50 protein-coding genes, 1 other RNA gene, 3 pseudogenes and 1 riboswitch (1 of these 55 running past the window's edge) are annotated in these 57671 nt (G+C 55.1%); of the genes and pseudogenes, 24 read left to right on the top strand and 30 right to left on the bottom strand.

All coding sequences use genetic code 11. From position 1 onward, the window contains the following. A protein-coding gene (gene tehB / locus MFP24_RS03005) for an SAM-dependent methyltransferase TehB (protein ID WP_249229101.1) crosses the window boundary here: on the top strand, window positions 1–800 show its 3' portion. 61 nt of this gene lie to the left of the window's left edge; 800 of the gene's 861 nt are visible here — the last part of the coding sequence; its start codon lies beyond the left edge, outside the window; it ends in the stop codon at window positions 798–800. Window positions 801–994: 194 nt separating this feature from the next. Here tehB and ribB read toward each other — a convergent pair whose 3' ends face one another. Further along, a complete protein-coding gene (gene ribB, locus MFP24_RS03000; protein WP_249229102.1) occupies window positions 995–1648 on the bottom strand; it encodes a 3,4-dihydroxy-2-butanone-4-phosphate synthase in 654 nt (217 codons plus the stop codon). Window positions 1649–1776: 128 nt separating this feature from the next. Then, a riboswitch (FMN riboswitch) is annotated at window positions 1777–1963 on the bottom strand. Between the two features lie 161 nt (window positions 1964–2124). Between ribB and ubiK the strand changes: the two genes are divergently transcribed. Continuing rightward, window positions 2125–2412: a ubiquinone biosynthesis accessory factor UbiK gene (gene ubiK / locus MFP24_RS02995; protein ID WP_249229103.1), complete on the top strand. Its 288-nt coding sequence runs from the start codon at window positions 2125–2127 to the stop codon at window positions 2410–2412. Window positions 2413–2458: 46 nt separating this feature from the next. Here ubiK and yjeH read toward each other — a convergent pair whose 3' ends face one another. After that, complete coding sequence (gene yjeH / locus MFP24_RS02990; protein ID WP_249229104.1) at window positions 2459–3712, bottom strand: L-methionine/branched-chain amino acid transporter; 1254 nt, start codon at window positions 3710–3712, stop codon at window positions 2459–2461. A gap of 80 nt (window positions 3713–3792) precedes the next feature. Then, a complete protein-coding gene (gene zipA / locus MFP24_RS02985) occupies window positions 3793–4737 on the bottom strand; it encodes a cell division protein ZipA (protein ID WP_249229105.1) in 945 nt (314 codons plus the stop codon). Window positions 4738–4957: 220 nt separating this feature from the next. Between zipA and cysZ the strand changes: the two genes are divergently transcribed. The 5 genes from cysZ (at window position 4958) to crr (ending at window position 9888) form a co-directional block, all read left to right on the top strand. Further along, window positions 4958–5731 (top strand): sulfate transporter CysZ, encoded by a 774-nt coding sequence (cysZ, locus tag MFP24_RS02980; protein WP_249229106.1) that lies wholly within the window; start codon window positions 4958–4960, stop codon window positions 5729–5731. A gap of 162 nt (window positions 5732–5893) precedes the next feature. Continuing rightward, window positions 5894–6862, top strand: coding sequence for a cysteine synthase A (cysK, locus tag MFP24_RS02975; protein ID WP_249229107.1), 969 nt, complete (start codon window positions 5894–5896; stop codon window positions 6860–6862). Between the two features lie 445 nt (window positions 6863–7307). After that, on the top strand, window positions 7308–7565 hold the full coding sequence (gene ptsH / locus MFP24_RS02970; protein WP_009114311.1) for a phosphocarrier protein Hpr: 258 nt from the start codon (window positions 7308–7310) through the stop codon (window positions 7563–7565). Window positions 7566–7611: 46 nt separating this feature from the next. Next, the gene (gene ptsI, locus MFP24_RS02965) at window positions 7612–9339 is read left to right on the top strand and encodes a phosphoenolpyruvate-protein phosphotransferase PtsI (protein ID WP_249229108.1); all 1728 of its coding nucleotides are present in this window, start codon (window positions 7612–7614) and stop codon (window positions 9337–9339) included. A 39-nt stretch (window positions 9340–9378) separates the two neighbouring features. Further along, on the top strand, window positions 9379–9888 hold the full coding sequence (crr, locus tag MFP24_RS02960; protein WP_249229109.1) for a PTS glucose transporter subunit IIA: 510 nt from the start codon (window positions 9379–9381) through the stop codon (window positions 9886–9888). Window positions 9889–10245: 357 nt separating this feature from the next. Here crr and MFP24_RS02955 read toward each other — a convergent pair whose 3' ends face one another. Further along, a complete protein-coding gene (locus tag MFP24_RS02955; RefSeq protein WP_249229110.1) occupies window positions 10246–11568 on the bottom strand; it encodes an ATP-binding protein in 1323 nt (440 codons plus the stop codon). Beyond that, on the bottom strand, window positions 11568–12248 hold the full coding sequence (locus MFP24_RS02950; RefSeq protein ID WP_249229111.1) for a response regulator transcription factor: 681 nt from the start codon (window positions 12246–12248) through the stop codon (window positions 11568–11570). The genes MFP24_RS02955 and MFP24_RS02950 overlap by 1 nt, the downstream gene beginning before the upstream one ends. Window positions 12249–12432: 184 nt before the next feature. Between MFP24_RS02950 and MFP24_RS02945 the strand changes: the two genes are divergently transcribed. Then, entirely contained in the window at window positions 12433–13632 is a 1200-nt protein-coding gene (locus MFP24_RS02945; protein WP_249229112.1) for an efflux RND transporter periplasmic adaptor subunit, read from the top strand. 2 nt (window positions 13633–13634) lie between these two features. Further along, window positions 13635–15587 (top strand): MacB family efflux pump subunit, encoded by a 1953-nt coding sequence (locus MFP24_RS02940; RefSeq protein ID WP_249229113.1) that lies wholly within the window; start codon window positions 13635–13637, stop codon window positions 15585–15587. A 14-nt stretch (window positions 15588–15601) separates the two neighbouring features. On the opposite strand, the gene cysM is transcribed toward MFP24_RS02940, so the two are convergent. From cysM to MFP24_RS02890, 10 genes are all read right to left on the bottom strand, one after another. Further along, a complete protein-coding gene (cysM, locus tag MFP24_RS02935) occupies window positions 15602–16483 on the bottom strand; it encodes a cysteine synthase CysM (protein WP_249229114.1) in 882 nt (293 codons plus the stop codon). Between the two features lie 40 nt (window positions 16484–16523). Beyond that, window positions 16524–17414, bottom strand: coding sequence for a sulfate/thiosulfate ABC transporter permease CysW (gene cysW / locus MFP24_RS02930; RefSeq protein WP_249229115.1), 891 nt, complete (start codon window positions 17412–17414; stop codon window positions 16524–16526). Continuing rightward, window positions 17414–18247 carry a sulfate/thiosulfate ABC transporter permease CysT gene (gene cysT, locus MFP24_RS02925; protein ID WP_249229116.1) on the bottom strand — a complete coding sequence of 278 codons (834 nt, stop codon included), beginning with the start codon at window positions 18245–18247 and terminating at the stop codon, window positions 17414–17416. The genes cysW and cysT overlap by 1 nt, the downstream gene beginning before the upstream one ends. After that, a complete protein-coding gene (locus MFP24_RS02920; RefSeq protein ID WP_249229117.1) occupies window positions 18247–19275 on the bottom strand; it encodes a sulfate ABC transporter substrate-binding protein in 1029 nt (342 codons plus the stop codon). The genes cysT and MFP24_RS02920 overlap by 1 nt, the downstream gene beginning before the upstream one ends. 339 nt (window positions 19276–19614) lie before the next feature. After that, on the bottom strand, window positions 19615–20514 hold the full coding sequence (locus MFP24_RS02915; RefSeq protein ID WP_249229118.1) for a Dyp-type peroxidase: 900 nt from the start codon (window positions 20512–20514) through the stop codon (window positions 19615–19617). A 213-nt stretch (window positions 20515–20727) separates the two neighbouring features. Then, the gene (locus tag MFP24_RS02910) at window positions 20728–21315 is read right to left on the bottom strand and encodes an RpoE-regulated lipoprotein (RefSeq protein ID WP_249229119.1); all 588 of its coding nucleotides are present in this window, start codon (window positions 21313–21315) and stop codon (window positions 20728–20730) included. A 198-nt stretch (window positions 21316–21513) separates the two neighbouring features. After that, window positions 21514–23181, bottom strand: coding sequence for an ABC transporter ATP-binding protein/permease (locus tag MFP24_RS02905; protein ID WP_249229120.1), 1668 nt, complete (start codon window positions 23179–23181; stop codon window positions 21514–21516). Then, the gene (locus tag MFP24_RS02900) at window positions 23178–25949 is read right to left on the bottom strand and encodes a M16 family metallopeptidase (protein WP_249229121.1); all 2772 of its coding nucleotides are present in this window, start codon (window positions 25947–25949) and stop codon (window positions 23178–23180) included. Before MFP24_RS02900 ends, MFP24_RS02905 begins: the two co-directional genes overlap by 4 nt. A gap of 101 nt (window positions 25950–26050) precedes the next feature. Continuing rightward, window positions 26051–28636 carry a TonB-dependent receptor plug domain-containing protein gene (locus tag MFP24_RS02895; protein ID WP_249229122.1) on the bottom strand — a complete coding sequence of 862 codons (2586 nt, stop codon included), beginning with the start codon at window positions 28634–28636 and terminating at the stop codon, window positions 26051–26053. Between the two features lie 70 nt (window positions 28637–28706). Beyond that, window positions 28707–29618 carry a TonB family protein gene (locus MFP24_RS02890; protein WP_249229123.1) on the bottom strand — a complete coding sequence of 304 codons (912 nt, stop codon included), beginning with the start codon at window positions 29616–29618 and terminating at the stop codon, window positions 28707–28709. A gap of 339 nt (window positions 29619–29957) precedes the next feature. Between MFP24_RS02890 and MFP24_RS24235 the strand changes: the two genes are divergently transcribed. After that, window positions 29958–30101, top strand: a complete 144-nt coding sequence (locus tag MFP24_RS24235; RefSeq protein WP_369075404.1) for a helix-turn-helix domain-containing protein — start codon at window positions 29958–29960, stop codon at window positions 30099–30101. Window positions 30102–30219: 118 nt separating this feature from the next. Further along, window positions 30220–30453, top strand: a pseudogene (locus tag MFP24_RS02885) (transposase); the annotation flags it as partial. Between the two features lie 70 nt (window positions 30454–30523). On the opposite strand, the gene MFP24_RS02880 reads toward MFP24_RS02885, so the two are convergent. Further along, complete coding sequence (locus MFP24_RS02880; RefSeq protein WP_009114324.1) at window positions 30524–30949, bottom strand: GNAT family acetyltransferase; 426 nt, start codon at window positions 30947–30949, stop codon at window positions 30524–30526. A 189-nt stretch (window positions 30950–31138) separates the two neighbouring features. On the opposite strand from MFP24_RS02880, the gene hemF reads away from it, so the two are divergent. Next, the gene (hemF, locus tag MFP24_RS02875) at window positions 31139–32068 is read left to right on the top strand and encodes an oxygen-dependent coproporphyrinogen oxidase (RefSeq protein ID WP_249229124.1); all 930 of its coding nucleotides are present in this window, start codon (window positions 31139–31141) and stop codon (window positions 32066–32068) included. Then, a complete protein-coding gene (locus MFP24_RS02870; RefSeq protein ID WP_249229125.1) occupies window positions 32068–32514 on the top strand; it encodes a YaiI/YqxD family protein in 447 nt (148 codons plus the stop codon). Before hemF ends, MFP24_RS02870 begins: the two co-directional genes overlap by 1 nt. A gap of 61 nt (window positions 32515–32575) precedes the next feature. On the opposite strand, the gene maeB is transcribed toward MFP24_RS02870, so the two are convergent. From maeB to MFP24_RS02855, 3 genes are all read right to left on the bottom strand, one after another. Further along, window positions 32576–34855, bottom strand: coding sequence for an NADP-dependent oxaloacetate-decarboxylating malate dehydrogenase (maeB, locus tag MFP24_RS02865; protein ID WP_249229126.1), 2280 nt, complete (start codon window positions 34853–34855; stop codon window positions 32576–32578). Between the two features lie 256 nt (window positions 34856–35111). Next, the gene (locus MFP24_RS02860; RefSeq protein ID WP_249229127.1) at window positions 35112–36434 is read right to left on the bottom strand and encodes a glycoside hydrolase family 30 protein; all 1323 of its coding nucleotides are present in this window, start codon (window positions 36432–36434) and stop codon (window positions 35112–35114) included. Between the two features lie 58 nt (window positions 36435–36492). Further along, window positions 36493–37872 (bottom strand): glycoside-pentoside-hexuronide (GPH):cation symporter, encoded by a 1380-nt coding sequence (locus MFP24_RS02855; protein WP_249229128.1) that lies wholly within the window; start codon window positions 37870–37872, stop codon window positions 36493–36495. A gap of 293 nt (window positions 37873–38165) precedes the next feature. On the opposite strand from MFP24_RS02855, the gene MFP24_RS02850 reads away from it, so the two are divergent. Then, a complete protein-coding gene (locus MFP24_RS02850) occupies window positions 38166–38882 on the top strand; it encodes a helix-turn-helix transcriptional regulator (RefSeq protein ID WP_249229129.1) in 717 nt (238 codons plus the stop codon). Window positions 38883–38923: 41 nt separating this feature from the next. On the opposite strand, the gene MFP24_RS02845 is transcribed toward MFP24_RS02850, so the two are convergent. The 6 genes from MFP24_RS02845 to MFP24_RS02820 form a co-directional block, all read right to left on the bottom strand. Continuing rightward, the gene (locus MFP24_RS02845; protein WP_249229130.1) at window positions 38924–39886 is read right to left on the bottom strand and encodes a sugar-binding transcriptional regulator; all 963 of its coding nucleotides are present in this window, start codon (window positions 39884–39886) and stop codon (window positions 38924–38926) included. Window positions 39887–40203: 317 nt separating this feature from the next. Next, complete coding sequence (locus tag MFP24_RS02840) at window positions 40204–41061, bottom strand: phosphogluconate dehydrogenase C-terminal domain-containing protein (protein ID WP_249229131.1); 858 nt, start codon at window positions 41059–41061, stop codon at window positions 40204–40206. Between the two features lie 38 nt (window positions 41062–41099). Beyond that, window positions 41100–41936: a sugar phosphate isomerase/epimerase family protein gene (locus MFP24_RS02835; RefSeq protein WP_249229132.1), complete on the bottom strand. Its 837-nt coding sequence runs from the start codon at window positions 41934–41936 to the stop codon at window positions 41100–41102. Window positions 41937–41961: 25 nt separating this feature from the next. Beyond that, window positions 41962–42735 (bottom strand): L-erythrulose-1-phosphate isomerase, encoded by a 774-nt coding sequence (lerI, locus tag MFP24_RS02830; protein ID WP_249229133.1) that lies wholly within the window; start codon window positions 42733–42735, stop codon window positions 41962–41964. Beyond that, complete coding sequence (gene lerK / locus MFP24_RS02825; RefSeq protein ID WP_249229134.1) at window positions 42732–44501, bottom strand: L-erythrulose kinase; 1770 nt, start codon at window positions 44499–44501, stop codon at window positions 42732–42734. Before lerK ends, lerI begins: the two co-directional genes overlap by 4 nt. A 1-nt stretch (window position 44502) precedes the next feature. Next, the gene (locus tag MFP24_RS02820; RefSeq protein ID WP_249229135.1) at window positions 44503–45885 is read right to left on the bottom strand and encodes an MFS transporter; all 1383 of its coding nucleotides are present in this window, start codon (window positions 45883–45885) and stop codon (window positions 44503–44505) included. Between the two features lie 441 nt (window positions 45886–46326). On the opposite strand from MFP24_RS02820, the gene rpiB reads away from it, so the two are divergent. Together rpiB and tal are read left to right on the top strand one after the other, a co-directional pair. Beyond that, on the top strand, window positions 46327–46785 hold the full coding sequence (gene rpiB / locus MFP24_RS02815) for a ribose 5-phosphate isomerase B (protein WP_249229136.1): 459 nt from the start codon (window positions 46327–46329) through the stop codon (window positions 46783–46785). A gap of 30 nt (window positions 46786–46815) precedes the next feature. Beyond that, complete coding sequence (gene tal / locus MFP24_RS02810) at window positions 46816–47766, top strand: transaldolase (protein ID WP_249229137.1); 951 nt, start codon at window positions 46816–46818, stop codon at window positions 47764–47766. A gap of 136 nt (window positions 47767–47902) precedes the next feature. Here tal and nudK read toward each other — a convergent pair whose 3' ends face one another. From nudK to grpE, 3 genes are all read right to left on the bottom strand, one after another. Next, the gene (gene nudK, locus MFP24_RS02805; RefSeq protein ID WP_249229138.1) at window positions 47903–48493 is read right to left on the bottom strand and encodes a GDP-mannose pyrophosphatase NudK; all 591 of its coding nucleotides are present in this window, start codon (window positions 48491–48493) and stop codon (window positions 47903–47905) included. Window positions 48494–48561: 68 nt separating this feature from the next. Continuing rightward, window positions 48562–49800, bottom strand: a complete 1239-nt coding sequence (locus tag MFP24_RS02800; RefSeq protein WP_249229139.1) for an Nramp family divalent metal transporter — start codon at window positions 49798–49800, stop codon at window positions 48562–48564. Window positions 49801–50024: 224 nt separating this feature from the next. Then, complete coding sequence (grpE, locus tag MFP24_RS02795) at window positions 50025–50603, bottom strand: nucleotide exchange factor GrpE (protein ID WP_249229140.1); 579 nt, start codon at window positions 50601–50603, stop codon at window positions 50025–50027. A gap of 132 nt (window positions 50604–50735) precedes the next feature. Between grpE and nadK the strand changes: the two genes are divergently transcribed. From nadK to bamE, 3 genes are all read left to right on the top strand, one after another. Next, on the top strand, window positions 50736–51614 hold the full coding sequence (gene nadK / locus MFP24_RS02790) for an NAD(+) kinase (protein WP_249229141.1): 879 nt from the start codon (window positions 50736–50738) through the stop codon (window positions 51612–51614). An 84-nt stretch (window positions 51615–51698) separates the two neighbouring features. Further along, window positions 51699–53360, top strand: a complete 1662-nt coding sequence (gene recN / locus MFP24_RS02785) for a DNA repair protein RecN (RefSeq protein ID WP_249229142.1) — start codon at window positions 51699–51701, stop codon at window positions 53358–53360. Window positions 53361–53593: 233 nt separating this feature from the next. After that, complete coding sequence (bamE, locus tag MFP24_RS02780; RefSeq protein ID WP_136165440.1) at window positions 53594–53929, top strand: outer membrane protein assembly factor BamE; 336 nt, start codon at window positions 53594–53596, stop codon at window positions 53927–53929. 114 nt (window positions 53930–54043) lie between these two features. On the opposite strand, the gene MFP24_RS02775 is transcribed toward bamE, so the two are convergent. Both MFP24_RS02775 and MFP24_RS02770 read right to left on the bottom strand, forming a co-directional pair. Further along, window positions 54044–54328, bottom strand: a complete 285-nt coding sequence (locus MFP24_RS02775) for an RnfH family protein (protein ID WP_249229143.1) — start codon at window positions 54326–54328, stop codon at window positions 54044–54046. Beyond that, window positions 54321–54755 (bottom strand): type II toxin-antitoxin system RatA family toxin, encoded by a 435-nt coding sequence (locus tag MFP24_RS02770; protein ID WP_249229144.1) that lies wholly within the window; start codon window positions 54753–54755, stop codon window positions 54321–54323. The genes MFP24_RS02775 and MFP24_RS02770 overlap by 8 nt, the downstream gene beginning before the upstream one ends. A gap of 155 nt (window positions 54756–54910) precedes the next feature. On the opposite strand from MFP24_RS02770, the gene smpB reads away from it, so the two are divergent. The 5 genes and pseudogenes from smpB to MFP24_RS02745 form a co-directional block, all read left to right on the top strand. Next, a complete protein-coding gene (smpB, locus tag MFP24_RS02765) occupies window positions 54911–55393 on the top strand; it encodes an SsrA-binding protein SmpB (RefSeq protein ID WP_136165443.1) in 483 nt (160 codons plus the stop codon). A gap of 50 nt (window positions 55394–55443) precedes the next feature. Further along, window positions 55444–55807, top strand: a transfer-messenger RNA (tmRNA) gene (gene ssrA / locus MFP24_RS02760). 94 nt (window positions 55808–55901) lie between these two features. After that, a pseudogene (locus tag MFP24_RS02755) lies at window positions 55902–56198 on the top strand (tyrosine-type recombinase/integrase); the annotation flags it as partial. Window positions 56199–56365: 167 nt separating this feature from the next. Continuing rightward, on the top strand, window positions 56366–56611 hold the full coding sequence (locus MFP24_RS02750) for a helix-turn-helix domain-containing protein (RefSeq protein ID WP_137712680.1): 246 nt from the start codon (window positions 56366–56368) through the stop codon (window positions 56609–56611). A 791-nt stretch (window positions 56612–57402) separates the two neighbouring features. After that, a pseudogene (locus MFP24_RS02745) lies at window positions 57403–57546 on the top strand (phage integrase N-terminal domain-containing protein); the annotation flags it as partial. Window positions 57547–57671: the final 125 nt, after the last annotated feature.

Raw genomic sequence — 57671 nt, 5'->3', positions numbered from 1 at the left:
CCTTTCAGGAAAAACACAACACCCAGGAGGGCACCTGGGCCAGGCTCGCCATCCTGCAGGGAGAGATGACCTTTGCGCTGTTGCACGACAACGGTGAAACCAAAGAAACCTTTCATTTCTCGGCGCAAAACCCACCTCCGCTGGTGGAACCGCAGGCATGGCACCGCATCGTTTCCTTTTCCGACGATCTGCAATGTCAGCTGAGTTTTTTATGTAGCGCGGAAGATTTCTACCATAAAAAATACGCGCTCACCCGCACCCATTCCGAGGTCATTCACGCCGTGCAGGTTATCAAGCCCTGCAAAACGCTGGATTTAGGCTGCGGCGGCGGACGTAACGCCCTGTATTTGAATCTGCGCGGCTTTGACGTCACCGCCTATGACAAAAACGAGCAAAGTATTTATTCGTTAAATGAGATCGTCAAAAGCGAATATCTGAAGAATATTCAGGCCGGTATCTACAATATCAATCTGGCGGCAATAGCGGATCGCTACGATTTTATTCTCTCCACCGTGGTGCTGATGTTTCTGGAGCGCGAGCGTATTCCGCACATCATTCGCAATATGCAGGAAAGCACCACGGACGGCGGATATAATCTGATTATTGCGGCCATGTCGACCGATGACTACCCCTGCCCGCTGCCGTTTTCTTTCACCTTTAAAGAAGGTGAACTGAAAAATTATTATGCGGACTGGGAGATTATCAAATATAACGAAGATATCGGCGAGCTACACAAAACCGACGTGAACGGCAATCGAATAAAACTGCGTTTTGCCACGCTGCTGGCAAGAAAAACATAGCGGCGCCATCAGGGACAAAGGGCCGATAATATCGGCCTCTCCTGTAAGTCGGCGATACCCGGGCCTACCGTACCGAGGGGCGCTCCGGCGGCTTACGCCGCTACGGCCCCTCGCCACGCTCTCCCTAATAACGAGCTTTGTCAATGGTCTGAAAGGCCGATAATATCGGCCCTTGCGGTACGCCCGTCTAAAGATCAGCTCGCCTTGCGTTCCGCCGCCTGGCGATAAGCCACCAGATCCTCAATAGTCAGCACCGGCATATTATGTTTTCTGCCAAAGGCGATCACTTCCGGCGCGTGCGCCATGGAGCCGTCATCGTTGGTCAGTTCGCACAGTACGCCGGCGGGCTTCAGGCCGGCCAGCCGGGCCAAATCCACGGACGCTTCGGTATGTCCGCCGCGGGTTAATACGCCGCCCGGCTGGGCGCGCAGCGGGAAAACGTGCCCCGGGTGATTCAAATCGCTCGGTTTGGCGTCATCGGCGATTGCCGTACGGATGGTGGTGAGGCGATCGGCGGCGGAAACCCCCGTGGTGACGCCGTTCGCCGCTTCGATGGTAATGGTGAACGCCGTCTGATAATGACTGGAGTTGTGCGTCACCATCATCGGCAATTCCAGCTGTTGACGACGCTCTTCCGTCAGGCACAGGCAAACAATGCCGCTGCCGTGGCGGATGGTCAGCGCCATTTGTTCCACGGTCATATTTTCCGCCGCAAAAATGATGTCGCCTTCGTTTTCGCGATCTTCATCATCCAACACCAATACGCCACGTCCTTCACGCAGTGCGTCAAGGGCGCGTTCTACACGTTCAACCGGATTGCCAAATTCAGAAAGTAATGTCTGATTCATGGTAAAAAAACCTCAATGTTAATATGGGTTACCAGAATCAGGGCGATCTTGAGGAGTAATCATTACCACTGGTTACAGGGCAATGACTAACAAAAATAACGCGAGCGGGCATCACACCCGACAGGTACCGTTACTCTCTCCCATCCGGACTCTAACCGTCGGCTCCGGGATTACACCGGATCTGCTGACCTCACGGAAAAACCAACTATTTTGCTGGCAAACCAACCATGAGCGCTCGCGGGCTTCCAGCACGTATACGGAATATACGCCTGGTTTACCGCCGGTGGGGAATTACACCCCGCCCTGAGAATAAGCGGATTTACTATAACGCTAATAAAGTGACAGGGCAATTGATCGGCAACAGGAAATGTGACATCGCAGCGCTGAATAATTGCAATGTAACGGCGGTTTTGGTTTATACCTTCCCCAACTCGCATTACACTTACTCCTATCTATAACAGAATCAGGAAAGCGCCATGATTGACCCGAAAAAGATTGAGCAGATCGCCCGTCAGGTGCATGAGTCCATGCCGAAAGGTATCCGGGAATTGGGCGATGACGTAGAGAAGAAAATCCGTCAGGTATTGCAGGCGCAATTCAGTCGGCTTGATTTGGTAAATCGTGAAGAGTTCGACGTCCAGACCCAGGTGCTGCTGCGCACGCGTGAGAAAATCGCCCGGCTGGAGCAACGCCTGACCGAGCTGGAAGCGCAATTCACCGCCGCGGAAAAACCCGCCGCCGCGCCAGATGACGAAAACGCCTAAGCCATCCGATAATCAACGCCTCTCGCCTTGATCCGGAGGCGTTGCATCAATCAGCGATAAGTTTGGCTTGTCGCTGCGGCAAAAAAATCCACAGCAGCGCCAGCATGGTAAGCGCATACAGGGATTTCCAACCGATCATCAACAGCAGCGCGCAGCACAGCAGGCTGCCGATCATCGCCATCACCCTGGCCCGCCCTTGCAGCAAACGCCACCCTGCCAGCATGCACAGCAGATAGATCAACACAAAAATCCCGTTCGCATACACAATCAGCAGGTCCAACGGCAACGCCAGCCAGTAAATAAGCAGGCAACTGATTAAACAGCATATAACCACGGCCGACAGCGCATTGGCCGGCGCCCGCCCGACGGAGAGTTTCGCCAGTGGACTACCCTTCGGCGCCTGCGACCACACCAGCCGGGCAAAACCCTGCGTATAGATATTCACGCCGGCAAAGCAGGCCAGATACCCGACAATGCAGGCGATCCACAGCGCGTGCTCGCCGAACAGCCGCACCACAATCCGCGGCAATGAGGCCGTGGCCGCCCAGCCGTCGCCATAGACATGAAAGTGCAAAACGGCGACGGTGCATCCCCAGTAAACCGCTCCCGCCAGCAGCATGCCGATCAGCAATGCCCGGGGGAAATCGCGTTCAGGCACCCGGAACTCCGTCGCCAGATGGGCGAAGGCTTCCAGACCGACAAAACACCAGAACATCACCGCCAGCGCGCTAAAGGTATTGCTCCAGGAGAGTTCGCCGGCCGACGGCCAGGGGATATGGCTTGGCGTAATATCCCCCCGCCACCAGATGGCCACCACCAGGCCGACCACCAGCATGGCGATGATGACCTGGATATTGGCGCTGGAACCCGCGCTACGCAGCCCGAGCAGCCAAATGCCCGCCAGCGTCAGCAATTGCACCAGCAGCAACCCGGATGCGCTCCAGCCAAACGCCGCCTGCCAGAAACCGGCGGCGATCTGCAGCGCCGCGGGCAGTCCCAGCGGGATCACCGAAAGAAACAGCCAGCCGGAAACCCGAGCCAGACGAGGGCCGAAGGCCAGGTTGACGAAATGGGCGACGCCGCCGGCGTTGGGGAAGCGTTGCCCCAGCGCCGCAAACCCGACGGCGATAGGGAACACAAAAAGCATTAACAGCGGCCAGGCCCACAAACTATCCTGCTGAGCGATCTGCGCCACCAGCGCCGGCACCGCAAAAACGCCGGTACCCAGCAACGAAGTGGCAAGCAGGCCGATGCCCTGTATCAGTCCCAGATCCTGTTTTAATCCTTTTGCTTCGCTCATCTTTCAACCTGCAGTGCGTGAAAATCAATAAAAAAACCTCCACGAACGGAGGTTTTTATCACTATCAGCCAGTCGCGCCATCAGGTATTGGCTTTCAATACGTCCCGGATACGCGCTTTGTAAGATTCGACTTTCTGGGGCGTCATCATTCTGCGCTCATCGTCCAGAACCACACCGCCGACATCGTCGGCGATACGCTGCGCCGACTGTAGCATCAGCTTAAAATTCTGCCCGGCATCGCCGTAAGAAGGCACCATCATAAACATGGAAACGCCGGGAGTGGAAAACTCGGACATCTCGTCCGGGTTAAATGAACCGGGTTTCACCATATTGGCCAAGCTGAACAATACCGGCCCTGCTCCGGCCGGGTTGACGTGACGGTGGAAAATATTCATCTCGCCGAACTGGAACCCTGACTGCAGAACGCTTTGCAGCAGCAGTTCGCCGCCGATAACCCCGCCCTGATGCGCGGCGACGTGCAGCACCAGAACGGCCTCTTTCGGCTGTTCGCTTTGAACCGGCTCAGGGGAAAACGGCTGAGCGTGGTCGGCGGTTGATGCCGTTTCTTTATAATTATCCGCGGGCGGGAAATCGTCGGAGAATGCGGAGGTCTCCCGCGGCGGCAAATCCAGTTTCGGTTCAACAACCTTGGGACGATCGTCGCCGCTAGGCTCGGTACGCGGGGAGTCAACCGGCGTGGTTTCGTCCAGCAGCGGATCGTAAGCGGAGCCGGGGTGAACCGGCGTCTTGCCAAACGGCGATTTGGCTTCGGGACGCGCCTCTTCCTTATAGCTGCCGAGGGAAGGCTCATTCTGCGAACGCGAGCTTTTTACCCGAACTTCGCCGACTCCTTCGTCGAGATCGTCAAGCGGCGTTTCATCTCGCTCGTTTTTCAAACGTTTAACCGGGCGATCGCGAAAAAGGGACGAACGCTCTTTACGGCTAGTCCACAAGCCGTGCAGTAACAGCGCTATTATAGCGATCGCACCAACGACGATTAATATCAGACGCAAGTCCTGCATCATTGCTATCCCAATTGTTTCAATACATTGCCACCGCGGCAACTACTTTATATCACTAACTCTATTTGCCTGCGTACACAAGTGCAAGTCTGCACGGTACATTATGACAAGAAAGATAGATACAACGCATTTTTTTGCTGTTTTTTCATCCAAATGCAGGCTGGTCAGTCTAAAATCATCCCGATATGATGCAATCACGAATAAATGACTGAGAACACGACCCATGCTTCATTCCAGACCGGTAGCCAAACCACACGGCGGCGTACATTATTTTCTTGCGGGATGGCGGCAGATTTCGCTGCCGGGCATCCGGCGTTTTGTCATTCTGCCGCTGCTGGTGAATATTTTACTGATGGGAGGGGCTTTCTGGTGGCTCTTTACCCGCCTCGGCGATTGGATCCCGCAGATTATGAACTACGTTCCGACGTGGCTGCAGTGGCTTAGCTACCTTATCTGGCCGATCGCGGTACTCTCCGTGGTGTTGGTGTTCGGCTATCTGTTCAGCACGATTACCAATTTTATCGCCGCCCCCTTTAACGGCCTGCTGGCGGAACAGTTGGAAGCGCGCCTGACCGGCCAGCCGCTGCCCGACGCCGGCATCCTGAGTATTGCCAAGGACGTTCCCCGCATCATGAAGCGCGAGGTGCAGAAACTGGCTTATTACCTGCCGCGCGCCCTGTTTCTGTTTTTGCTCTACTTTATACCGGGCATCGGTCAAACCGTCGCGCCCGTGCTATGGTTTCTGTTCAGCGCCTGGATGCTGGCCATTCAGTACTGCGACTATCCTTTCGATAATCATAAGGTCGACTTTTCCGCCATGCGCCAGGCGTTGCGGCAGCATAAAGTCGCCAATATGCAGTTTGGCGCGCTGATCGGTCTGTTTACGCTGATCCCTTTCCTGAATCTGGTGATTATGCCGGTCGCGGTTTGCGGCGCCACCACGCTGTGGGTTGATCGTTATCGCCATCTTTCCGCCACGCAGCGAAAACAGTTGTGAGATCTGACGCACATGAACCGATGCTTTCTATTGTAATGAAAAGATATTTCCTAAGAACATAACGATATAGCAATTCTTTACTTCACTGAAAAGTATGAACGGGTATTCTCTCTAATGTTCGCAAATGTTAGCAAAAATTTCATACAGTTATAAGGACAGGCTATGAGCAAGATCTACGAAGACAATTCTTTTACAATCGGCCATACGCCGTTGGTTCGTCTGAACCGTATCGGCAACGGACGCATTCTGGTCAAGGTTGAGTCGCGCAATCCCAGTTTTAGCGTTAAGTGCCGTATCGGTTCCAACCTGATTTGGGATGCGGAAAAACGCGGCGTGCTGAAAGAAGGCGTCGAACTGGTGGAGCCGACCAGCGGCAATACCGGCATCGCGTTAGCCTATGTGGCCGCCGCCCGCGGTTACAAGCTGACGCTGACCATGCCGGAAACCATGAGTATCGAACGCCGCAAGCTGCTGAAAGCGCTGGGCGCCAAACTGGTGCTGACCGAAGGCGCGAAAGGCATGAAGGGCGCTATCGCCAAGGCGGAAGAAATTGTCGCCAGCGATCCGCAGCGCTTTCTGCTGTTACAGCAGTTCAGTAACCCGGCCAACCCGGAAATTCACGAAAAAACCACCGGGCCGGAAATCTGGGAAGATACCGACGGCAAAGTCGACGTCTTTATTGCCGGCGTAGGTACCGGCGGTACGCTGACCGGCGTTAGCCGTTACATTAAAAACACCAAAGGCAAGGCTATCATCAGCGTGGCGGTAGAACCGTCTGATTCGCCGGTTATCAGCCAGGCGCTGGCGGGTGAAGAGATAAAACCGGGCCCACACAAGATTCAGGGCATCGGCGCCGGCTTTATTCCGGATAACCTCGATCTCAAGCTGGTCGATCGGGTAGAAAAAATCAGCAACGAAGACGCTATCAGCACCGCGCGCCGTTTAATGGAAGAGGAAGGCATCCTCGCCGGGATCTCTTCGGGCGCCGCAGTTGCAGCCGCGTTGAATCTGCTTAAAGAAAAAGAATTCGAGGATAAAACCATCGTCGTTGTCCTGCCATCTTCCGGTGAACGCTACCTGAGTACGGCGCTTTTTGCGGACCTGTTTACCGAGCAGGAACTGCAGCAGTAAATTCTCTTTTCTCTGCACCACGGCAAGTAAATCAAATGTTAAAAAAGCACCTGCTTAGGTGCTTTTTTTAGTGCTTTTTTGTGGCCTGGTTCAAATTTTACAGCATAGATGGATTGCTTTTCTGCGCCAGGTCCGGTATTTAACCGGACAATTATTTTGATGCGTGAAATTAATACCCGCCAAAACGTCGCTCAACGCTGAATCGATTTAACCGATGCCAAAATGGCTGTATCATCGTTTTGCTTGTTGAGTTCAAGCAATGATTTGAGAATCAGGCGATATTTGGTGGTATTTTATTCAGGAAATACTTTTCGCCGTTTCCTTGCCGCATCCCGGCCTGCCCCTGTAACATAATCAGGTGCTAACCACACAGGCTAAAGTTCAGTGGATACGCTAAGCTTTAGTTCCACAACATCAATTTAATCCATAAGTTGGGGAAAACAGAATGTTCCAGCAAGAAGTGACTATTACAGCACCGAATGGCCTGCACACTCGTCCTGCTGCTCAGTTTGTCAAGGAAGCCAAAGGTTTTGCTTCTGAAATCACCGTAACGTCCAACGGTAAAAGCGCCAGCGCCAAGAGCCTGTTTAAGCTACAGACTCTCGGTTTGACTCAGGGCACCGTGGTTACTATCGCTGCAGAAGGTGAAGACGAACAAAAAGCTGTGGAACATCTGGTTAAACTGATGGCAGAGCTTGAGTAACAGGCTGGCTTTTTTAGTGAACATCAGAATCGAGTAAGGTAGGGTTATGATTTCAGGCATATTAGTATCACCGGGTATCGCTTTTGGTAAGGCACTGTTACTGAAAGATGATGAAATAGTCATCAACCGGAAAAAAATCTCTGCGGATCAAGTAGAGCACGAAGTTGAACGTTTTCTGACTGGTCGGGCCAAGGCCGCAAAACAGCTGGAAGCCATCAAGAACAAAGCGGGTAAAACGCTGGGCGCAGAGAAAGAAGCCATCTTCGAAGGCCACATCATGTTGCTGGAAGATGAAGAGTTCGAGCAGGAAATCATAGCCCTGATTAAAGAAGAACACGCTTCCGCCGATGCCGCCGCCTTTTCAGTGATTGAAAATCAGGCGAAGGCGTTGGAAGAACTTGACGATGAATATCTGAAAGAACGCGCCGCGGACATGCGCGATATCGGCAAACGCCTGCTGAAAAACATTCTTGATATGAACATCGTCGATCTGGGCGATATCGAAGAAGAAGTCATTCTGGTCGCCACCGACCTGACCCCCTCCGAAACCGCGCAGCTCAATCTGGACAAGGTGCTGGGCTTTATTACCGATATCGGCGGCCGTACGTCCCATACCTCCATCATGGCCCGCTCGCTGGAATTACCGGCGATTGTCGGCACCACGGACGTCACCAAACAGGTTAAAAACGGCGATTATCTGATTCTGGACGCGGTGAATAACAAAATTTACCAGAACCCCTCCGCTGAAGTTATCGATGAATTAAAAGCCGTTCAGCAGCAATACCTCTCTGAAAAGCACGAACTCGCCAAACTGAAGGATCTGCCCGCCATCACGCTGGACGGCCATCAGGTGGAAGTTTGCGCCAATATCGGAACCGTGCGCGATGTCGGCGGCGCCGAACGTAACGGCGCCGAAGGCGTTGGTCTGTACCGTACTGAATTCCTGTTTATGGATCGTGATTCCCTGCCGACCGAGGAAGAGCAGTTCCAGGCCTATAAAGCCGTTGCCGAAGCCGTTGGCGCCCAGGCGGTGATCGTCCGTACGATGGATATCGGCGGCGATAAAGATCTGCCTTATATGAATCTGCCAAAGGAAGAGAATCCTTTCCTGGGCTGGCGGGCGATCCGTATCTGTCTGGATCGCAAAGAGATCCTTCATGCCCAGCTGCGCGCCATCCTGCGGGCTTCCAGTTTCGGCAAACTTCGCATCATGTTCCCCATGATCATCTCCGTTGAAGAAGTACGTGAACTGAAAACGGAACTGGATCTACTGAAAGCGCAGCTGCGGGAAGAAGGCAAAGCCTTTGATGAGTCCATTGAAGTGGGCGTAATGGTTGAAACGCCGGCGGCGGCGGCCATTGCTCATCATCTGGCGAAAGAAGTTGACTTCTTTAGTATTGGGACAAACGACTTAACCCAGTATACTCTGGCAGTTGATCGCGGTAATGAGCTGATCTCTCATCTCTACAACCCGATGTCTCCAGCAGTATTGACCCTGATTAAACAGGTGATTGACGCATCCCATGCCGAAGGTAAATGGACGGGAATGTGCGGTGAGCTCGCTGGTGACGAACGTGCTACACTACTGTTATTGGGAATGGGTCTGGACGAATTCAGCATGAGTGCAATCTCTATCCCGAGCATCAAGAAAATTATCCGTAACGCTAATTACGGGGATGCGAAGGCGCTGGCGGAACAGGCGTTATCCCAACCGACAGCACAAGAGTTGAGTAACCTGGTGAGCCGATTCATTAAAGAAAAAACGCTCTGCTGATCCACATGCTGGCCCAATATTAATGCTTAGGAGAAGATCATGGGTTTGTTCGATAAATTGAAATCTCTGGTTTCTGATGACAAAAAAGACACCGGCAGCATCGAAATCATTGCCCCGTTGTCCGGCGAAATCGTCAATATTGAAGATGTGCCGGACGTCGTATTTGCTGAAAAAATCGTCGGCGACGGTATTGCCATTAAACCTACCGGCAACAAAATCGTCGCTCCGGTAGATGGCACCATCGGTAAAATCTTTGAAACCAACCATGCTTTTTCTATCGAATCCGATAGCGGTATCGAGTTATTCGTTCACTTTGGTATCGATACCGTCGAGCTGAAAGGTGAAGGTTTCAAACGCATCGCTGAAGAAGGCCAGCGCGTCAAGAAAGGCGATCTGATTATCGAGTTCGATCTGCCTCTGCTGGAAGAGAAAGCCAAGTCCACGCTGACCCCTGTGGTTATCTCCAATATGGATGAAATCAAAGAATTGGTTAAGCTGAGCGGCACCGTGGTTGTGGGTGAAACGCCGGTTATCCGTATTAAGAAATAAACCATATCCGTCTGCGATGGTTTGAAAACGGCGCCTCACAAGGGCGCCGTTTTTTATGGCGGGCTATCCATGCCCGCCACCTTTCAGGCCGCCGCAAGCGGCGTTGAAAAACGCTCCCGGCGTTTTTTTATGGCGGGCTATCCATGCCCGCCACCTTTCAGGCCGCCGCAAGCGGCGTTGAAAAACGCTCCCGGCGTTTTTTTATGGCGGGCTATCCATGCCCGCCACCTTTCAGGCCGTCGCAAGCGGCGTTGAAAAACGCTCCCGGCGTTTTTTTATGGCGGGCTATCCATGCCCGCCACCTTTCAGGCCGTCGCAAGCGACGTTGAAAAACGCTCCCGGCGTTTTTTTATGGTGTTATTTCCAGCGCGGAATACGCAGGCAGATAACCAGCCCGCCCTGCGCCCCGTTTTCCGCTTCAATATGCCCGCCGTGCGCCTGCACCACCCTACGGGCGATGGCCAGCCCCAGCCCGTATCCTTTGCCGGAAAGCGGCGATTCAATGCGGATAAAGGGATCAAAAATGCTGGATAGCTTACTTTTCTCTACGCCCGGCCCCTGATCGGCCACGCGGATAGTCCACTCATGCTCATCGCCGCTCAGTGAAACCCGAACCTGCTGCGCCCGAATGGAAAAACGCAGCGCATTACGCACAATATTGTCGATCGCCCGGCGCATCAGTTCGGCATTGCCTTTCACGGTGTGATCGACGCCGTCATCCGCCTGCAGCAGGATTTCAACGCCGGGAACCTGCGCCTCATAGCGCGCATCGTTGACCACCGCCGTTACCAGCCCCAGCAAATCAAAATACTCTTCATCAACATCGGCATTTTGGGTGCGCGACAATGCCAGCAGTTCGCCAATCATCTTGTCCATACGGGCCGCCTCGCGCTCTATGCGCAACAGCGAGCTTTCCGTATTGCCGGCGTTCTGGCGCACCAACCCGATGGCCAGCTGCAGGCGGGCCAGAGGAGAACGCAACTCGTGGGAAACATCGTGCAGCAGCTGTTCTCTGGTGCTGACCAATACCTCCAGCCGCTCAACCATCGAGTCGAAGTCGCGCGCCACCTCGCTGATTTCATCATGCCGCTTGCGCATCGCCGGCAGCAGTCGCACCGCCAGATCGCCCTGCGCCACGCGCTCGAAGCCGCCACGCAGTTGATTAAGCGGCCGCGCCAGATTCCAGGCCAACAGCCAGCTGAAAAGCAGCCCGCCCAGACCGGCGATCCAGAACAACGGGGAGGGAATATTGAGGATCAGCGGCGGCCGGCGGGGACGGAACTCGTCACGCAGCTGATGGACGTTAAAACCGATCTGATAGCGCTCCCCCCGCGGCCCGCTCACCGGCTTTAGCAGATGAGCGCCCGGCGGCTCGCCGTTAGGCGGCGCACTCTCCCCATCGGGCAATGACGGCGATAGCGTGGTTACCGCGAGATAGCGCCGTTCTTTTTCCGGCCATTGCGCCATCACGCGGTTCAGCTCGGCCAATCCCCCCTGCCGCAGCGCCGCGACGGCGGTGGTCGTCTGCATGGTTGCAATGCGCGTGACCACCTCCTCTTCCAGCGGCTTATGCCGCTCGCCGTACAGAGAAAACGCCAGCCATAGCAGCTGGGACATAACGATAAACGTCAGCCAGAACCCCAGTAATATCTTCCAGAACAGCCGCCCGCGTATCATCATCAACGAATCCGATATCCCACGCTGCGCACAGTTTCAATGGTCAGTTCGTTGCCGTCCAGCGCGCCAAGCTTCTGGCGGATATTGCTGATATGTACGTCCACGCTGCGGTCGTAGGCCTCGCGGCGGCGTCCGAGACACTTTTCCGATAGCTCATCTTTTGATACCACCCGTTCCGGGGAACGGAGCAGCAACTCCAGTAAATTAAACTCCGATGCGGTGAGATCAAAAGGCTGCCCCCGCCACTCGCTGCTGCGGGTCGCCGGATTAAGCACCAGATCGCCGCATGAGGCGATGCTCTCATCCAGCTTTTTACTCGGCTGGTCGTCATAACGGCGCAGCACCGCCCTAAGCCGGGCCACCAGTTCACGCGGGTAACAGGGTTTCGGCATGTAATCATCGGCGCCCATTTCCAGCCCGATAACGCGGTCGATATTGTCGCCCTTGGCGGTCAGCATAATCACCGGCAGTTGCTGGTTTTTTCTTATCTGCCGCAAGACGTCAATACCGCTCATGTCCGGCAGCATGATATCCAGGATAAGCGCGGTGTATTCCCCCGACATCGCGCCATCGATCCCCTCTTTGCCGGTCAATACCCTGGACGTCGCAAACCCTTCGGCGTTAAGATATTCGCAAAGCATATTGCCCAGTTCCACGTCGTCATCGACCAGTAAAATTTTCATACTCTGTCTCCACTTACGGATATAGGGTGCATTCTCAGGCCTGACACCGATTTTAGCAGCCGGATTTACGCAATCCTTACCCTTTCTTTGACGAAAGATTACCTATTCCCTGCCACACTCGGGGTAAATTACACTTTCTTGTTTTATCCTTATCCGATGTACGATTTAAGGACGTATTCTCCTGATGCCATTACGATTCATGACAACCCGTAACATTATCGTGACGGTTGGCGTTGTGCTTGCCGCCGTGCTTGTTTATCTGTTTTCATCACCATCCGATCCAAGCGTAAACTATATCACCGCGGTCGCCGAAGCGCGCGATATAGAGGAAACGGTTCTGGCGGACGGCACCATTGAGGCGCAAAAGCAGGTTAGCGTCGGCGCGCAGGTGTCGGGGCAGATAAAAGCGCTGCACGTGGCGCTGGGAGATAACGTCACCCAAGGGCAGCTGCTGGCGGAAATTGACGATCTGACCCAGCAGAACGCGTTGAAAAACAGCGAAGCCGCCTTGAAAAACGTGCAGGCGCAACGGGCGGCCAAGCTCGCCACGCTGCGCAATGACGAACTCGGTTGGCAGCGGCAGCAGATGCTGATGAAACGCGGCGTCGGCGCCCAGGCGGATTACGACAGCGCCAAAGCGACGCTGGATGCGACAAAAGCCGATATTGACGCCCTGGACGCGCAAATCGTTCAGGCGCAGATTGCCGTGAACACCGCCCAGGTCAATCTGGGCTATACCAAAATTCTTTCCCCCATGGACGGCACCATCGTCTCGCTGCCGGTGGAGGCGGGGCAAACGGTCAATGCGGTGCAAAGCACCCCCACCATCGCCAAAGTCGCCAATCTGAATACCATGACCATCAAGGCGCAGATATCCGAAGCGGACATCGTTAAAATCAAGACCGGCATGCCGGTATGGTTCAGCATCCTCGGCGAGCCGGAACGGCGCTATCAGGCGACGCTGCGCGATATTGAACCCGCCCCGGACTCGATTGACGACGACACCACATCCTCGTCATCTTCCAGCAGCACCAGCAGTACCTCGTCCAGCAGCGCCATCTATTACAACGGCCTGTTCGACGTCAATAACGCCGACGGGGTATTGCGCATCTCCATGACCGCGCAGGTCTACATCCTGCTGTCATCCGTTAAAAACGCGATAGTGGTTCCCGCCACCGCCTTAACCCTCCATGACGGCACCCACCATGTCCAGGTGGTCAACGGCCAGGGGAAAATCGAATCCAGAGTGGTTACCGTCGGTCTTAACGATAACGTATATACCCAGCTGCGCGCCGGCGTCAGCGTAGGCGAGCACGTTATCGTCAGCCAGCAGTCGGGCAATACCACAACCACGCGCCAGCCCGGCCCGCCGATGGGGCTGTAATCATGTCGCAACCCTTACTCGCGCTGCATAACGTCACCCGCCGTTTTATTAACGGCGAACAAACCGTTACGGTGCTGAAAGATATCAATTTGACCATCGACAGCGGGGAAATGGTCGCCATTGTGGGCGCGTCAGGTTCGGGCAAATCGACGCTGATGAACATCCTGGGGTGTCTGGACAAACCGTCGGACGGGGACTATCAGGTCGCCGGCCAGTCGGTGCGTACGCTAAGCAGCGACCGGCTGGCGCAGCTGCGCCGCGAAAATTTCGGTTTTATCTTCCAGCGCTACCATCTGCTGGGCGATCTCTCCGCGCTGGGCAACGTGGAGGTTCCCGCCATCTATGCGGGGAAAGCGCGTCAGGCGCGGCGGCAACGGGCGGCGGAGCTGCTGGGCCGGCTGGGGCTGGGGGAACGGCTGAACTATCGCCCCAGCCAGCTTTCCGGCGGGCAGCAGCAGCGGGTCAGCATCGCCCGGGCGCTGATGAACGGCGGCAGCGTCATTCTGGCCGACGAGCCCACCGGCGCGCTGGATACCCACAGCGGCAACGACGTGCTCGGCATCCTGAACGATCTGCACGCCCAGGGGCACACGGTGGTGATTGTGACCCATGATATGCAGATCGCGGAATTTGCCCAGCGCATTATCGAGATCCGCGACGGCGAGATCATCGCCGATCGCCAGGTGAAAGCGTCACCGGCGCCGCCCCCGCCTTTGCCCGTCTCGCCGCCGGCGGCAATCTCAGCGCTCAATCAGGCCAGGGACCGCTTTATCGATGCGTTTAAAATGGCCCTGCTGGCGATGAATGCGCAGCGCATGAGAACCTTTCTGACCATGCTGGGGATCATTATCGGCATCGCGTCGGTGGTGTCGGTGGTGGCCCTGGGAAAAGGCTCGCAGCAGCAGGTGCTGGCGAATATCAGCGCCATGGGCACCAGTACGCTGGAGATTTTCCCCGGCAAAGACTTCGGGGACATGCGCTCCAGCGCGATTCAGACGCTGCGCGCCACCGATATTTCGCCGCTGGCCCAGCAGCCTTATGTGCATAGCGTCACCCCTTCGGTGTCCACCAGCATCACGCTGCGCTACCGCAATATCGCCGTTTCGGCGAACGTCACCGGGGTCGGCGAACAGTTCTTTACCGTGCGCGGCTACCAGATTGACCAGGGCATTACCTTCCCGGCCAGCAGCGTGACCAACCTGGTGCAGGACGCCGTCATTGATAAAAACACCCGCGATAAACTCTTCGCCAACGGCGAGGATCCCATCGGTCAGGTGATTTTACTCGACTCGATGCCGAGCCGGATTATCGGCGTCGTCACTAAAAGCCAGTCAGGATTCGGCAGCGATGAAAACCTGAACGTCTGGGTACCCTACACCACGGCGATGAAGCGCATGATCGGCCAGTCATATCTGAAAAGCATCACCGTGCGGGTAAACGACGACGTCGATCTGAGCGTCGCCGAACAGGGCATTACCCAAGTCCTGACGCAGCGCCACGGCACCAAAGACTTTTTCGTCATGAACACCGACAGCATTCGCCAGACCATTGAGAAAACCACCTCCACCATGACGTTGCTGGTCTCCATGATCGCCCTGATCTCGCTGCTGGTCGGCGGCATCGGCGTGATGAATATCATGCTGGTTTCCGTCACCGAGCGAACGCGGGAAATCGGCGTACGCATGGCGGTCGGCGCCAGAACCAGCGACATCATGCAACAGTTTTTGATTGAAGCGGTGCTGGTCTGCCTGTTCGGCGGAACGCTGGGGGTGATGCTGTCGCTGGCGGTGGGGGTGGTCTTCGCCGAATTCAGCACCAACTTCACCATGGTTTACTCCAGCGGGTCGATTATCGCCGCCTTCCTGTGCGCCAGCCTGATCGGCATCATCTTCGGCTTCTTCCCGGCGCGGCGCGCGGCGCAAATGGAACCGATCCACGCGCTGGAGCGGGAGTAGCGGCGGCGCCCGGCCTAATCAAACACCCCGGTGGATAAATAGCGATCGCCGCGGTCGCAGGCGATCGCCACGATCAGGCTGCCGGGATTTTCCGCCGCAAGACGCAGCGCGCCCGCTACCGCGCCGCCGGAGCTGACGCCGCAGAAAATACCTTCCTGGCGCGCCAGCCGGCGCAGCGTTTCTTCCGCCTCCGCTTGAGACACATCCAGCGTGCGGTCCACCAGGTCGGCGCGGAAAATGCCCGGCATATAGTCCGCCGCCCAGCGGCGGATGCCGGGAATATGGCTGCCTTCGGCGGGCTGCATCCCCACCGTGACAATCTCGCCGCGCTGCGCTTTCAGGTAACGGCTGACGCCGGAAATGGTGCCGGTGGTGCCCATGCTGGAGACAAAATGCGTTAACCTGCCCGCCGTCTGCCGCCAGATTTCCGGCCCGGTGGTCAAAAAATGGGCGAGCGAGTTATCCGGATTATTAAACTGATCGAGGTTTTTACCCTCGCCGGCCAGCGCCATTGCTCGCGCCACATCGCGCGCGCCCTCCATGCCCTCCTCCCGGCTGACCAACACCAGCTCCGCGCCGTAGGCGCGCATCGCCGCCTGGCGTTCGCGGCTCATGTTATCCGGCATCAGCAGCTTCAGCCGGTAGCCCTTGGCCGCGGCGATCATCGCCAGCGCAATCCCGGTGTTGCCGCTGGTCGCCTCAATCAGCGTGTCGCCCGGGGTAATCTCCCCGCGCAGCTCCGCCTGATGGATCATCGACAGCGCCGCGCGATCTTTTACCGACCCGGCCGGATTGTTCCCTTCCAGTTTCAGCCACACCTCGCTGTCCGTTCCCTGCGTCAAACGCTGCAATTTCACCAGCGGCGTATTACCAATACAATGTTCAAGCGTCGTCACGAGTTAAACCCTAAAAAAACCCCATCATCGGCGGTAAACGTTAATGTTGATCGGGCGGGCGATTTTCCCGTCCGCGCGCCAGCTGCCGGGCGACGCGCCACTGTAACGCGCTTTTGACGAACAGCGTCAGTATCGCCATCACCGTGAGTAACGCCGCGGCGGTAAAGGCGCCGACGGTGTTATAGTCCTGATGCAGCAGTTCCACCTGCAACGGCAAGGTGTAGGTTTCGCCGCGGATCGCCCCCGAAACCACCGACACCGCGCCAAATTCGCCGATCGCCCGCGCATTGGTCAATACCACGCCGTACAGCAGCGCCCAGCGGATATTCGGCAGCGTCACCTTGCAGAACATTTGCCAGCCCGACGCGCCGAGCAGCACGGCGGCTTCCTCCTCCTGGCTGCCCTGATTCATCATCACCGGCACCAGTTCCCTGACCATAAACGGGCAGGTAACAAAGATGGTGACCAGCACGATGCCCGGCCAGGCGAACATCAGCTGCACCCCATGCGCATCCAGCCAGCCGCCGACCGCCCCGTTGGTGCTGTAAAATAACAGATACAGCAGGCCGGCCACCACCGGCGACACGGCGAAGGGGATGTCGATCAGCGTCAGCAACAGCTGCCGCCCCGGAAACTGAAAGCGCGTCACCAGCCAGGCCAGCAGCGTGCCGAATACCAGATTGACCGGCACGGCGATCGCCACCACCAGCAGCGTGAGGCCTATCGCATGCAGCATGTCGGGATCGCTCAGGTTACGCCACACGCCGCCGAACCCCTGCGAGAACGCAGCGGCGAAAATCGATACCAGCGGAATGACCAGCATAATCAGCGATAATATCACCCCCAGCGTAATCAACGCCCATTTCCCCCAGCTGCGCGGCGGGCGGGCGGGACGCTTCGGTTGCTGGGTCACGGTGGAAAGATCGGCCATTAAACGCTCCGGGTTCGCTGGCCAAAACGGCTTTGCACTACGTTGATGGCGAACAATAACAGCAAAGAGGCGGCCAACACCACGGAGGCAATCGCGCTGGCGGCCGGAAAATCAAACTCCTGGAGACGCATAAAGATCATCAGGGAGATCACCTCCGTCTGCCAGGCCATATTGCCGGCGATAAAAATGACGGCGCCGAACTCCCCCAGACTGCGGGCCAGCGACAGCGCGGTGCCGGTCAACAGCGCCGGGGTCAGCTCCGGTAGAATCACGTAGCGAAAACACTGCCAGCGACTCGCCCCCAGCGTTTGCGCCGCCTCTTCATATTCCGGCCCGAGATCCTCCAGCACCGGCTGCACGGTGCGCACCACAAAAGGAATGCTGGTGAACGCCATCGCCACCGTAATTCCCAGCCAGGTATAGGAGACCTTGATGCCGTATTCCGCCAGCCAGGCTCCATACCAGCCGGTGGTTGAAAACAGCGCGGCCAGCGTCAGCCCGGCCACGGCGGTGGGCAGCGCAAAGGGCAAATCCATCAGGCCGTCCAGCAGCGCGCGACCGGGAAAGCGATAACGCGTCAGGATCCAGGCCATCAGCAGGCCGAACCCGGCATTGAATAGCGTGGCGACTCCCGCCGACAATAAGGTCACTTTATAGGCGGCGACGACCTGCGGATAGGAGATCACCGCCCAATACTGCGCCCAGCTCATATCCGCCAGCTGCATCGCCAGCGCGCTCAGCGGTAATAACAGAATCAAACAGATAAACAGCAAACTGCTGCCCAGACTCAGCGCGAATCCCGGCAGCACCCGCTTACTTGCGACGGAAAGCATTATTGGCGACCGGCCGCCAGCAATTTATCCAGCTCGCCGCCGGTTTCAAAATGAGTTTTCATCACCTGCGGCCAGGGGCCGAACTGATCTTCCACCTGGAACAATTCGGTAGCGGGAAAGCGGGATTGCAGCGTTTGCATCAGCGCCGGGTTGTTCACGCGGTAGTAAAAATCGGCGATGACCTGCTGCGCTTCCGGGCTGTAGAGATAATTCAAATATTCCCTGGCCGCCCGTTCGGTGCCGTTGCCGGCAACGTTCTTGTCGATCCAGGCGACCGGGAATTCGGCCCGCACATTCACCTTCGGCACGATGACCTCATAGTTCTCCACGCCGTACTGCTGGCGAATATTATTCACCTCCGACTCAAAGCTGATCAGCACATCGCCAAGCTGACGCTCGACAAAAGTGGTGGTCGCGCCGCGGCCGCCGGTATCAAACACCGCCACGTTGGCCAGAAAACGTTTTATCCAGTCGCGGGTTTTCGCCTCATCCCCGCCGTTGGCCCGACTGGTGGCGCCCCAGGCCGCCAGATAGGTGTAACGGGCGTTGCCGGACGTTTTGGGGTTGGGGAAAATAAGCTTAACGTCGTCGCGCACCAGATCGTTCCAGTCATGGATCCCTTTCGGATTGCCTTTACGCACCAGAAAAGCCATGGTCGAGTAGAACGGAGAGCTGTTATTCGGTAAGCGGCTCTGCCAGTCGGCGGGGATTAACTGCCCGCGATCGTGCAGGATCTGCACGTCCGTCACCTGATTGTAAGTGACCACATCCGCTTTCAGTCCTTGCAGAATAGCCAGCGCCTGTTTGGAGGAACCGGCATGGGATTGCTTGATGGTCAGCGGATCGTTCGGGTGCTGCGCCAGCCACTGCTTTTCAAACCCCGGATTTAACGCGGCGAACAGCTCCCGGGAAACATCGTAGGAACTGTTTAAAATCTCGGTGGCGGAGACATATCCCTGCCCGCCCAACAGTAATGACAGCGCCAGAGAACCCTTTACCAACCAGTTTGTTATCGGTTTTTTATTCATCATTTTTTCCTGCCAGAGTTATTGTCGGAATCGTTTTTTTAAGAGACCAGTGTATGTGCAGGTTGGGGTCGGGCCAGGTAATTTATATAGAATATTTCGGGATTTTTAAGCACCAAAACGCATAAAAAATTGCCGGAAGCAATTTTTAACGCCGCTTGCGGCGGCCCGAAGGGTGGCGGGCAGGGATAGCCCGCCATAAAAAATTGCCGGAAGCAATTTTTAACGTCGCTTGCGACGGCCCGAAGGGTGGCGGGCAAGAACAAACTACCCGATGTCCGCTTACTCAGTCATCGGATAGTCTCAATCGGCGCGCAGCCACTGCAAAAGGCCAGGCCGGGATTACAGCGCCAGCAGGCGCTCCAGCGACGGGGCGAAAAAGTAGCTGCCGCTCACCGCGCGGGTGAAACGCAGCATATCGTCGCGCTTGCCGTCCCGTTCGCCAAACATGCTCAGCAGCTGCTGCTCGATATTGTGCAGGCTGGCGCAATAGGCGATGAAATACAGCCCGTGCTTGCCGCTGGCCGTGCCGTAGGGCAGGCTTTGGCGCAGAATCTTCAACCCCTTGCCGTCTTCTTTTAAATCGACGCGGCTGACGTGCGAGGTAACCGGACGCTGTTCGGAAGAAAGCTCTTCGTTGTCCTGCTTGGTGCGGCCAATCATCTGCTCTTGCTGTTCAACGCTAAAGCGCTGCCACTGCTTGAGATTGTGCTCCCAGCGCTGGGTAAAGACATAGCTGCCCCCGGCATCCGGCTGGTCGTCGGGAATGATCGCCACGCCGCGGCGATCGTCGCCCTGCGGGTTTTCCGTCCCGTCGACAAAACCGCTCAGATCGCGGTCCTCAACCCCGCGGAAGCCGTGAATTTCCTCTTCCACATGGATGGCGCTGCCAAAGGCGGCCAGCGCCGCCTGCGCCAGGCTGAAATTCACGTCGTGGCGTAATGACTGGATATGAATCAGTAGATCGCGCTGGGTGGCGGGCGCCAGCCCTTTGCCCAACGGCGTAAAAGACTTGAGCTGCAGCGCGGAATTCTGGCAATCCAGATCGCGCCATACGTCGCAGCCAAACGCCAACACCGCGCCCAGGCCGGCATCGGGAAACTGCTGTTGCAGTTCGGTCAATGCCTGACAAAACTTTTTGCATCCCTGCCGAATGGCATCAAATTCCCCCTGGACCATGGCTTCCATAAAGATGGCAAAACGGCGATGCTCCGGCAAAATACCGCTCTGAATTGGTGTCATCTGTGCTTCCTCAATCTAAGCATGCTTCTTTGTTGTTATTTATGATGGTATTAGCTGCGATTCCGTCTGCGCAGCACCGCTATCATACCGGAAGAAATGAGGTTTTTACTTTGCTTCAACGCAAAATCGTCACAGACGCCACATTTGCGCCTTATGGAGATCGTTTCTTGACCGAGGAGCCTTACCGCCGCCGATGCGACGCAGGCCGGGCGATCAGTCGCGAGCCTGCGCATGCCAGACGATCTTGCTCACCCGCCATGTTTTGAGGATGTCGTCAGGCGGCATCAACCCTTCCGGCCCGCTCCAGTCGCCGGAAAACAGGTAGCTGACGTGTTTGCTCTGCGGCGCCGCACACTCGACGCTTTGCGCGTCGTCGCCCTGCCCCGGCTGACATGCGCCGAACGCCTTGCTGTATGAGTCGCTGAAGGCATCGCCGATCTTCACGCCCCACGCGCTGTCGATGGCCGCATCCATCACTTCCACTTTCCGGACGTTGCTCTTCGGCTGACCGCTGATCGTCAGCTTCACCTCTTTGCCGTCCAGCGCCTGATAAAACGCCACCAGTTGACCGTTTGCCGTGCCCATTCCGCTGCGCAGGCGATAATTGCCGTTCAGCGCCTTGTGCAACACCGGTTCGGACAATGGCGTTCCGGCATTGATATCGCCGACGCCGGCGTCCGACACCTGAAGCGAAGAGCCGAACCAGTTAAACGGCGACAGGCTGGACCAGGAAAAATTGGCCAGCGTACTGCATCCGGTCAGTAATAGCGGTAAACCCAATAGTAGGGGGCGAAATCTCATTACATTTACTCCTCAATATTGAACGGCGTCTGTCTTTAACCGTCATCACCTGATGAGGTGTTTGAGTATCAGGTCGACGGAAAGTGCCGTAAAAAAACAGGATAGTCACGGTGAGGATTATAGGAACAATGCGATGAGAAACCTACTCGCCCGTTGGTTTCCGGCGATCGGGGAAACCAACGGACAGAATAAACCCTATCAGGCGTGTTGAAACGCCGTCAGGTCATATTGGTGAGGGAACATATCATCCAGTTCATTCTGATGCGTGACCGCGACCACCGTACACATCGGCAATTCCTGTTTGATCAGCAACAGCAGCATCCTCGCCGACGTATGGTCAAGGTTGCTGGTGGCCTCATCCAGATACAACGTTTCCGGTTTGGCGATCAGCGCGCGGGCAAACGCCAGCCGCTGCCGCTCACCGCCGGAAAAAATCCGATCCCAGTTCCGTTGCTCGCTCAGCTTGTCGCGCCAGACGCTCAATCCGACTTTATCCAGTACCTGACTCAGATATTCGCTATCAGCCAGCGCGGGCTGCGGGTAGCACAGAATTTCCGCCAGCGAGCCATGGCCCAGATAGCTTTGCTGAGGCAACAGTAAACTGCGTCCTTCAAGCGCCTGCCACTGACCGTCGTAATAAGGCCAGAGTCCGTTCAGGGTACGCAGCAGCGTCGATTTTCCTAATCCGCTATGCCCGGAAAGTTTGCTCCAGCTCCCTGCTTCACAGCTAAACATCACATTTTGCAGCAACGGGGTTCCCTGCGGGGTCGCAAAAGAGAGTTTGTCCACCTGTAGCCGTTCACCGACCGGGACGTCTCCCGCTTCGGACTGACAACGCTGAATCTCCTGTTTGAACTGGCTGAGACGCTCCATACTGGCGGACAGCGTCACCATCTCAAGATACATGCGGATAAACCAGCTCAGCGCAATATGCACCTGATTAAACGCGCCGCGGATTTGCATCAACCCGCCCAGCGTCACCGTTTTACTGAGAAACGCCGGCAGCGCGGCAAACACCGGTACAATCTGGCTGACGCGCATATAGCCGGTAGTGAAAAACCCCAGATTACGTTCGGCGTTCATAAAGCGCCGCCAGTTGGACACGATAAAAGAGAAATGGCGTTTGAGGTACATTTTCTCCTGTTGCTCGCCGCCATACAGCGCGATTTGTTCGGCGTTATCATGCTTGCGCAGCAGAGCGGCGCGGAAATCCGCTTCGGCACGCTGCTTTTCATAATTAATGCCGTGCAGTTTCTTACCAATAACATGGGTCATCACGCTGCCAAACAGCGTGTAAAGCAGTACCACCCAGACCAGATAACCTTTAATCACCCACTCCTGCCCGAACAGGGTAAAACGCTGAACGCCCGAGAGTTCCCATAGAATAAATAGGAAAGAGGAAAGCTGCGCCGACACGATCAAAAATGAGACCGACAGGCTAACCACCTTGTCCACGAACAGATTGATGTCTTCGGCGATACGCTGATCCGGGTTATCGATTTTGCCGTTCAGCGACATGCGATAGAACGCCCGCTTCGCCATCCAGCTATTGACTAACTCCTCGGTTAATACGCTGCGCCAGCGGATAATCAGCAGCTTGGTGAACCATTCCTGATGGACGAACACCACGATATAAATCAGGATGTAACTGCCATAATCTTTCATCAGAGAAAACAGCAGGCCGCTGTTGAATGCCCCCAGCGCATCGTAAAACGCTTTGCTCCATTCATTAATGAGCACATTGAGATAGACGATCATCCCGCCCATTGATACCGCTACCAGCAATAACAGCCATGCTTTCCAGCTTCCCGCGCCCCACCAGAAAGGACGGCAGAGATCGCCAAGCTGCGCCATAATTTTTTTCATTCCTGCGCCTCGCGCGGCAATGAGATATACAGAACGCTATTCTGCGGGTTGAACAACTGTGCCGACATGGCGCGTACGCCTTCCAGCGTAATGCTGTCCTCCAGTTGGGCGGCATCGGTCAAATAACGGGGATCGTCATAGTGACGATAGCTCAGGATCAGACGACGCTGTATTGTCGGAAGATCGTGCCGGCGCCCTTGTTCAGCACGGATAAACTGCTGCTTTTGCTCATCCACATCTTCCCGGGTAATCTTCGCCGGCAGTTCCGCGAACCCCCGCTCCGCCAGTTGCCACAGCTCCTGCGCCCGTTCAGGTGCACTGGTGAAACTGACTTCGGTTTCAATGCGCTGCCTACTGTCCTCCAGCCCACTGTCCAATCGCATGCGATAAATGCCAAGCGCATCGTCGCGCAGGCTGGCTTTGAGATATTTATCCGCCAGATTACGAGCGATACTCACCTGAACCGCCGCCTGCGGCGTCCAGGTATAAGGCGTGAAGCTCCAAGTACGAATGTCGGCGCGGGGCTCAATGCTGATTGCTGACGAGGCTTCGCGTCTGCCTTCCCGCGCCAGATGAGATCGGATCTCTCCGATCGGACGGCGCGGAATCGACGCCAGATAACGCTCAACATGCGGTAGCAGCTGTTCGCCGTCCATATCGGCCAGCAGATAATAAGTTACGGGTGCGGCCGAAGCCTTATGCCACTGCGCCAGCAGCGGGGAGGCCGTGAGCTGTTTTAACTGGGCAATTTCCGGCTCCTGCCAGGCGGGAGGACCAAAACGCAGCGTGGCTATCGCGCGCGCGCGCGTATCCATCACCGATTGTTCGCTGTTTATCCGTTGGCGCACCAGTCGCATCATGCTCTCTTTCATCACATCAGGATCAATCCACGGGGAAACATTCAGCGCACGATAGAGTCCCAGCAGATCGGCCAGTTGCTCGACCGACGCCTGACCGCTCATCATTAGCCGATCCGCTTCGTGATTGATACTCAGCGACAGTGATTTTTCCTGTTTCCAGTTTCTCAGATCTTCCGCACGCCAGTCAGCCGGGCCACTCAGGGAAACCAGTTGGCTTGCCAACTGTGATTGCCATGGATTCAGTGAACTTGCCATGTATCCTGCCTGACTAATCGCGGTCAGATATATCTTTTTGTCAGCCTCTGGCGTACGCAGCCATACCACGCGATCGCCGTTACTGAGCTGCCACTGTGACACGTTTTGTTCAGCAAAGATTTTTACCGCCGTACGTTTCCCGCTTTGCGTTACGAAAGGCAGTTCAGGGATAACTTTCGCCTCCGGAACGCGCGGCGGCGCCAGCGCAGCCATCGTCCACTGTTGTTGCTGTGCGCGGATAGCATCGGGCTGAGGCAATGTGAAAGACGTGACGCCCGGTACGCTGAACTGGACCAGCGTATCGGTTGCAGACAACCAGTTTTGCAGGTGTTTATTAACGTCTTGCAGCGTAATGGAGGCCAAAATATCCATCACTTCCTGAGCTCGCTGCCGGCTCCCGACATACGGGAGTCCTTGCAGCCAGACTGTCGCCAGTTGCTGCACCCAATCGGCAAAATAGCGCTCCTCAGGTTGGTTAACCATCTGCTGAGCGGCCTCACGTATCTCAGATTTGATGTCAATAATGTCGCGCTCGCGCAGCGGATAACGTTTTACTCTTTCCAGCTCTTTCAACAATACGGACAGCGCGACATCATGCCCTCCCGGCATGACATCCGCGAAAAGTCCCAGCGCCACCGTGGTCTTGCCAATATCCGATTTACGCACCACCAGACTACCGACTTCCGGCGGCAGATCCGCTTTCTGGCGGCGCACCTGGCGACTCAAGGCAGAAAGCGTAACCTGATTAAGCAGACGATGACGAAGGCTTGACTGACCGTTAGCGCCGTTATCCTCAAAGCGATAGACAAATGACACCTGACTGCTGCCGCTCTGGCTATCCTGCAACCTCATCACGTTCAACTGTGGTTGTAAATGCGGTTCATAATAGTCCCGCTGCGGGACAGCAACGTTCGGCAAAGCCGAAAAAACGCGCTTAATCTCGCGCTCCGCTTCTTCTATCCGCACATCGCCAATCAGCAACAGACGCATATTCGCCGGGCGATACCAGCGTTGATAAAACGTCTGCAACACGCTGGCCGGCGTTTCTTTGATCGATTGCTCCAAGCCCATCACCGGGCGGGAAGGGTAACGAGAGCCATGGCGAATAGCCTGTACACGCTGCTGGTTCATCCGCTCCGCCACGCCCAGTTTGCCACGCCACTCTTCGAGAATGATTTTACGCTCATCGTCCAGATCGCGCGGTAGCAGGCTGGCGTGGCCGACCATTTGGTTCAGCGCCTGCAACGTGAACGCGAGATCGCGACCGCCCGTCGGCGGACTCATCATGTATGTCGTCCGCTCATAGTTGGTCATGGCGTTATAGTGCTGTGCCCTCACCCACCCTTGCTGATGCAGGGCGGTGCTCACACCCTGTGGGAAAGCCTCGCTGGCGCGGAAAACCAGATGTTCCACCATATGCGCTACGCCGGACTCATTATCCTGCTCATCAACCGAACCCACTTCGACACTCAGACGGATATCTACCCGTTTTTTCTGCCCTTCCAGCGGCACCAGCGTATATTTAAATCCATTCGTCAATACGCCTTCTTTTATTATCGGTAGCGGACTCTTTATTTCTTCAGCCTGGCTGATAGCGCTGGCGATTAACAGACTGACGGTTATCGCCAGCCGATAAAATGTTTTCCAATTCATAACGACCTTTCATTTTTCTTATTTTCACGCTGAGGCTGTCCGCGCATGCCGAAAAGCCTTATCCCGCTACGCCGGACAATCGGCGTCGCGGGTGTGGGGTCTTACCAGGTGTAGGCGACGCCCAGCCAGAACTGGCGGCCGGTTTTGTAGGTAATGGTGCTGCTTGCAGTGGTTCCCGAAGACGACGTTTCGATCACGTTGTCGAACACGTTCAACACGTCCAGCGTAATATCCAGCGCTTGATCCCTATAGACCGGCTGAGAGTAAGCGAAACGCCAGTCATAGGAGATGTAGTTCTTGTACTGCTTCTCCGTATACAGCGTGGCGCTGCCCTCATAGTCGCCGCAGGCTCCATTGCCGCTCGGGCAGAGAACCGACGAGGTGGTATAACCCTTGTAACCGGAGGTATAGCCCAGAGTCTGGCCCCAGGTCAGGCGCATGGCGGGGAAATGGGTGTCCACGTTGAGGAACGCCCGCCACGGCGTGTTATAGTCCAGCGCATCCATATCCCCTCTTTCCATCAGATTGCCGTCAAAGATGACCATGCTGCTGTTGGTGTCGCTCACGTCGTAGTAACTTTGGGAGCTAGAATTATTATTGGAGATATTGGCACCCAACCTCCAGTTCACGTCGGCCCAAGCGAAGTGGTAGGGGCTGATCGGCTCCACCGTCAAGGAGAAGGTGTTGCCCTGGGTGTTGGCGTCGTTGGTCAGCACGTAATATCTCTGGCCCGATTCATCCGTGTAGTTAGAGCGCCCGAACTGATCGCGGCCCTTGCGGTGCACCCATTTAGCCGTCCAGATGGTGTCCCACATTCGCTGCGACAGCCCCAGGCTCAGTTCGTCGCTGAACGGCGTCTTCAGGTCCGAGATATCGTAGTCGTACGTGGCGGTCCTGAGATCGCTGTTCGTCCATGCGGAGCTGGCGTCAGTACGGGTCTGCGTATTATACGAACTGATGCCGTTGCGCAGCATATAGGCCAGCATATTCTGCGCGTAGTAGCGGTTGGCTCCGCCGAACACACGGGTGGAGCGATCGCCAAATACGTCGTAGGAAGTGGAGAAGCGCGGCGCGATGTTCAGGTTGCCCAGATAGTCGTCGTAGGACAGGCGTACGCCCGGCGTTACTTCCAGCCGATCGAAGGTTATGCTGTCCTGCAGATATACGGCATAGTTGGTGTAATCGCCCTCGACGGTGCGTGCCGGATATACGGTACGGTTTTTGTAATACTGTTCGCCGTCGATACAGTAATCATCTCCAGACTGGCAGACCACACTGGTATCCCAGGTGATGGCGCCCCGGCTGGCGTATGCATCACGATAGCGTCGATACTGCGCACTGTAGAAATCCACCTGCCATCCCAGATCGAACTGATGCTGAGTGCCGTACAGGGCTAGCGGATTCAGCTCATAATCCTGTTTCAGGGTGATGGTGTCCTTCCGCGTGGCGAACTCACCATATCCACCCAATTGGGCCGTATGCGCGTTCGCAGATGCGGAACTGGTCGTCCAGTAGATAACATTGGACGTTTCTCCGCGGTAATAGCTGTACCACTGCGCGTAGCTGTCGGTTCCATGATCGATCTTGTTTTGCTCGTGCTGGTAACCCGCCAGACTGCTCACCTTCCCCCAATCAGCGTTATGTTCCCATTCCATATTAAAACGGTAGCCGCCGCCGGTATTGGTAAAGGCGCCGTCCTTGATATCTTTCTTGTAATACCTGGACTCATGGGGCGCATACATGCCGGTCAGACGGAAGATATCGCCGTTGTCCGCCAGATAGGTGCCCTTTAGCAGATAGGTTTCGGCGATCCGCTTCTGATCGGTCCATTCCGCGAGATTGGCGTGATAATAGGGAATGGTCGACTCCTGGCGATTGTAGGCGAAAATAAAGCCCGCCTTATCGCTCAGCGGTTGATTGACCGTAACGGAGTAGAAGTTTTTGGTAAACTTGGGCTGATAATACAGATTGGTGGCGGTGTCAAAATCTTCCCGAATATCCTCGTCCACATGGTAACGCGTCCAACTGTCACGCGTGGTGCGGTAGGAGACCTTGCCCGACGCCTTGTCCAACTTGGGATCCTTCAGCTTGGCATCCACCACGCCGCCGCTAAAATCGCCGTATTTGGCGGAGACATTACTGTCGAACACCTCCAGTTGTTCAATTAATTCTGAATTAATCCAGAAAGATTGCGTACCGCCTGCCGGTAAATCCGTAGGGCTATAACCATCAGGGCTAGCACTTAGCTCCCCACCGTTAGCGCCGGGATTAATGGTATTGTTATTGGACAACCCATCGATCATATAATTATTCTGGTAAAACTTCTCTCCATGGAACGAAACATTCTCTGGTGAAATTTCTCCCGGCGTGCTCCCGTTATCCGCCGAATTGGCGAACTGGACATTGGGGTTACTTTTTAATAATTCGGTGATCGAACCGTTACGAGTCGGCGTACGTCTAATCTGCTCGGCATTGATAATCTGCGTCCCCATCGACTGACTGGTCGGCGTGGAACGGACTAAAATCGTGTCTTCCCCCTCATCCTCGGATGCGTCATCCAGAGAATCATCCTCTGTTTCAACATCCGCTTTCTGCTGATTGTTATTGGTTGACGTATCATTCTGCTGTGCGAACGCCGGCCCGGTTAATAATGCTAACAGCATCACTAAATAGACATTTTTTTCCATTTATTCAAAATCCCCAGTGAACTTTATTATTTGAAAAATAAACTTATTGTTTTAATTAACGCGTTTAATGCTAATTATCGAACTGAATACGACCATCCAGTTTGAAAACAATGGAAACGACCTGATTTTCAACAGACGTCTGCGTTTGATAACGCCAACGCGCCATGTCTTTCACCACGTCATCGCCAAAGACACCATCAGGGTTTTCCAACAAAACCCGAATATTGGTCACCGTACCGCTGCCGGTGATATCGAATTTGACGCGAACTTTACCCTCAACGCCCATGGCTTTCGCCCGGGCGGGGTAGTTCACACGGCGATGCAGCGCCTTCAACCTTTGGGTATTCGCACTGCCCGCGCCCTGTTTCGCCTGGCCGCTGTCACTTTCTCCCGTCTTCGCGGTCACAGCGCCGGAGGACATAGCGGAAGTCGATGACGAATTAAGCGAGGGAGTATCACTGACCTCACGCGCGGCAACTTGAGAAGGGGGTTGTTTTTCTACCGGTTTTACCTGCGATTGTTGGGAAACGCGCGTTTCCTGACGTGCCTTTTCAGGCGGTTTTTTCTCGCGCGCCTGCGGCTTTTTCTCGACCGCGGCAGTGACAGGCTTAGGTTCGGCGACAGGCAGTTTAATGACCGCGGTTGATTGGCTGGGTAAGGTCACTGAGGGTTCGGGTATGCTGACCTGCACGACGGGGACGGGTTGTTCTGAAAGCTCCGCAGACGGATCCGGCAAAGCGATAGCGGATGGCACCATCATGACTTGCATGCTTCCACCTTCGCTACCCGCCATTTTCTCCACATTTTCCTGTGGAGAATAGCGCCAGAGAAAGAGCATCACTAAAACCGCGTGAGCAAGAAGCGATAACGTAAAAAACGTCACGGAACGCCAGCCAGACCGGTATCCCAACGGCCCTGTCAGATATGGATGAGTAAAGGAGGCTGCCTGCGTCCCCGATACATGAAGATTGTCACTACGCACGATCCAGCTCCGTCTTTTTAACAACAATTCCCTGGGCTACAGCGTTAGTCACAATCTTCCAGGCGATAAAAATGCTGGCGTTATTCCCGCTAACACGGCGTTGCCCGCCACATATGGCGGGATAGCGAGATTAACGCTGTACAAATTACATTAGCGAATAATAATACAAATGATAATTATTTTACAAATAAAAGCCATTAGCAAAACGGGAATTCAGATAATACGGTCTTGATAGGCAGGGAGTGAAGAATGAAGGTTAACTGCCGATAAGTTATCCCGCTCTTCCGACCAAAGACGAGCGAGTGACATGAAGTATCGGCAGTTAACCGAAGGCGTAAGATACCAGTTGCCCTGCTGTATGGTGAGGATATTAGCCTCAGTGAAATCAGCAGACGTGTTGTCGTCAGCAAATCCACCGTATCCCGTGAGGTCAGGCGGGACGGGACGACAGAGGAATTTCGGCAGCAGCAGCTCAACAGATGAGTGATGCCCGGCGGTTGACGGCGGCGCAGAGGTTCATCTGACCAGACACCGTGTTTACATTGAGACGGGGCCGGGCTGGAAATGGAGTCCAGAGCAGATTAGCGCGGTCTGTGAGCGCATTGTCAAGGTCATTTATACCACCAACGCCAGCGAGTCAGTGCATCGGCAGTTCAGGAAGCTGACGAAAACCAAAGGGGCATTCCCTAACGAAAACAGTCTGTTGAAGCTGCTTTATCTGGGGCTGATGAATGCGCAGGAGAAATGGACAATGCCGCTCCAGAACTGGAATTTGACACTGTCGCAGTTAGCCATTTATTTTGACGGGCGGCTGAATAACGTGATTACGCTGTAACGATTTTATCGTGACACAGAATTCTGAACGCTCTCGAGGAAAATGCGTGGGCTGCAAATATGAGATTACCTCAATACTCCTGATCCTCAATCAGCCGTTTTCCCAGCGTGACGATGTCGGCGATTTCGTAATCCAGCTTTTCATACATGCCGATCACCGCGTCGTTATCTTCACGCACCATCAGGTTGATTTTGGGGCAGCCGCGGGCGATGAGTTTCTTCTCCAGGCGGCTGATCAGCGCATTGGCGATGCCCCGGCCGCGGAAATCCGGATGCACGCCGAGATAATAGGCCGAGCCGCGATGGCCGTCATAGCCGCCCATAACGGAGCCGACCACTTCGCCGCCGACTTCCGCCACCAGAAACAGATCGGCGCCGTGGTTCAGCTTGCGTTCAATATCCATTTCGGGATCGTTCCACGGGCGCAGCAAATCGCAGCGTTCCCAGAGGGTGATCACTTCTTCAAAGTCATCTTGCCGGAATATGCGGATTTCCATCACGTTTACCACCGTGCAATTAGGTAAGGTCTGATTATCGCGTGATTTTTGTCAGACGCAATATCAAATTGCGCACGGGCCATGGAAATCACCCCGGCAGGTTCCGCGACGGGGATATTATTTATTACACGCGGCAATAATCGTTATACTGAGCGCCTTTAGCGACCCAGGACACGAGAGCGTTAGCCTATGCCGAACATTCAGGCGGTAATATCCTTTCTGCGCGCGTTGCAGGACGATCTCTGCCGACAGCTCGCCGCCGCGGATGGCGCCGCGAACTTTGATGAAGACCGCTGGCAGCGCGCGGAAGGCGGCGGCGGACGCAGCCGGGTATTATCCGGCGGAAAGGTATTCGAACGCGCCGGCGTCAACTTTTCCCACGTCGCCGGCGGCGCATTGCCGCCGTCCGCCAGCGCGCACCGTCCCGAACTGGCGGGACGCAGCTATCAGGCTATGGGCGTCTCGCTGGTTATTCATCCGCAAAATCCCTACGTGCCCACCGCTCACGCCAACGTGCGCTTTTTCATTGCCGAAAAACCGGGGGAAGAGGCGGTATGGTGGTTCGGCGGCGGCTTCGATCTGACGCCGTTTTATGGCTTCAGGGAAGACGCGGTGCACTGGCATCGGACCGCGCGCGATCTGTGCCGGCCTTTCGGCGCCGACGTTTATCCGCGCTATAAGAAATGGTGCGACGACTATTTTTATCTCAGGCACCGTGATGAGGCGCGCGGCATCGGCGGATTGTTCTTTGACGATCTGAATACGCCGGATTTCGCCACCTGCTTTGATTTTACCCGGGCGGTCGGCGAAGGATTTCTGACGGCCTATCTGCCGATCGTCGAGCGGCGCAAAAACCTGCCGTGGGGCGAGCGCGAGCGCGAATTTCAGCTTTATCGCCGCGGGCGCTATGTGGAGTTCAATCTGGTATGGGATCGCGGTACGCTGTTCGGGCTGCAAAGCGGCGGGCGCACCGAGTCGATTTTAATGTCCATGCCGCCGCTGGCGCGCTGGGAATATCAGTATCAACCACAGCCCGACAGCCCGGAAGCCGCGCTGTACCGGGACTTTTTACCCGTCAGGGATTGGCTTGACGACAACAACAGCGGAGTAACCGAGTAATGCAGATTTGGGTCGATGCCGACGCCTGCCCCAACGTGATCAAAGAGGTGCTGTTTCGCGCCGCGGAAAGGACGGCGACGCAAACCACGCTGGTAGCCAATCAGACATTAAAAGTACCGCCGTCGCGCTTTATCCGCACGCTGCGCGTGGCCGCCGGTTTTGACGTCGCGGATAACGAAATCGTGCGCCGGGTTGAAGCGGGCGACCTGGTGGTCACCAGCGATATCCCGCTGGCGGCGGAAGTGCTCGAAAAAGGCGGCGTGGCGCTGAATCCGCGCGGCGAGCGATATACCCCGGACACCATTCGCGAACGGCTGAACATGCGTGATTTTATGGATACCATGCGCGCCAGCGGCATACAAACCGGCGGGCCGGCGACCCTCAATCAACGCGACCGCCAGCAGTTCGCCAACGAACTGGACAAATGGCTGCGGCAAGCCACCTAAGGCAAGATAAAAAAAACCCGCCGGAGCGCATACTCCCGCGGGCTTTTTTAGCTCAGGCAGATTACAGCGGCTGGGTTTGCGCCTCAACCACCGCCAGCGCCACCATGTTGACGATACGGCGCACCGAGGCGATGGGCGTCAGGATATGCACCGGTTTGGACACCCCCATCAGCACCGGACCGACCGTCACGCCTTCCGAGGACGACACGCGCAGCAGGTTATAGCTGATACGCGCCGCTTCCATATTCGGCATAATCAGAATATTGGCCGACCCTTTCAGCGGGCTGTCCGGCATCTGCTCGCGGCGGATCGCTTCCACCAGCGCGGCGTCGCCGTGCATCTCGCCGTCGATTTCCAGCTCCGGCGCCAGTTTGTTCACCAGTTCCAGGGTGGCGCGCATTTTCTGCGCGGTGGGAGAATCAGAAGTGCCGAAGCTCGAATGCGACAACAGGGCGACCTTCGGCTCAATGCCGAAACGACGCACGGTGTCCGCCGCCATCAGGGTAATTTCGGCCAGTTGCTCCGGCGTAGGATCGGAATTGACGTAGGTATCGGCAATAAACGTATTCCCGCTCGGCAGCATCAGCGCGTTCATCGCGCCGGCCACGTGCACGCCGTCGCGGTAGCCGAACACCTTCTCCACCACGTCGAAATGCTCTTCGTAGGTGCCGATGGTGCCGCAGATCAGCGCATCCGCCTCGCCGCGCAGCACCATAATCGAGCCGATCAGGGTCGGGTTGCCGATCACCTCGCGCTGCGCCTTTTCCTGCGATATGCCGCGGCGCTTCATGATCTCGAAATATTCGCTCCAGTACTCTTTGAAGCGCGGATCGGATTCGTTATTGACCACTTCAAAGTCTTTGCCGATGGTCAACTGCAAGCCCAGCTTCTGCAAACGCATTTCGATAACGTTCGGGCGGCCGATGAGTATCGGGAACGCCAGCCCCAGGGTCACCAGTTCCTGCGTCGCATGCAGTACGCGCGGATCTTCCCCTTCGGCCAGCACCACGCGGCGCGGCTGCTGACGCGCCTGGGAGAAGATCGGCTTCATAAACAGGTTGGTTTTATAGACGAACTGGGTGAGTTTCTCGATATAGGCGTCGAAATCCTCGATCGGCCGCGTCGCCACGCCGGACTCCATCGCCGCTTTGGCCACCGCCGGCGCGATTTTGATAATCAGACGCGGATCGAACGGTTTCGGAATCAGATACTCCGGCCCGAACGACAGGTCCTGATCGCCATAGGCGGAAGCCACCACTTCGCTCTGCTCCGCCAAGGCCAGGTTAGCGATGGCATGCACGCACGCCAGCTTCATCTCTTCATTGATGGTGGTGGCGCCCACATCCAGCGCGCCGCGGAAGATGAACGGGAAACACAGCACGTTGTTCACCTGGTTCGGATAGTCCGAACGGCCGGTGCAGATAATGGCGTCCGGGCGCACTTCTTTCGCCAGCGGCGGCAGAATTTCCGGCTCAGGGTTGGCCAGCGCCAGGATCAGCGGGCGCGGCGCCATGGTTTTCACCATCTCCGGCTTCAATACTCCCGGCCCGGAACAGCCGAGGAAAATATCGGCGTCGGGGATCACGTCCGCCAGTTTGCGCGTGCCGTTATCCTCAACGGCGTAGGCCGCTTTGGTTTCCTCCATATTTTCATCACGGCCTTGATAAATCACCCCGCGCGAATCACAGACGACGATGTTGCGTTTCTGAAGGCCCAGCGCCACCAGCAGATTCAGACAGGCGATGGACGCCGCGCCGGCGCCGGAAACCACCAGACGCACATCGGCAATGTTTTTCTCCACCACGCGCAGACCGTTCAGCACCGCGGCGGTACAGATAATGGCGGTGCCGTGCTGGTCGTCGTGGAACACCGGGATTTTCATGCGCTCGCGCAGTTTTTTCTCAATATAGAAGCATTCCGGCGCCTTGATATCTTCCAGATTGATGCCGCCAAACGTCGGCTCCAGCGCGGCGACGACGTCGATCAATTTATCCGGATCCAGTTCGTCCACTTCGATATCGAATACATCAATGCCGGAGAACTTCTTGAACAGCACCCCCTTGCCTTCCATCACCGGCTTGCCGGCCAGCGCCCCGATATTACCGAGGCCGAGCACGGCGGTGCCATTGGAGATCACCGCCACCAGATTGCCGCGCGCGGTATATTTATAGGCGGCCAGCGGATCCTCGGCAATTTCAAGACAAGGGGCCGCGACGCCGGGAGAGTAGGCCAGCGCCAGATCGCGCTGGGTAGCCAACGGTTTCGTCGGCGAGACCTGAATTTTCCCTGGAACCGGAAACTGATGAAAATCCAATGCGCTCTGTTTCAATTGATCGTCCATTGTTACACCCTTTACCTATTTTCGTTATGGAGAATTTGTGAGGTCACAAGGGGCCAGTATAATGTGTGTGGTTTGTTAAACTTTGAAGGGCGGCAAAAAGCGGGATTTAATTTCGCTTAATATAGTTAATATAATTAATTTACAACTCGATTTTGCCGCCGGCGCGGTTGCCGGCGGCAAATCAGCATCGGGCGGAGGAAATCACCGGCGCCGGTATCCATCGACCAGACGCATCCCGCCGTTCAGCCGATGTGCTTTACGGCAGAAAAATAACGGAGTTAATCGAATTCGGCGCCAGATCAAAATGCAGCGTTTGGTCTTGCCAGGCGATATTCAGCTCCCGCGGCGACGTAAACGCGTTGTTGATATTCACCACGATGCTGCTGTCCGGGTTTTCAAACGCCACCGCGTTGCCGCTCATGCTGCCGGTTAACGTCCGGCGGCGCGCCCCGCGGCGTACCAGTGCGGAAAAATGGCGTATCACATAATATTCCGGATTATAGGTGACGCGCTTTTGCCGTTTATCAATGGAAATCATGCTGTTCTGTTTCCATCCCCAGGAACTTTCACCGCCGTTTTCCAACACCATATTCCAGTAGAAGTAGCCGTTGGCGCCGTTCACCAGATAGTGACGGAACAGCCCGAATACATAGTGCGCATAAGACCACTGGTTTTTTCCGTCGCCGCACTCATTTTCCGTCTGGTAATAGCGCAGCTCGGGGTAGCTTTCCACCGTTCTCTGGATCGCATTTTTCCCGGCCCATTGATAGCCCACGCCGGAAAGATGGGAATACGCGGTTTTATCGCTCAACACATAGTTGGCGTAATCATCGTAATCTTCCCCCACCTCTTGCATAAATGCCGGCGCATTGATGGTTCCCAACCAGATTTCGGTATCAGGCAGCCGTTTCGCCAGCCGGGGACCGAGATAATCGGCGATAAAACGACGCAGTTGCTCGCCGCTCCAGACACAGGACGGAAATTTCTGATCCGCCGCCACCTCATTCTGGATATGAACCTGAGCGACCCGGATCCCTTCTTGCCGATAGTGCTCGATGAATTTCTGAAAATAGAGGGCATAGGCGTGCAGCGTCGCGTCGTCCATGCGCAGGCGGCCATAGTTATATACCGGATGCGTTTTCATCCAGGTAGGCGGACTCCAGGGCGAGCCAAACAGAGTCATTTCCGGCTGGCGTTGCAGCGCGGCGCGAATATAAGGGATCAAATAGCGCTTATCCCGCGCAATGGAAAAATGCCGCATGGCGTAATCGTCCGGCGTTTCGTTGAGGCTATACCACGACTGGGCATAATCGCTGGCGCCGATGGGAATTCTCCCCATATTTAACCGGCACTCGCCGTCGGGAGAAAAGAGATCGTCAAAGATGGCTTCCCGTTGTGAATGATCCAACGCCGCAAGCGCGGCCATGCCCAATTCATTAAAACAGCCGCCGAATCCTTCAATTTCCCGTTCGTCCGCCGCGCCCACCAGCAAATTGACGGGATGCGCGCCGGTGGCGACGGCGGTATTGACCTGCCATTGCCGGGCGTCGTCACTGCTAATCCAGCTAATTGATGCCATCTTTCTCCTCCGACTTGGTTATGCGGTTTTATACCCGCCTTCCTGTAACTCGAATTATTTAGGGTGTATGTGAATGCAGCGAGCTGGCGATTTTTTTGTTTTTTATTGCTTCTATCTTTTCATCATTAAGTGAATAACGTCTCATAATCAGCAGCAGCGAAAATACCAGCAGCGCGGGTAATAAGGTAAAAAGCAGCTTTATGGTAAGAATCGACTGCGCGTTTTGCTCACCGCCGCCGCCGACATAGCCTCCCCATGCCAGCAACCAGCCAATTAACGCGCCGCCGATGGCAATACCCAATTTAATGGCGAATAAATTCGTCGAAAACACCATTCCGCTTAAACGCCGTCCGCTGACGCTTTCCTCCAGGTCAACAACGTCGCTGACCATACTCCACTGTAACGGGGTCGCCGCCGACTGAATAAAATTGATGACAATTACCAGTCCGAATATAATAAACAAACTTTGCGGGCTCGCAAAAAACAGCATAATCAATAATACTCCCTCAACGCCCATGGAGTAATTAAAGCCTTTTACCTTGTCGATATTTTTAAAAATAACCGCAGAGAAAAGAGCGCCTGAAATGCCTGATATAAATATCAATGATAATAAAGGCGTAGCCAGATCAGGACGTTTCATTACGCTGTTCACATAATACATCGCCACCCCGCCTTTAAAAATTACCGCAATCAGGTTCACCACATTCAAGGTAAACATAATGCGCCAGTCTTTATTGGCATATAAACACATCAGGTCTTTCCAGATACCCGCCGGTTCAGGGTCCAGGGCAGCGATATGGCGTTCACGGGTATTTTTAAAACAGGTAAATAATAAAACAACGCTCAGCACTCCCATGATAAGCATCGTCATAAAATAGCCGAGCTGCTTATCTTCCTGCCCCAAATATGCCACCAGAGGCAAGGCCGACATCGAAACAAACAGTCCGCCCAGCCCGCTGAACGCAAACCGGTACGATTGCAACGACACCCGCTCGCGTGAATCATCCGACAGGTTATTCACCATCGCGCAATAGGGGACGTTCACCGCAGTATAAACCAGCGAAAGCAGGATATAAGACGTATAAGCGTAAACCAGTTTGCCGGCGTAGCTGAAATCCGGCGTATAAAACGTTAATGCGCACAGCACGCCGAAAGGAATGGCGAACCACAGTAAATAAGGTCTGAATTGGCCGAAGCGACTCCGGGTTCGGTCAGCCACCGCCCCCATTAAAACATCGGCGACCGCATCGATAACCCTTACCGCGAGAAACATGGTGCCCATATGCGCGGGCGACAGCCCATAAATATCCGTATAAAAATAAGCCATAAATAACATGACGGTTTGCCAGACTAAATTACAACCGGCATCCCCCAGCCCATAGCTTATTTTTTCTTTTATCGATAATTTTATTGAAGGCGTAGGCGTTACAGAAGACATGATTATCCCCTCAAAAAGAAAATATTATTGTTCTGATACTTCCATTACGTTCAATTGTTGTATATTTATAACCTCACCACGTTTTTAACGAATAATTTATTCCATAATCCGTGGCGTATATAGAAATAAACCGGGGCAATTACATAAGGAATCTGAACCTGATGAGTGAGCCATATCCCATTTTTGAAAATATTCCCGTCACGTTAGGTGAACGTTTCACATTGCGCCGATATAACATCCCTTCGTTTGCCGGGTGCTACGCCGTAACGCATTTTCATGTAATGAGCGAGATTATGTGGTTCAGACGCGCCGGCGGCACCTTTGTTATCCAGGACAGGGCATACCCGATAAAAAATAATACCCTGGTTTACGTACCCACGCTTTTTATGCATGAAATGATACTGACGTCTTACGCCAAACATTTACGCTACTTATTGCAATATGAGGAAAGCTGGCTGGAAGAAATGCACTTGCCGGTTAAACCGATCCAACGTATCCAGCCGATGGTGATGTATCTGGATGAGAGTGAAGCGGCACGCCTGGAGACGCTCTTCTGCTGGGCGAGCGAACAATCGGTGTCGGCCTCAACCCTACAGTCGAGTTTACTGCACTCCATCGTGATTTTCGTCACCTCAAAATTGACGATGGATGCAACGCCAAACCCGGCGTTATTCTGCCACCCGCCGATAACCAGGCTGATCGGCCTGGTGCAACAGATCGATGAACAAAAAAACTATGCCATCAGCGTCGCTCAGGCCGCTCTCCAGTGCGGCTGGTCCGACTCCTATTTCTCCCGCGCCTTCAAGCAGGCATTCGGGCAAACGTTCAAGGAGTTTATGCTGAAAAGAAAAATCTCCCTCGCCATCGACTTACTTATCAATTCCGATCTCAACGTTTCCGACATCGCCTACCAGGCCAGCTTCACCGACTGCGCTTATTTCTGCGCTCGGTTTAAACATATCGTCGGCATGTCGCCGAAAAAATTCAAAGAGAATATCTATACCCAATAGATTTCAGGATGCAGGCAAACGGCGTTTTGACAGCAAATACTTTACTGCGTCATGTTTAAAATCGTGCGGATATTCCCGGCGCTGGTGGCGATAATATCGATCGCACCGGTGCGCAACGCGCCAAGGATCGCCAACGCTTTGGTATTTTCGGAGGCGATGGCAATCACACAGGGAATTTTGTGCAGTTCCTCAATACTGACGCCAATCACCCGATCGTTCATGACCGTATCGACATGCTGCCCCTGCGCATTAAAGAAATCATACCCGGCGATATCGCCAATAACGCCCTGATTGAGGCTCGCATCGATAATCTCATGCGGGGTAAACCAACCCAGCTTCACCATATAGCTGTTTTCGTTCATATCACCGATCCCCACCAAGGCGACATCCGCTTTGCGCGCGCGATCCAGCGTTTCCTTAATCGTGCCATTCTGCATAAACGCTTCTTTCAGGGCTCGATTTTCAACATAGGCCGGCGCATAGAGGGTTTCACTGCTGCCGCCAAATTTCTTCGCCAGACGCCGACTAATATGGTCGGCGTTGATGGCGTCGCCGGGGCGATGCGTCCCCCCGATACCGCAGATAAAGCGACAGTTACGCTCAACCACATTACTGACGTGATCGGCCACGGCCGCGACATTGCGCCCCTGCCCGACGGCCACCACCATGTCATCTTTCAGGGTCAGCGCCAGATGGTTGGAAACCAGCGCTGCGACCTGACGCCGCTGTTCTTCTTCACCCTGATAATCCAGCGCGATCAACGCGCGTTTTATCGGAAAACGCTCCAGCATTTGCTGTTCAAGGCGGGTACTGAATACCGGATGATAGCGTACGGTAATTTCAACAATCCCCTCCTCCTTTGCCCGTTTGAGCAAACGACCAACCTTGATGCGTGAAATGCCAAACTTCTTCGCGATCTCTTCCTGAGTAATTTCGTCCTGATAATAGGCTACGGCAATTTCAGTCAGAAGTTCATTTTCCTGAGATCCTGGTTGCTTTTCCATCCGGCAAAATTTTCCTTAAACAAGGTTATGCGACCATATACCCAATAGATGTCGAGTGGCGTGAAAGGCGGCAACCGAGGACGGGCCGAGTAAAACAGCCAACGCATCTGCCACGTGAAGGATGATGAGTATAAAGCAGTTTATACAGACGCTGTACCTACAGATGAAAACAGGTCGTGATAAGAGATTGTTACATGATGAAGAACACGGCTCAACCCCGGCACCGTGATATAGCTATAACGTAAATGGCACAAATTATAATGCGACGGAGCCAGACCAACAGGCTGGCTCCGTCGATATTTACCTGCTTCCCTTACTCAGCGAGATATGGCGTCGATTTTCAGCATACGCGCAATCACCAAATCAAGCTCTTTCTCATCGAAGATCTTTTTCCAGTCTGGTTTGATAATGTTCTCTTTACCGTACTCGATGGCGATCATACAGGCATCCGAGAACGGATTGGTACTGCGGAAGGCGACAGCCAGCGCAATCTGGATATGACCATAAAGTATCGCTTTCGCCGCGGCTTCCGGCACGCCAACGGTATTAATGGTTTCATCCAGCGCTTCTTTCATAAAGGTGCCCACCATGCAGGCTACGGTTTCCACCAGCGTGGGCTCCAGATAGGCCAGCTGTTTTACCGTCACCCAGTGCACGTCAATCACCGGGCCGTACATCACTTTAATCACAAGGGCCAGCGTCTCTTTCTGCTCATCGCTGCCCGTTTCATAAGATGCGACGACGTGCTGGGGAGCGGCGACGCCGCCGAAAGCATCAGCGTGCTCTTCCGGCGTGAAACGCTCCAGGAACACCGACGGATGGCAAGGGTGCGCAACGGCATAGTCGATATCATCGCGCCTGGCGATCAGATTGGCATAAGCCGCCGCCGGGTCGAGCGTCAGCAGGATAGCTGAGCTTTTCATCTGCGGTACAACCTGCGCCGATACGACCTTCAGGGCAATATCCGGCACGGCCAGAATGACCACGTCGCTTTCCGGGATGACATGCTCGGCGACGGACAACTCTCTGCCCGCGGCAACAACCTGTTCCTGGGCGCGCGGCGAGTTCTCACAGTAGAAAACCTGATAGTCGCTTTTCTGGAAATTGGCGGAAATGCGCATGCCCATTTTGCCGCCGGCGCCTACTACCGTAATTTTTTTTAATTCAGCAGCCATGATGATTACTCCTCGAATTTGGGTACATAGGATCTTGTTTAAACAGCATGAATTGCCTGTCGTGCAGAAGGCGCAGGTGGGTTTCTGCTATACAGATAACGCAGGCTATGACGCGTCCAGACCTCTTCCAGCCGGCTGGTTTCTTCTGCATTGGACTGCCACGGAAGCCAGTGCTCGACGATCTGGTTGATATTGTTTTCATTCGGACGAACGGCGTGTTGGAGATAGTCGTAATCCAGCAGGCCGTCTCCCAGCAGACAGCCTGAATAAGTAAAACCGACCCACCCTTCCTGACGGGCAAAAGCGAAATCTTTAATATGCAGGTTCACGACGCGACCGGCCGCCATGTCGATCACTTCACGCGGGTATTCCAGCGCGGCAACGCAGTTGCCGGGATCGAGACAAATTCCCAGAGCGGGGCTATCAATGGCATCGACGACGGCGAGCACGTCACGGGTTTTGACCTGTTCGTACGTCTCCAGCCCCAGGCGAACGTTCTGTCTTTCAAACTCGGGCAGCACGCGACGCAGCAATGCCAGCGCCTCTTCCTGCGTAGGCTTGTGCGCGGCGGAATTGAACATAGTACGCACAAAATGCACGTCCAGCGCGCGAGCCATATCGAGATAACGCGACAGGTGTTCCGTCGCCAGCCCGCGCGTCCCCAGTTCAAGCTGAATCCCCAGATCGACCGCTCGCTGGCGCAAATGCTCCAATTCGGATGTCGATAACGTTTCCAGCGCGGCATAATCACAAATCTGAAAAACACCCGCGCCGGCTTCCGCGGTTTGTTCCAGCATGGCTTCCAGTCCCAGCGGCGTCGGCACGCGGGAAGAGGCTCGCCAAAAAAACGCATAGGTGCTTAATCCGATTGCCATTTTTTTTCCTCTGTAGTCCTTGCGCCTACTGATGCAGCGCCAGCGCTTCATCCAAAATCGACCGGAAAGCGGCCGGATCGTGAGCAAAGCGCCCCAAAAACAGACCGTCAACCGGTTCGCCAAGCTGACTCAGCAATCCCGGTCCAGCGCTGCCGCCATAAATCACCCGACCATCGCGCACGTCCGCCTGCTGGTTGAATTTCTGCTTCAGCGCCTGACAAACTTCGCTAATTTCATCAACCGGCGCGGGTTCGATACTGCCGATCGCCCACTGCGGCTCATAGGCCAGGATCAGATCGCCGGTTAGCTGCTGCTTCCGGGCCAGATCCAGCGCGGCGTCCAACTGAGCCTGACAGATTTCGATCGCCTGCCGCGCCGGGCCACGGCTTTCCTCGCCGACGCACAGCACCGGGGTCAGGCCATTACGCCAGGCGGCGGCGGTTTTCAGCGCGATCAGTTCATCCGTTTCGCCAAAGTAGCGACGACGCTCGGCGTGACCGATTTCCACATAGCGACAGCCTATTTCATGCAGCATGGCGCCGCTGACTTCACCGGTAAAGGCGCCGTTATCCGCCCAGTGCAGATCCTGAGCGCCCACGTCGACAGGGCTGTCGGCCAGAATGCGGGTAACCGGCGCCAGCGCAGGAAAGGCGGGTAGAACAAATAGCCTGACCTGCGGCATTGACGCCAGGGGATGCGGTGAAACGATGGCGCCAACCTTCCGGCACCAGTCGAGCGTTTGCTGATAGCCGAAATACATTTTCATGCTGACGCCCAGCGTCAGTTTGCGTCTGCTCATCGCTCACACTCCTGCGTCACCGCCTGAGGTGAGGAAGCTGAAGTTTGCGCGGAATTCAATACCGCCGAGACGGCCTCAACAATCATGGCCAGCGATACCGCACCCGCATCGGGCGTGCCGAGACTTTTTTCCGCCAGCGGACGAGCGCGGCCAATTTTGGGGCGCAGATGCGCGGTTTCTTGCGCCGCCCGCTGCGCGCGAATCACCGCCTGCTGCCAGGCCTGAGGCAACGAGGCGCCTTCATTGACGAGCCGGGTCAGTTCATCGCTAAACGGACTCAGCACATCAACCAGCGTTTTATCGCCCAGTTTCGCCTTGCCAAAATGCATAATGCTCTCTTTGGCCTGGCGGACACCCTCCGCCACGCAGTGGCCATCAGGACGTTTCTCATCCCCCAGCACGATGCCCAGCGCGTTAAGCGCCACGCCCCAAATCGCGCCGGAGGTGCCTCCGGCCCGATCGGCCCAGGCATCCGCCGAACGCTGTAATAACGTGCCGGCCCCCGCCTGCCGCGCCAGCATCTCCGCCGCTTTCTCTGCCGCGGCAATCACGCCGCGCTCCATACCGATGCCGTGATCGCCATCGCCGGCGATGGCGTCAATACGTCCCAGTTCTGCAACGTTTTCCACAATCACCCGTTTTGCCGCATCCAGCGCGGCGGACACACAGCGAGCCGCATCCCTTGAGACGTCCGTCGCCGGCGGGATCGTTTCCGGTTCGGCCGCCAGTTCCCGCTCGGCCAACGGTTCGGCGGCTAACACGCTGCCTTTACGGAACGCCGGCGTATCGGCCGGCGCGCGCCAGAATCGCTCCAGTTCGTCATCCAGCCAGCACAACGTGAGCGACAGGCCCGCCATGTCAAAGCTGGTCACCAGTTCACCGACTTCCGGTTCCACCACCGTTAGCCCCTGTTCAGCCAGCAGTTGCGAAACCCGGCGATAAACCACAAACAGTTCTTCATACTTCACACAGCCCAGGCCATTAAGGATCGCGCTGACCCGCTGCCCGGCAATGTCGCCAATCCCCGCCGGCACTTCCGCCAACAGTGAACTCACCAGCAGTTCCGCCAGTTCATCCGCGCTGGATATCGGTCCTTCCTGAATGCCCGGCTCGCCGTGGATCCCCATACCTAGCGCCATCGTACCGGCAGGAACCTGAAACAGCGGCTGTTCCGCCCCCGGCAGAGTACAACCGGAAAACGCGACGCCTAATGAACACGTGCGCTGATTGGCTCGCGTGGCGACTTCAAGTACCGCGGCCAGATCGTATCCAGCTTCCGCGGCGGCGGCGGCGGTCTTGAAGACCATCAAATCGCCCGCCACGCCGCGTCGCTTTTGCCATTCGTTCAGCGGCGCGCTGGAGATGTCATCGGTCACCGCCAGCAGCTCACAGGGAATACCCTCCGCATTCAGGCGCGCCTTAGCCTGACCAAAATGCAAAACATCTCCCGCGTAGTTGCCGAACGTCAGCAGTACGCCGCCGCCATTGTGCGCGACTCTGGCGACAGAACAGATCTGCTGTGCGGAAGGCGAGGCAAACAAATTGCCCATTGCCGCGCCGTGCGCCAGCCCCTGGCCGACCAGCCCGGCGAAGGCCGGATAATGGCCGGAACCGCCGCCCACCACAATAGCGACCCCGCCTTCACGACTGCGCGTACTTCTCACCACGCCGCCGGGAACCTGACGTACCTTGCCGGCATGCGCGGCGACAAAGCCTTCTACTAATTCCCGGGCAAACGCGGAAGGTTGGTTGAACAAATAAGTCATATCAATGCTCCTGTGTTGCGGGCGCGGCTTTGGATACCCGATCCGAACGGCTGAGCAGGATAATCAACACGGCTGAAAGCAGCATCAGACCACCGACAATTATCATCGGAATAATGTAGGTTCCGGTGAAGTTCCGCACCATGCCTGTTATGTATCCCGCTGAAAAACCGGCGACATTGCCAATGGTATTAATCAATGCGATAGCGGCGGCGGCCGACGCCCCCGTCAGGAACTGGGTCGGTAGCGTCCAGAAGTTGGGCAAGGCGGCAAAAATGGAACAGGCCGTCACCGTAATCACGGCAATCGTCGCCGTGGGCGACTCCATAAATAGCGCCAGAGGTATACTGACCGCACCGGTCAGCGCCGGGATGGCGATGTGCCATGAACGACAACCGCGTCGAGTGGCGTCACGCGACCAGAAATACATGACGATGGCGGCAGGCAGATACGGCACGGCGGTAATCAGCCCTTTTTCCATGACATTAAACGTCGTTCCGAACTGCTGTTGGAAACCGGCGATAATGGTTGGCAGGAAGAACGCCAGCGCATACAGGCCATAAATGAAACCGAAGTAAATCAGACACAGTACCCATACGCGTTTGTTAAACATCACGGTCATGACGCCAGGGTGCTTGCTGTGGTTTTTCGTGGCGTGTTCGCTCTCCAGCTCGCCCACCAGCCAGCGTTTCTCGTCATCATTCAACCATTTTGCTTCTGCCGGGCGATCGGCCAGATAGAACCAGGTAATAATGCCGACGACAATTGCCGGTATTGATACGCCGAGAAACATCACGCGCCAGCCGGAAAGCCCGAATAAGCCATGCTGATCGATAAGCCAGGCGGCCAGCGGCGCGCCCAGTACAACCGTTAGCGGTTGGGCCAGATAAAACAGCGCCAGGATTTTGCTGCGATAACGGGCTGGAACCCACATACTGAGGAACAGAATCGCTCCGGGGAAAAACCCCGCTTCCGCAATCCCCAGTAAAAATCGCAGCGTATAAAGCCCCTCGACGCTGCTTACCCAGGTAAACAGCAGCGAAACAATCCCCCAGGTCACCATGATGCGCGATAACCACTTGCGAGCGCCGAAACGGTGCAGCGCCAGATTGCTGGGCACTTCAAGCAGAATATAACCAATGAAAAAAATGCCGGAAGCCAGTCCGAACTGCGCAACGGTCAGCGCCAGATCGGTATTCATACCATTGGGGCCAGCGAAAGATATCGCTGTGCGATCGAGAAAATTAATAAAGAACATCAACCCGACGAAAGGCACCAGACGCAGGGAAATCTTGCGAATGGCCGATTTTTCTACAGAAGACGGGATTGTAGAAGATTGTTTGGCTGAAGACTGTTCTGCGGTTTCAGTAACAGAGATCTTACTCATACGGACTCCTTACTACCGATAGTCAAACCATTCCGTGACTCCGCCTCTACGCCAGGCTGTTCCTGAGCAACGCCGTAATACTTAATCATTGGGTACCGGGTGTGACCTTCTCTATTTTTTGTCTTTTTTATCTCGTGCATGCAGGTCTGACACATTGTGATCTCCTCAAAAGGCTTAGATCATTAACACATGCAATGAACATATGAACAATAGCTTTGCCGCGATCTTTTGCCTATAGCCAGCGTTTAAAAATTGTGAGCATGATCTAAATATGTATCAAAAAGGTAAAAAACCAGCTAAAACCCGTCAATTGTGACAAAAACCGCCCTTTTAAAGAATGTTCATACTTTTTAATCCATAAAACAAATATTCATCAATTGAACATTTGATCGAGGCGGTATATGTTTATAGCCAATACATTTCAAGAGGTAGGAGGTAGACATGCTCTCGATTGCGATTGGTGCGGACAGCGCCGCGATTGATCTGAAAAATACGATTCTTGATTACTTGCAGCAAAAGGGATTGCGGGTAACCGACTATAGTTACGATCCAACCGGCGATAATCCGATCTATCCGGATATTGCCTACACTCTGGCGCACGCAATTAAAGACGGTAAACACGAGCGAGGGATCCTGCTGTGCGGAACCGGGATCGGCATGAGTATCGTCGCCAATAAAGTGACCGGTATCCGTGCAGCACAGTGCCATGATACCTATTCCGCCCAGCGGGCGAGAAAAAGCAACGATGCGCAGATTATTGCGCTCGGTGCGCGGGTCATCGGTCCTGAACTGGCAAAAGAGATCGTCTCTGTGTGGCTGACATCCGAGTTTGAAGGCGGCGGATCCGCACCTAAAGTCGAGAAAATAAGCTATTACGAAAATCAGGAAAACGATCGGTGAACCTTTTCCACTTATTCAAGGAGCTCAGCCATGAACCAATTAGAAGCCCTTAAACAGTTCACCGTGGTCGTAGCCGACAGCGGTGACATCGACTCTATTCGCCAGTTTGCGCCGCAGGACGCCACCACCAATCCGTCGCTGATCCTGAAAGCCGCCAGCCTGCCTTACTATCAGCCGCTATTCGATGACGCCCTCGCCTACGCCCGCCAGCAGGGCGGCAGCAAGGAAACCCAGCTGATCAATGCCGGCGACAGACTGGCGGTAAATATCGGGGCCGAAGTGCTGAAAAGTATTCCTGGCCGTATTTCTACCGAAGTAGATGCCCGGCTCTCATTCAATCGTGGGATGTGCGTGGCAAAAGCCCGTAAGCTCATCGGGATGTATCAGGAAAAAGAGATTCCACGTTCACGTATTCTGATTAAGCTGGCCGCTACCTGGGAAGGTATTCGTGCTGCGGAAGAACTGGAAAAAGAAGGCATCAACTGTAACCTGACGCTGCTGTTCTCTTTTGCTCAGGCCCGCGCCTGTGCTGAAGCGGGCGTATACTTGATTTCACCGTTTGTCGGCCGAATTTATGACTGGCATCAGGCTAAACAACCGGTCAGTGATTATCAGGTCGAGAACGATCCTGGCGTTGAATCGGTCCGCAACATTTATGATTACTATAAGCGCTACCGCTACTCAACCGTGATTATGGGAGCAAGCTTCCGCAAAGTAGAGCAAGTTCTGGCGCTGGCGGGCTGCGATCGGCTGACCATTTCCCCGCCGCTGCTGGAGCAGTTAAAGAACCGTACCGAACAGGTGGAACGCCGGCTCACTCCACCAACGGAAGCCTTTCACCATCCTATGCCCTTGTCCGAAGCCGAATTCCGCTGGGAGCATAATCAGGATCCGATGGCAGTGGATAAGCAGGCGGAGGGGATTCGTCTGTTCGCCGCCGATCAGCAAAAACTGGAAAACCTGCTGGCGGCCAGACTGTAATTTGTCTCCGTCGGAAGTCTTCGACCTAACAGTCAGACTATCGGGCCGGACGCATTCGGCAGAGCGTTCGGCCTGATTAACGTTGTTGGAATTGAGCGCCCAAATGACCGGACCGGCACATATGAGTCGAGACGGATCACCGGCTTTCTTTCCCGCCGAACCACCCCTGAATATAGGCATGCTGCAACAGCATAATGGTTTTCGCGTCCTTGATACGGCCGTCCTTCACCATGTCCATCGCCTGCGCGAAAAGCAGTTCCAGCACCTCGATATCTTCATCCTCCACGCCGCCTCCGGCGTTTTCCCGCAGGGATTCATCGTACTCGGCGGCAAAGAAGTACACCCGCTCCGTCACGCCGCCGGGCGACATATAGGCGTCAAACAGCTTTTCGACCTTGCCGACCGTATAGCCGGTTTCCTCTACCGCCTCGTTGCGAATGCACTCTTCGGGGGAATGGTCATCCAGCAAACCGGCGCAGGTTTCCAGCAGCATGCCGCTTTCATTGCCATTCAGATAGGTGGGAATACGGAACTGGCGCGTCAGAATGACGGTGCCCTTCTTGCGGTTATACAGCAGGATGGTCGCCCCGTCGCCACGGTCGTACACTTCGCGGATCTGGCGCACCACGCCGCCGTTTTTTCTTTTTAAATCATAAATATACTTATGGAGAATAAACCAGTGGTCGGACAACAGCTTCTTTTCGATAATGGTAATTGGCGACGACATAACTGAACCTTAACAAGGAAGAATCAGTGTCCGATGATAAAACGCTGCGTGGCGGAATGCACGTAGCGTCACAGCCCGAAAGCCGTACTGATGAGCAGATAAGCATTGAGCGCCACGACAACAAAAACAATCGCCTTTCCGCTATTTTGCACCAGGCGGCCGTTTACCATGCTCCCCATTAATTCCCGGTTACCGGTAAACGACAGTAAGGGAACCAGCGCCAGCGCGATACCGAAGCTCAGCACCACCTGGCTCAGAACCAGCACCCGGGTGGGATCCATCCCCGACCAGATAACCAGAAAGGAGGGCAGCATGGTCACGCTACGCCGCACCCACAGCGGAATATGGAAATGAACAAAACCCTGCATCACCACCTGCCCGGCCAGCGTGCCGACCACGGTCGAGGAGAGCCCCGCCGCCACCAGGCTCAGGCCGAAAATGGTCGCCGCCGCCTGGCCCAGTAAGGGTTCCAGCGTCAGATAGGCGCGATCCAGATCGGCGATATCCTGATTGCCGCTAAAATGAAACGCCGCGGCAGCCGTCGCCATCATCGCCAGATTGACGAACCCGGCTATCGTCATGGCTATCGCCACGTCCACTTTGGTTGCCGCATAACGCTGCTCGCGGGTATGTTTACCCTCACGCTGCGTCAGGGAGGAGTGCAGGTAAATAACGTGCGGCATAATGGTGGCGCCCAGCACGCCCGCCGCCAGAAAGACGGCGTCGGAGGTCGGCAGGCTGGGGATCGCCATCCCTTTGGCCAGCGCCGCCATTTCCGGACGCGAAAATACCAGCTCGACGATGTAGGCCGCCGCCACAAACAGCAACAGGCCGCCAATCACCATTTCCAGCGGCTTCTGCCCGCGGCTTTGCAGCATAAGAATCAGAAAGGTGGCGATACCGGTCAGGATGGCGCCCTCAAGCAGAGAGACCCCCAGCAGCAGTTTAAAACCGATGGCCGCCCCGATAAATTCAGCCAGATCGGTGGCCATGGCGATAATCTCCGCCTGCACCCAGTAGGCCCAGACCACGGGACGCGGAAAGCGATCGCGGATCAGCTCCGCCAGGTTTTTACCGGTGGCGATCCCCAGCTTGGCCGACAGCAATTGGATCAACATCGCCATGATATTGGCCCAGACCACCACCCACAGCAGGGTATAGCCGTAGGCGGCGCCGGACTGGATATTGGTCGCGAAGTTACCCGGATCGATATAACCAATCGCCGCGATAAAGGCCGGTCCCATCAACGAAAGCTTTATCTTTCTTGATCTACGGCTTGCTGACTCGACGACGCGGCTACCCGGCATACTATGCCCCTTCTAATGCTGATGTTTTACTACCTTCACATAAATGATAATGATTATCAAGCGCATTTGGAATGGCGATGCCGATTCTTCCGATAGCCTAAGATGATGATTGATACAGAAAATAAAAACACTTTTTTACATCAACCAACATTTACAAAGTATAAACAAAAAACCCCACGCCGGAGCGTAGGGTTTGTATGAAGTAATACTTGGGTAAAACCAACTCACTCTTTCGCTTTAGATACCGCCACCATCGCCGGGCGCAGCAAACGTCCGTTCAGCGTGTAGCCTTTTTGCATCACCAGCATTACGTGATTAGGCTTATGATCGGCTGATTCCAGCATCGTCATCGCCTGGTGGACTTCCGGGTTAAAGGGAACGTTAACCTCTTCAATCACCTCGATGCCAAACTTGCGCACCGCATCCAGCAGCGATTTGAGCGTCAGTTCGACGCCTTCAATCACCGGCGCCAGCGCCTCGTTGGATTTATCGGCCGTATCCAGCGCACGTTCAAGGTTGTCAATCACCGGCAACATTTCGCTGGCGAACTTCTCGACGGCGAACTTATGCGCCTTTTCGACGTCAATTTCCGCCCGGCGACGGATATTGTCGGCTTCGGCGCGGGCGCGCAGTACATTATCGCGCTCACGCTGCTGCAACTCGTTCAACTGCGCCGTCAACTCGGCGATACGCTCATCACGCGGGTCGGCCGAGCCCGACTCGGCTTCCGCTTGTTGCCCTTTTGCCGTCTCCGTTTGATCCAAGACTTGCTCGTCGGGCGTATTCTGTTCTTTACTACTCATGAAATTCTCCGCGTTTTAGCATTAATCCCGCTAGTTGCTTATTATGGGGATCAAAACCGGGGATTCAAGGGAATCAGTCGCATATTGGCTGCAACCCGCTCCGGGCACATCACGCTGAGGACAACGACAGCAATGAATAAACCGTTTAATTGCATTGGCATAGTCGGCCACCCGCGCCATCCCACCGCGCTGGCAACCCACGAAATGCTCTATCATTGGCTGACCGGCAAAGGTTATTCGGTATTGATTGAACAGCAGATCGCCCGCGATCTGAACCTGAAGGATGCCCGTACCGCCAGCCTGGCCGATATCGGGCAACAGGCCGATCTGGCGGTAGTGGTCGGCGGCGACGGCAATATGCTGGGGGCGGCGCGGGTATTATCGCGCTATGACATTCAGGTTATCGGCGTTAACCGCGGCAATCTCGGATTCCTGACCGATCTGGATCCCGACCACGCGCAGCAGCAGTTGTCCGAAGTATTGAACGGCCATTATCTGAGCGAACGCCGCTTTATGCTGGAAGCGCATATCTGCCGTACCGATCAGCCCAGCAGCATCAGCACCGCCATTAATGAAGTGGTGCTGCATCCCGGCAAAGTAGCGCATATGATCGAATTTGAAGTCTATATCGATAACAACTTCGCTTTCTCGCAGCGTTCGGACGGACTGATTATCTCCACGCCGACCGGCTCTACCGCCTATTCGCTATCCGGCGGCGGCCCGATCCTCACGCCCTCGCTGGACGCCATCGCCATCGTGCCGATGTTTCCCCATACGCTCTCGGCCCGGCCGCTGGTCATCAACAGCAGCAGCACCATCCGGTTAAAATTTTCCCATATCACCAGCGACCTGGAGATCAGCTGCGACAGCCAGATTTCACTGCCGATACAGAAAAAGGAAGAGGTGCTGATTCGCCGCAGCGAGTACTGCCTTAACCTGATACACCCTGAAAATTACAGCTATTTCAATACATTAAGCACAAAACTCGGCTGGTCTAAAAAATTATTCTAAAATTTTCACTCACTGCTTTACTGTATATAAAACCAGTTTATACTGTATGTAATTACACCTTGTTATTACATACAGGAAACCATCATGCTGGCGCAACTCACTATCAGTAACTTCGCCATCGTGCGCGAATTGGAAATCGACTTTCAGTCAGGAATGAGCGTCATCACCGGGGAAACCGGCGCCGGTAAATCCATTGCGATTGATGCTCTCGGCCTGTGTCTGGGAAACCGTTCCGACGCCAGCATGGTAAGGCCGGAAGCCGCCCGCGCGGATATCTGCGCCCGCTTCTCGCTGGCCGATACGCCCGCCGCCCGCCGGTGGCTGGAACAAAACCAGCTGGATGACGGCAACGAGTGTCTGTTACGCCGGGTGATTGGCGCCGACGGCCGCTCCCGCGGTTTTATCAACGGCACCGCGGTGCCGCTCTCGCAGCTGCGCGAACTCGGCCAGCATCTGATTCAACTGCACGGCCAGCACGCCCATCAATTACTGCTCAAACCCGACCACCAGAAGCATCTGCTGGATGCCTACGCGGATGAACCCCTGTTGCTTGGCGCCATGCGGCAAATCTGGCAGCAGTGGCACCAGAGCTGCCGTGAGCTGGCGCAGTTGCAGCAGGCCGCCATCGAGCGGGAGGCGCGGCGCGAGCTGCTGCAATACCAGTTGAAAGAGCTGAACGAGTTCGCCCCCCAGCCCGGCGAATACGAACAGATTGACGCCGAATACAAGCGTCTGGCGAACAGCGGACAGCTGCTGGCGCTGAGCCAGCAGACGTTACAGTTGCTGAGCGACGACGAAGAGCAAAACATGCTCGGCATGCTGCACAGCGTCAGACAGCGGCTCGGCGAGCTGGTCGCCATGGACGAGAAGCTGTCCGGCGTACTTTCCATGCTGGAGGACGCGGGGATTCAAATCAGCGAAGCCAGCGATGAGCTGCGCCACTACAGCGAACAAATGGATCTCGATCCGATCCGGCTATACGAACTTGAGCAACGGCTATCCCGCCAGTTATCGCTGGCGCGTAAACATCATGTGCCGCCGGAAGGGTTGCCGACACTCCATCAACAGCTGTTGGAAGAGCAGCAGCTACTGGATCAGCAGGAAAGCGATCACCACGCCCTGAGCCGCGCCGTAAGCGAATATCATCAACAGGCGCTGCATATCGCCGAGCAATTACACGTTCGCCGGCAGCATCACGCCGGTGAACTGGCTCAGCTCATCACCGCCAATATGCACGATCTGGCGATGCCGCACGGGCGCTTCACCATTGAGGTGAAATTTACCCCCGAGCATTTAACGGCCAGCGGCGCGGACAGCATTGAGTTTTGCGTCACCACCAACCCCGGCCAACCGCATCAACCGTTGTCCAAGGTGGCGTCAGGCGGGGAACTTTCCCGTATCGCGCTGATCATTCAAGTTATTACCGCGAGAAAAATGGATACGCCGGCGCTGATCTTTGATGAGGTCGATGTGGGGATCAGCGGCCCGACCGCGGCGATTGTCGGCAAAATGCTGCGCCAGCTTGGCGAATCGACACAGGTGATGTGCGTCACCCATCTGCCTCAGGTCGCCGGCTGCGGTCATCAGCACTTCTTCGTCAGCAAACAGACCGACGGCGCGGAAACGGAAACGCTGATGCAACCGCTGGACAAACGCGCCCGGTTACAGGAACTGGCGCGCCTGCTAGGCGGTAGCGCCGTGACCAAAAATACCCTGGCGAACGCCAAAGAACTGTTGGCCGCGTAGGCCATAAAACACCACACCGCGGCGGGCAGGGAAATCCGCCATAAAAAAACGCCAGGAGCGTTTTTCAACGTCACGTAGTGACGGCTCGAAGAGTAGCGGGCAGGGATAGCCCGCCATAACAAAAAATCCCAACTTTTTTGCCTTCCCGAGGTCATACTGGGGTCTTGCAGGTTTTCAATTCAGGCAAGGTCTATTATCATCGTCAACCTATGCCCTTAAGGAATGTAATCACTATGCGCTGTAAAACGCTGACCGTCATCGCTGCGGTAGTTGTTATGCTGACTGCCGGCTGTTCCACATTAGAAAAAGTGGTTTATCGGCCAGACATCAATCAGGGAAACTATCTGGCGCCGGGCGATGTCGCCAAAATTCATACCGGAATGACCAAACAGCAGGTCGCTTACACTCTGGGAACACCGATGATGCAGGATCCGTTCGGCAGCGATACCTGGTTTTACGTATTCCGCCAACAGCCTGGTCATGAGTCCGTAAAACAACAGACCCTGACGCTGACGTTTAATAGCGGCGGCGTATTAACCAATATCGATAACAAAGCCGCGCTGAATTAATCTGGCACCGGCTGGTTGCATGTGAAGTTCATCCGACACGGCTAAAACCCGCGGATTTATCAGGAAGAGTGTTGCCAGCTTGTCGATGGCCGGCAGAAATAAGGCGCCGACGCCTTATTTTTTTGCGCGCTCGGCGCGCTGTCGGCGCAGCTCTTTCGGGTCGGCAATCAGCGGGCGGTAGATCTCGACGCGATCGCCATCGTTGAGAATATCGCTCAGCTTTACCGTTCTGCTGTAGATACCGACCTTGTTGGTCTGCAGATCGATGTCCGCCCGTAGCTCCAGCAGGCCGGATGCCGCAATCGCCTGCTCGACCGAGCTGCCTTCCGCTAAGGTTACCGTGCGCAGATATTGCCGTTCCGGTAACGCATAAACCACCTCCACGCGGATATCAGGCACTGTAAACCTCTTTGGCGCGCTGCGTGAACGCTTGCACCATATTTCCCGCCAGCTCCTTGAAAACTTTACCGAAAGCGAGTTCAATCAGCGCATTGGTGAATTCAAAATCAAGGTGCAGTTCCACCTTGCAGGCATCATTGCTCAGCGGCGTGAAATGCCAGTCGCCGCTTAGTTGACGAAAAGGCCCATCGACCAGCTGCATATTAATATTCTGGTTATTGGTCAGGGTATTGCGCGTGGTAAATGTCTTGCTGATCCCCGCCTTGGAAACATCAACGGCGGCGGTCATTTCGTCCGGCGTAGCGGACAGCACCCGGCTACCGGTACAACCCGGTAAAAAAGCAGGATACGAAGAGACATCATTAACCAACCGGTACATCTGCTCCGCGCTGAACGGCACCAGAGCAGAACGACTTATTTTGGGCATACAATTTTCCGTGATTCATAAAACGCGCAAAATAATAGCACTGATAAGCCTACAGATAAAAATTCTGCGCGCACTATCGCACAATATCATTAACAATGGCGCAGACGCATGGCGGGGATTTCATTCCCTTTTACATCCAGTATAATGACGGCACTATGACAAAGAAAAAAGCGTACAAACCCGGCTCCGCCACCATTGCGCAAAACAAACGCGCCCGCCACGAGTACTTCATTGAAGAAGAATTTGAGGCCGGTCTTTCGTTGCAAGGTTGGGAAGTAAAATCACTGCGTGCGGGCAAGGCCAATATCAGCGACAGCTATGTAACATTTATAAGCGGCGAAGCGTATCTGTTTGGCGCCACCATCACGCCGCTTAACGTTGCCTCTTCACATGTTGTCTGTGACCCGACGCGTACACGTAAACTGTTACTCAACAAACGGGAACTCGATTCTCTGATAGGGCGCGTCAGCCGTGAAGGCTACACCGTGGTGGCCTTATCGATGTACTGGAAAAACGCCTGGAGCAAAGTCAAAATCGGCGTAGCGAAAGGCAAGAGAGATCACGACAAGCGTGATGACATCAAAGAACGTGAATGGAAATTAGACAAAGCCCGTATCATGAAGAACGCAAACCGCTAAGCCGGTGGCTTAAGTGATATAAGTTCTGGTATACTGGCGACAGTTTCTTGGGGGCTGATTCTGGATTCGACGGGATTTGCAAAGCCCAAGGTGCATGCCGAGGGGCGGTTGGCCTCGTAAAAAGCCGCAAAAAAATAGTCGCAAACGACGAAAACTACGCCCTAGCAGCTTAATAACCTGCTAAGAGCCCTCTCTCCCTAGCCTCCGCTCTTAGGACGGGGATCAAGAGAGGTCAAACCCAAAAGAGATCGCGTGGATGTCCTGCCTGGGGCTGAAGCGTTAAAACCAATCAGGCTAGTTTGTCAGTGGCGTGTCTGTCCGCAGCTGGCCGGCGAATGTAAAGACTAGACTAAGCATGTAGTGCCGACGGTAGAGTAATTCCGGACGGGGGTTCAAATCCCCCCAGCTCCACCAATTTAGACACCGGTTATTACCAGATAAGGCCGGTGAAGTACGAAAAGCCCGCATGGCGCAAGCCCTGCGGGCTTTTTTGCGTCTGCTGGATGCTGTGAATAGCCAGACAGCCAACGCCGCGCTAAAACGCGCCGGATTAGGCGACATTCTGGTATCACACGGCATGCGTTCAACCGCCAGCACCGCGCTCAATGAGCAAGATTTTCCGCCTGATGTCATCAAAGCCGCCCTCGCCCATGTGAATAAGAATGAAGTACGGCGAACCTATAACCGCAGCGACTATCTGTAACAACACCGCCCTATGATGCAATGGCGGACTGACTTTGTGAAAGCGGCGGACAACGGCAGCGTGCTGGAAGGCGGGATCCGGGGACTTAAGGCGATTGGGTGATTGGGTGATTGGGTGATTGTATGAAGCCATGTTTTCTCTCCCGCGTCTTTAGTAACTCTTAAGATAAAGTCACTTAGCGGATGCTAAAAAGGAAGAAATTAAAATATGCCTTAGTCAGAACAAACGATTTCATCGCCTCTGACGGACATCAACCTGGGTGACTTCGTATGATTGAACAAGACTGGCATCCGGCAGATATCATTGCTGGTTTAAGAAAGAAAGGCACAACGTTGGCTGCGGTTTCCAGAGAAGCGGGACTCGCCTCTTCCACTTTGGCAAATACACTGACACGACATTGGCCTAAAGGAGAACGCTTAATCGCCGAAGCCTTGCATAAACGCCCCGAAGAGATCTGGCCTTCGCGTTATAACAGCGGACAGCATCAACAATACCGAGATGGAACTTCGGATTAGTCACTAAAAATTTACAAAAATTTTTTCATCCTGTTAGTGGATTTAGACGCTCCTTACTGGATTTCTATGGAATAGAGATCCAGTAAGGAGCCAACAAGCGCAGCGCGTTAGCCGCTTGATATACGGATTTTGGCGCAGTAAATTGTCAGTGCTACACCGCTGCTGCACACAGCACTCCCATGTTGCCACGACCTTCAAGGCAATGCGCAGGACCAACCTGTGTGGTCGACGCCCAACCCGCTCCGCTACCAGTTTGCGGGAGATCGCTGCGGCGATGGTAGCTACCTTATTTCAGCGCCTTAGTGCCATATCCTGCTTGTTCTTCGTGAAGCAACTGCTTTTTGCATACGCATTGATGCGTACAACACCCTTTATAGCTGGCGCAACCGTCTGTGGCCTTTTGCTGCCTCAGCGAATGCATCCATGAGGCAGCGGCGTCACTTCATACGGCGCAAAGCCGTTGCAAGTGACGCCGCGAACGATCTCTGCGCCAGCCCTTACGCCACAACGCTTTCCGGCGTGCCCTGTCATCTGACGCACATTTTCTGCGTCAATTCTCATCAACCCACTTATCAGAGGAGGACTGAACCGATACCTGAGGCAGGCTTTCAGCCTGAGGGGATTACCCTGCTGATGCAGGCGGCTGCACCGAGTGCATAACCGATATCTCCGTCATACCTCAACCGCTGCCGCTCCGGCGCGCAGGTATTGCTCAGTGCGGCACGGTAAATCCGTGTCGTAAATCGCCGTGCGCCGGAGAACAGAGGTTATTGAGGATGGGGGGATAACATATGTCACGATTAAGCCGGGAGATGCAGACGCTGGCCCGACAGGCCGGCGGCAGCCATAAGACGGTGCATGACCGACTAAAAATTGCAGAGCGGCTTGCCAGTCATCTGCTATCTTTGAATATTCAGATCCGCACGGTGCAGCATCCCCCTCTGGCAGGATAGTTGACACCCCATACTGAAAATCTCAATGGGGGCAACGGAGCCTGATATGAAACGTTATTCACCGGAACGTAAAGCCGCTGTGTTGGCCAAATTACTTCCGCCTTACA

The organism is Brenneria tiliae (assembly GCF_023347575.1).
GTDB classification, from domain to species: domain Bacteria; phylum Pseudomonadota; class Gammaproteobacteria; order Enterobacterales; family Enterobacteriaceae; genus Brenneria; species Brenneria corticis.
This window is presented reverse-complemented; position numbering and strand designations above follow the sequence as displayed.

Bases quoted from the DNA above. Each gene is read 5' to 3' on its own strand.
- ribB (WP_249229102.1), bottom strand. From the start codon at position 1,648: ATGAATCAGACATTACTTTCTGAATTTGGCAATCCGGTTGAACGTGTA.
- ubiK (WP_249229103.1), top strand. From the start codon at position 2,125: ATGATTGACCCGAAAAAGATTGAGCAGATCGCCCGTCAGGTGCATGAG.
- yjeH (WP_249229104.1), bottom strand. From the start codon at position 3,712: ATGAGCGAAGCAAAAGGATTAAAACAGGATCTGGGACTGATACAGGGC.
- zipA (WP_249229105.1), bottom strand. From the start codon at position 4,737: ATGATGCAGGACTTGCGTCTGATATTAATCGTCGTTGGTGCGATCGCT.
- cysZ (WP_249229106.1), top strand. From the start codon at position 4,958: ATGCTTCATTCCAGACCGGTAGCCAAACCACACGGCGGCGTACATTAT.
- cysK (WP_249229107.1), top strand. From the start codon at position 5,894: ATGAGCAAGATCTACGAAGACAATTCTTTTACAATCGGCCATACGCCG.
- ptsH (WP_009114311.1), top strand. From the start codon at position 7,308: ATGTTCCAGCAAGAAGTGACTATTACAGCACCGAATGGCCTGCACACT.
- ptsI (WP_249229108.1), top strand. From the start codon at position 7,612: ATGATTTCAGGCATATTAGTATCACCGGGTATCGCTTTTGGTAAGGCA.
- crr (WP_249229109.1), top strand. From the start codon at position 9,379: ATGGGTTTGTTCGATAAATTGAAATCTCTGGTTTCTGATGACAAAAAA.
- MFP24_RS02955 (WP_249229110.1), bottom strand. From the start codon at position 11,568: ATGATGATACGCGGGCGGCTGTTCTGGAAGATATTACTGGGGTTCTGG.
- MFP24_RS02950 (WP_249229111.1), bottom strand. From the start codon at position 12,248: ATGAAAATTTTACTGGTCGATGACGACGTGGAACTGGGCAATATGCTT.
- MFP24_RS02945 (WP_249229112.1), top strand. From the start codon at position 12,433: ATGCCATTACGATTCATGACAACCCGTAACATTATCGTGACGGTTGGC.
- MFP24_RS02940 (WP_249229113.1), top strand. From the start codon at position 13,635: ATGTCGCAACCCTTACTCGCGCTGCATAACGTCACCCGCCGTTTTATT.
- cysW (WP_249229115.1), bottom strand. From the start codon at position 17,414: ATGGCCGATCTTTCCACCGTGACCCAGCAACCGAAGCGTCCCGCCCGC.
- cysT (WP_249229116.1), bottom strand. From the start codon at position 18,247: ATGCTTTCCGTCGCAAGTAAGCGGGTGCTGCCGGGATTCGCGCTGAGT.
- MFP24_RS02920 (WP_249229117.1), bottom strand. From the start codon at position 19,275: ATGAATAAAAAACCGATAACAAACTGGTTGGTAAAGGGTTCTCTGGCG.
- MFP24_RS02915 (WP_249229118.1), bottom strand. From the start codon at position 20,514: ATGACACCAATTCAGAGCGGTATTTTGCCGGAGCATCGCCGTTTTGCC.
- MFP24_RS02910 (WP_249229119.1), bottom strand. From the start codon at position 21,315: ATGAGATTTCGCCCCCTACTATTGGGTTTACCGCTATTACTGACCGGA.
- MFP24_RS02905 (WP_249229120.1), bottom strand. From the start codon at position 23,181: ATGAAAAAAATTATGGCGCAGCTTGGCGATCTCTGCCGTCCTTTCTGG.
- MFP24_RS02900 (WP_249229121.1), bottom strand. From the start codon at position 25,949: ATGAATTGGAAAACATTTTATCGGCTGGCGATAACCGTCAGTCTGTTA.
- MFP24_RS02895 (WP_249229122.1), bottom strand. From the start codon at position 28,636: ATGGAAAAAAATGTCTATTTAGTGATGCTGTTAGCATTATTAACCGGG.
- MFP24_RS02880 (WP_009114324.1), bottom strand. From the start codon at position 30,949: ATGGAAATCCGCATATTCCGGCAAGATGACTTTGAAGAAGTGATCACC.
- hemF (WP_249229124.1), top strand. From the start codon at position 31,139: ATGCCGAACATTCAGGCGGTAATATCCTTTCTGCGCGCGTTGCAGGAC.
- MFP24_RS02870 (WP_249229125.1), top strand. From the start codon at position 32,068: ATGCAGATTTGGGTCGATGCCGACGCCTGCCCCAACGTGATCAAAGAG.
- maeB (WP_249229126.1), bottom strand. From the start codon at position 34,855: ATGGACGATCAATTGAAACAGAGCGCATTGGATTTTCATCAGTTTCCG.
- MFP24_RS02860 (WP_249229127.1), bottom strand. From the start codon at position 36,434: ATGGCATCAATTAGCTGGATTAGCAGTGACGACGCCCGGCAATGGCAG.
- MFP24_RS02855 (WP_249229128.1), bottom strand. From the start codon at position 37,872: ATGTCTTCTGTAACGCCTACGCCTTCAATAAAATTATCGATAAAAGAA.
- MFP24_RS02850 (WP_249229129.1), top strand. From the start codon at position 38,166: ATGTGGTTCAGACGCGCCGGCGGCACCTTTGTTATCCAGGACAGGGCA.
- MFP24_RS02845 (WP_249229130.1), bottom strand. From the start codon at position 39,886: ATGGAAAAGCAACCAGGATCTCAGGAAAATGAACTTCTGACTGAAATT.
- MFP24_RS02840 (WP_249229131.1), bottom strand. From the start codon at position 41,061: ATGGCTGCTGAATTAAAAAAAATTACGGTAGTAGGCGCCGGCGGCAAA.
- MFP24_RS02835 (WP_249229132.1), bottom strand. From the start codon at position 41,936: ATGGCAATCGGATTAAGCACCTATGCGTTTTTTTGGCGAGCCTCTTCC.
- lerI (WP_249229133.1), bottom strand. From the start codon at position 42,735: ATGAGCAGACGCAAACTGACGCTGGGCGTCAGCATGAAAATGTATTTC.
- lerK (WP_249229134.1), bottom strand. From the start codon at position 44,501: ATGACTTATTTGTTCAACCAACCTTCCGCGTTTGCCCGGGAATTAGTA.
- MFP24_RS02820 (WP_249229135.1), bottom strand. From the start codon at position 45,885: ATGAGTAAGATCTCTGTTACTGAAACCGCAGAACAGTCTTCAGCCAAA.
- rpiB (WP_249229136.1), top strand. From the start codon at position 46,327: ATGCTCTCGATTGCGATTGGTGCGGACAGCGCCGCGATTGATCTGAAA.
- tal (WP_249229137.1), top strand. From the start codon at position 46,816: ATGAACCAATTAGAAGCCCTTAAACAGTTCACCGTGGTCGTAGCCGAC.
- nudK (WP_249229138.1), bottom strand. From the start codon at position 48,493: ATGTCGTCGCCAATTACCATTATCGAAAAGAAGCTGTTGTCCGACCAC.
- MFP24_RS02800 (WP_249229139.1), bottom strand. From the start codon at position 49,800: ATGCCGGGTAGCCGCGTCGTCGAGTCAGCAAGCCGTAGATCAAGAAAG.
- grpE (WP_249229140.1), bottom strand. From the start codon at position 50,603: ATGAGTAGTAAAGAACAGAATACGCCCGACGAGCAAGTCTTGGATCAA.
- nadK (WP_249229141.1), top strand. From the start codon at position 50,736: ATGAATAAACCGTTTAATTGCATTGGCATAGTCGGCCACCCGCGCCAT.
- recN (WP_249229142.1), top strand. From the start codon at position 51,699: ATGCTGGCGCAACTCACTATCAGTAACTTCGCCATCGTGCGCGAATTG.
- bamE (WP_136165440.1), top strand. From the start codon at position 53,594: ATGCGCTGTAAAACGCTGACCGTCATCGCTGCGGTAGTTGTTATGCTG.
- MFP24_RS02770 (WP_249229144.1), bottom strand. From the start codon at position 54,755: ATGCCCAAAATAAGTCGTTCTGCTCTGGTGCCGTTCAGCGCGGAGCAG.
- smpB (WP_136165443.1), top strand. From the start codon at position 54,911: ATGACAAAGAAAAAAGCGTACAAACCCGGCTCCGCCACCATTGCGCAA.
- MFP24_RS02750 (WP_137712680.1), top strand. From the start codon at position 56,366: ATGATTGAACAAGACTGGCATCCGGCAGATATCATTGCTGGTTTAAGA.